The sequence below is a fragment of the bacterium genome (genome assembly GCA_030699905.1).
Taxonomy (GTDB): Bacteria; Patescibacteriota; Minisyncoccia; order Phycocordibacterales.
Genome location: JAUYKQ010000025.1, coordinates 1 through 55,206 on the forward strand (window position 1 = coordinate 1; position 55,206 = coordinate 55,206).

Annotated in this window: 41 protein-coding genes, 1 rRNA gene and 1 pseudogene; 7 read left to right on the forward strand and 36 right to left on the reverse strand. The window is 45.4% G+C overall.

Annotated elements, in window-relative coordinates:
- From Q8P86_03085 to Q8P86_03140, 12 genes are all read right to left on the reverse strand, one after another.
- A 23S ribosomal RNA gene (locus tag Q8P86_03085) occupies window positions 1–2,835 on the reverse strand; the annotation flags it as partial.
- Between the two features lie 1,028 nt (window positions 2,836–3,863).
- Entirely contained in the window at window positions 3,864–4,556 is a 693-nt protein-coding gene (locus Q8P86_03090) for a hypothetical protein (protein ID MDP3996650.1), read from the reverse strand.
- 231 nt (window positions 4,557–4,787) lie between these two features.
- Window positions 4,788–5,372 (reverse strand): hypothetical protein, encoded by a 585-nt coding sequence (locus Q8P86_03095; protein MDP3996651.1) that lies wholly within the window; start codon window positions 5,370–5,372, stop codon window positions 4,788–4,790.
- A gap of 256 nt (window positions 5,373–5,628) precedes the next feature.
- Window positions 5,629–6,111 carry a 50S ribosomal protein L7/L12 gene (rplL, locus tag Q8P86_03100; GenBank protein ID MDP3996652.1) on the reverse strand — a complete coding sequence of 161 codons (483 nt, stop codon included), beginning with the start codon at window positions 6,109–6,111 and terminating at the stop codon, window positions 5,629–5,631.
- A 149-nt stretch (window positions 6,112–6,260) separates the two neighbouring features.
- Window positions 6,261–6,752: a 50S ribosomal protein L10 gene (gene rplJ, locus Q8P86_03105; GenBank protein ID MDP3996653.1), complete on the reverse strand. Its 492-nt coding sequence runs from the start codon at window positions 6,750–6,752 to the stop codon at window positions 6,261–6,263.
- Window positions 6,753–7,279: 527 nt separating this feature from the next.
- The gene (locus Q8P86_03110) at window positions 7,280–11,140 is read right to left on the reverse strand and encodes a lamin tail domain-containing protein (protein MDP3996654.1); all 3,861 of its coding nucleotides are present in this window, start codon (window positions 11,138–11,140) and stop codon (window positions 7,280–7,282) included.
- A 20-nt stretch (window positions 11,141–11,160) separates the two neighbouring features.
- Window positions 11,161–11,775 carry a hypothetical protein gene (locus tag Q8P86_03115; GenBank protein ID MDP3996655.1) on the reverse strand — a complete coding sequence of 205 codons (615 nt, stop codon included), beginning with the start codon at window positions 11,773–11,775 and terminating at the stop codon, window positions 11,161–11,163.
- 362 nt (window positions 11,776–12,137) lie between these two features.
- The gene (locus Q8P86_03120) at window positions 12,138–12,284 is read right to left on the reverse strand and encodes a hypothetical protein (protein ID MDP3996656.1); all 147 of its coding nucleotides are present in this window, start codon (window positions 12,282–12,284) and stop codon (window positions 12,138–12,140) included.
- 332 nt (window positions 12,285–12,616) lie between these two features.
- On the reverse strand, window positions 12,617–14,821 hold the full coding sequence (locus Q8P86_03125; GenBank protein MDP3996657.1) for an O-antigen ligase family protein: 2,205 nt from the start codon (window positions 14,819–14,821) through the stop codon (window positions 12,617–12,619).
- A 78-nt stretch (window positions 14,822–14,899) separates the two neighbouring features.
- Window positions 14,900–15,463 carry a hypothetical protein gene (locus Q8P86_03130; GenBank protein MDP3996658.1) on the reverse strand — a complete coding sequence of 188 codons (564 nt, stop codon included), beginning with the start codon at window positions 15,461–15,463 and terminating at the stop codon, window positions 14,900–14,902.
- 318 nt (window positions 15,464–15,781) lie between these two features.
- Window positions 15,782–19,237 carry a peptidoglycan-binding domain-containing protein gene (locus Q8P86_03135; protein ID MDP3996659.1) on the reverse strand — a complete coding sequence of 1,152 codons (3,456 nt, stop codon included), beginning with the start codon at window positions 19,235–19,237 and terminating at the stop codon, window positions 15,782–15,784.
- Window positions 19,238–20,231: 994 nt separating this feature from the next.
- Complete coding sequence (locus Q8P86_03140) at window positions 20,232–21,044, reverse strand: hypothetical protein (GenBank protein MDP3996660.1); 813 nt, start codon at window positions 21,042–21,044, stop codon at window positions 20,232–20,234.
- Window positions 21,045–21,250: 206 nt separating this feature from the next.
- On the opposite strand from Q8P86_03140, the gene Q8P86_03145 reads away from it, so the two are divergent.
- From Q8P86_03145 to Q8P86_03165, 5 genes are read left to right on the forward strand one after another with little or no spacing between them, the layout of a single operon-like run.
- The gene (locus Q8P86_03145; GenBank protein MDP3996661.1) at window positions 21,251–23,497 is read left to right on the forward strand and encodes a DNA translocase FtsK 4TM domain-containing protein; all 2,247 of its coding nucleotides are present in this window, start codon (window positions 21,251–21,253) and stop codon (window positions 23,495–23,497) included.
- Window positions 23,490–23,846, forward strand: a complete 357-nt coding sequence (locus Q8P86_03150) for a hypothetical protein (GenBank protein ID MDP3996662.1) — start codon at window positions 23,490–23,492, stop codon at window positions 23,844–23,846. Before Q8P86_03145 ends, Q8P86_03150 begins: the two co-directional genes overlap by 8 nt.
- 18 nt (window positions 23,847–23,864) lie before the next feature.
- Window positions 23,865–24,914 carry a recombinase RecA gene (recA, locus tag Q8P86_03155; protein ID MDP3996663.1) on the forward strand — a complete coding sequence of 350 codons (1,050 nt, stop codon included), beginning with the start codon at window positions 23,865–23,867 and terminating at the stop codon, window positions 24,912–24,914.
- Window positions 24,915–24,960: 46 nt separating this feature from the next.
- Complete coding sequence (locus tag Q8P86_03160) at window positions 24,961–25,347, forward strand: GxxExxY protein (GenBank protein MDP3996664.1); 387 nt, start codon at window positions 24,961–24,963, stop codon at window positions 25,345–25,347.
- 58 nt (window positions 25,348–25,405) lie between these two features.
- Entirely contained in the window at window positions 25,406–25,966 is a 561-nt protein-coding gene (locus Q8P86_03165; protein ID MDP3996665.1) for an elongation factor P, read from the forward strand.
- Between the two features lie 126 nt (window positions 25,967–26,092).
- Here Q8P86_03165 and rpsR read toward each other — a convergent pair whose 3' ends face one another.
- The 20 genes and pseudogenes from rpsR to Q8P86_03265 form a co-directional block, all read right to left on the reverse strand.
- The gene (gene rpsR, locus Q8P86_03170) at window positions 26,093–26,293 is read right to left on the reverse strand and encodes a 30S ribosomal protein S18 (GenBank protein ID MDP3996666.1); all 201 of its coding nucleotides are present in this window, start codon (window positions 26,291–26,293) and stop codon (window positions 26,093–26,095) included.
- 157 nt (window positions 26,294–26,450) lie between these two features.
- Window positions 26,451–26,915 carry a single-stranded DNA-binding protein gene (gene ssb, locus Q8P86_03175; GenBank protein MDP3996667.1) on the reverse strand — a complete coding sequence of 155 codons (465 nt, stop codon included), beginning with the start codon at window positions 26,913–26,915 and terminating at the stop codon, window positions 26,451–26,453.
- Window positions 26,916–27,038: 123 nt separating this feature from the next.
- A complete protein-coding gene (locus tag Q8P86_03180; protein MDP3996668.1) occupies window positions 27,039–27,506 on the reverse strand; it encodes a 30S ribosomal protein S6 in 468 nt (155 codons plus the stop codon).
- Between the two features lie 176 nt (window positions 27,507–27,682).
- Window positions 27,683–28,642 (reverse strand): TatD family hydrolase, encoded by a 960-nt coding sequence (locus Q8P86_03185; protein MDP3996669.1) that lies wholly within the window; start codon window positions 28,640–28,642, stop codon window positions 27,683–27,685.
- Window positions 28,643–28,821: 179 nt separating this feature from the next.
- On the reverse strand, window positions 28,822–29,376 hold the full coding sequence (locus Q8P86_03190; GenBank protein ID MDP3996670.1) for a type II secretion system protein: 555 nt from the start codon (window positions 29,374–29,376) through the stop codon (window positions 28,822–28,824).
- A 105-nt stretch (window positions 29,377–29,481) separates the two neighbouring features.
- A complete protein-coding gene (metG, locus tag Q8P86_03195; protein MDP3996671.1) occupies window positions 29,482–30,930 on the reverse strand; it encodes a methionine--tRNA ligase in 1,449 nt (482 codons plus the stop codon).
- Between the two features lie 35 nt (window positions 30,931–30,965).
- Window positions 30,966–32,084, reverse strand: a complete 1,119-nt coding sequence (locus tag Q8P86_03200; GenBank protein MDP3996672.1) for an AI-2E family transporter — start codon at window positions 32,082–32,084, stop codon at window positions 30,966–30,968.
- Between the two features lie 21 nt (window positions 32,085–32,105).
- Complete coding sequence (locus tag Q8P86_03205; protein MDP3996673.1) at window positions 32,106–33,374, reverse strand: pitrilysin family protein; 1,269 nt, start codon at window positions 33,372–33,374, stop codon at window positions 32,106–32,108.
- 253 nt (window positions 33,375–33,627) lie between these two features.
- Window positions 33,628–34,092 carry a hypothetical protein gene (locus tag Q8P86_03210; GenBank protein MDP3996674.1) on the reverse strand — a complete coding sequence of 155 codons (465 nt, stop codon included), beginning with the start codon at window positions 34,090–34,092 and terminating at the stop codon, window positions 33,628–33,630.
- A gap of 178 nt (window positions 34,093–34,270) precedes the next feature.
- Window positions 34,271–35,602 (reverse strand): glycine--tRNA ligase, encoded by a 1,332-nt coding sequence (locus Q8P86_03215; GenBank protein MDP3996675.1) that lies wholly within the window; start codon window positions 35,600–35,602, stop codon window positions 34,271–34,273.
- 57 nt (window positions 35,603–35,659) lie between these two features.
- Entirely contained in the window at window positions 35,660–37,612 is a 1,953-nt protein-coding gene (locus tag Q8P86_03220) for a hypothetical protein (protein ID MDP3996676.1), read from the reverse strand.
- A 77-nt stretch (window positions 37,613–37,689) separates the two neighbouring features.
- Window positions 37,690–38,280: a recombination protein O N-terminal domain-containing protein gene (locus tag Q8P86_03225; protein ID MDP3996677.1), complete on the reverse strand. Its 591-nt coding sequence runs from the start codon at window positions 38,278–38,280 to the stop codon at window positions 37,690–37,692.
- 92 nt (window positions 38,281–38,372) lie between these two features.
- Window positions 38,373–38,537: a hypothetical protein gene (locus tag Q8P86_03230; protein MDP3996678.1), complete on the reverse strand. Its 165-nt coding sequence runs from the start codon at window positions 38,535–38,537 to the stop codon at window positions 38,373–38,375.
- A gap of 107 nt (window positions 38,538–38,644) precedes the next feature.
- Window positions 38,645–40,055 (reverse strand): annotated as a pseudogene (locus Q8P86_03235) (adenylosuccinate lyase).
- Window positions 40,056–40,218: 163 nt separating this feature from the next.
- On the reverse strand, window positions 40,219–43,863 hold the full coding sequence (locus Q8P86_03240) for a class I tRNA ligase family protein (GenBank protein ID MDP3996679.1): 3,645 nt from the start codon (window positions 43,861–43,863) through the stop codon (window positions 40,219–40,221).
- 106 nt (window positions 43,864–43,969) lie between these two features.
- Window positions 43,970–44,881 carry a Fic family protein gene (locus Q8P86_03245; protein ID MDP3996680.1) on the reverse strand — a complete coding sequence of 304 codons (912 nt, stop codon included), beginning with the start codon at window positions 44,879–44,881 and terminating at the stop codon, window positions 43,970–43,972.
- A gap of 231 nt (window positions 44,882–45,112) precedes the next feature.
- Window positions 45,113–46,834 (reverse strand): arginine--tRNA ligase, encoded by a 1,722-nt coding sequence (argS, locus tag Q8P86_03250; GenBank protein ID MDP3996681.1) that lies wholly within the window; start codon window positions 46,832–46,834, stop codon window positions 45,113–45,115.
- A complete protein-coding gene (tmk, locus tag Q8P86_03255; protein ID MDP3996682.1) occupies window positions 46,831–47,460 on the reverse strand; it encodes a dTMP kinase in 630 nt (209 codons plus the stop codon). Before tmk ends, argS begins: the two co-directional genes overlap by 4 nt.
- Window positions 47,461–47,799: 339 nt before the next feature.
- On the reverse strand, window positions 47,800–49,020 hold the full coding sequence (gene glyA, locus Q8P86_03260; protein MDP3996683.1) for a serine hydroxymethyltransferase: 1,221 nt from the start codon (window positions 49,018–49,020) through the stop codon (window positions 47,800–47,802).
- A 361-nt stretch (window positions 49,021–49,381) separates the two neighbouring features.
- Window positions 49,382–49,993: a hypothetical protein gene (locus Q8P86_03265; protein MDP3996684.1), complete on the reverse strand. Its 612-nt coding sequence runs from the start codon at window positions 49,991–49,993 to the stop codon at window positions 49,382–49,384.
- A gap of 290 nt (window positions 49,994–50,283) precedes the next feature.
- On the opposite strand from Q8P86_03265, the gene Q8P86_03270 reads away from it, so the two are divergent.
- The gene (locus Q8P86_03270) at window positions 50,284–50,853 is read left to right on the forward strand and encodes a hypothetical protein (GenBank protein ID MDP3996685.1); all 570 of its coding nucleotides are present in this window, start codon (window positions 50,284–50,286) and stop codon (window positions 50,851–50,853) included.
- A gap of 277 nt (window positions 50,854–51,130) precedes the next feature.
- Here Q8P86_03270 and thyA read toward each other — a convergent pair whose 3' ends face one another.
- The 4 genes from thyA to Q8P86_03290 form a co-directional block, all read right to left on the reverse strand.
- The gene (gene thyA / locus Q8P86_03275) at window positions 51,131–52,102 is read right to left on the reverse strand and encodes a thymidylate synthase (protein MDP3996686.1); all 972 of its coding nucleotides are present in this window, start codon (window positions 52,100–52,102) and stop codon (window positions 51,131–51,133) included.
- Window positions 52,103–52,215: 113 nt separating this feature from the next.
- Complete coding sequence (gene dcd, locus Q8P86_03280) at window positions 52,216–52,779, reverse strand: dCTP deaminase (protein ID MDP3996687.1); 564 nt, start codon at window positions 52,777–52,779, stop codon at window positions 52,216–52,218.
- 96 nt (window positions 52,780–52,875) lie between these two features.
- Window positions 52,876–53,610 (reverse strand): hypothetical protein, encoded by a 735-nt coding sequence (locus Q8P86_03285; protein MDP3996688.1) that lies wholly within the window; start codon window positions 53,608–53,610, stop codon window positions 52,876–52,878.
- A 286-nt stretch (window positions 53,611–53,896) separates the two neighbouring features.
- The gene (locus Q8P86_03290; GenBank protein MDP3996689.1) at window positions 53,897–54,700 is read right to left on the reverse strand and encodes a hypothetical protein; all 804 of its coding nucleotides are present in this window, start codon (window positions 54,698–54,700) and stop codon (window positions 53,897–53,899) included.
- Window positions 54,701–54,845: 145 nt separating this feature from the next.
- Here Q8P86_03290 and Q8P86_03295 point away from each other — a divergent pair, with 145 nt between their 5' ends.
- Window positions 54,846–55,079: an AbrB/MazE/SpoVT family DNA-binding domain-containing protein gene (locus Q8P86_03295; GenBank protein ID MDP3996690.1), complete on the forward strand. Its 234-nt coding sequence runs from the start codon at window positions 54,846–54,848 to the stop codon at window positions 55,077–55,079.
- The last annotated feature ends 127 nt before the right edge of the window (window positions 55,080–55,206 follow it).

A 55,206-nucleotide genomic window follows, 5' to 3' on the forward strand; every position in this document is an offset into this window, starting at 1 on the left:
TTCACATTCCATGTGATACGTACCGCCGTTATTTGACCTTCTGGCATTGGTCAAGTGTCACCCCCTATACATCCTCTTTCGAGTTCGCAGGGAGCTGTGTTTTTGATAAACAGTCGCCAGGCATACTTTAGCTGCGGCCCAGCGCGCAAAGCGCGCAAATCACAAGTTTGTAAAGTAAAAAGTTTATCAAGTTTATCAAGTAAGAACGGAAAATTTTGTTTTTACTTTATAAACTTTACAACTTTATGAACTTTCAACTTGATGAACTGCGTGCTTTGCACGCCAGGCAGGCCTTATCGCTAACTTACGGCCGCTTTTTTGCCGAGTTCCTTGGAGACCTCTCACTCGTTCGCCTTACTCTACTCGAGCAGATCACCTGTGTCGGTTTGCGGTACGGTTTTCATATAACTGAAGCTTAGAGGATTTTCTCGGAAGGCTCTTCGCGAAGATTTTCCCCCGAAGGAGAATTTCTCCCGAAAACGCGCATGGTATTAAAACCAGCTCTTCGGATTTTCCTGAAAAGCTACGCTCATTTCAAGAGACGACTAATCCAATAAAGCGCCTCCGCTTGTTTCCTTCGTCCCCCCATCGCATTATATGAAAGTCACGGAATATTAACCGTGTGTCCATCGGGTCCGGCATTCGCCATCCCCTTAGGCCCGACTAACCCTTGGCTGACAATCATCGCCAAGGAAACCTTGATCTTTCGGCGTGCGGGTTTCTCACCCGCATTGTGGTTACTTGTGCCAACATTCTTGCTTCCAAACGCTCCACCATGGGTCACCCCTTTGGCTTCATCGCAGATTGGAATATTCTCCTACCGCGCCTCGCGCAAAGCACGCGAACGCCGATTGTCGCCGATAAGACGCCGATGTTCGCGGATGAAATTCATCCGCGTTAATCCGCGTTTTATCCGCATATTATCCGCGTTCTTGTGCTTTGCACAAGGCACCCTCAGTTTCGGTACTACGCTTAGCCCCGATTATCTTCGGCGCAAATTCTCTTAGCGAGTGAGCTGTTACGCTTTCTTTGAATGATGGCTGCTTCTGAGCCTACATCCTCGCTGTCTTTGAAAATTCACCACCTTGAGATGCACTTAGCGTAGATTTAGGGACCTTAACTTGAGATCCGGGCTGTTTCCCTTTTGACGAACGGAGCTTAGCCCCCGCCGTCTAACTGCCACACTCTACCGCGCAAAGCGCGGAAGTTACAAGTTCATCAAGTTTGTAAAGTCTGTAAAGTTTGACGGGGAAATTCCCCTTCCGACTTTATGAACTTTATAACTTTATAACTTTATAAACTCCGTGCTTTGCACGGTTCTTCTGGTATTCGGAGTTTGATAGGTCAAGCGAGCTTTCGCCCTGTCTTAACCTTCCAGTGCTCTACCCCCAAAAGGAACGTGTGACGCTAACCCAAAAGCTATTTCGGAGAAAACCAGCTATTACCAGATTCGATTAGCTTTTCACTCCTTACCACAGGTCATCCGATAGTATTGCACGGCTAACCGGTTCGGGCCTCCATCCGCCTTTCGGCGAACTTCACCCTGCCCATGGCAAGCTCATCTGGCTTCGGGTCTTTAGTATACGACAAACGCGCTATTCACACTCGGTTTCCCTACGGCTCCGTGCTTTAGAGGCACTTAGCCACGCCGCATACTAAAACTCGTTGGCTCATTCTTCAATAGGCACGCCGTGACCGTCGCATCACGCGAAACGCGAAATCAGTTTATAAAGTAAAAAGTTATAAAGTTCATCAAGTAAGAAAAGCGAGCCTCTAAAATCCGGCATCGGTTTTACTTTATGAACTTGCAACTTTATGAACTTGATAAACTTAAATCACATTCCATGTGATGCGGCGGCTCCGACTCCTTGTAAGCATATGGTTTCAGGTCTATTTCACTCCCCTCACCGGGGTTCTTTTCACCTTTCCCTCGCGGTACTAGTTCACTATCGGTCTAAAGAAGTATTTAGCCTTACCGGTTAGTTCCGGCAGATTCCCCCAAGCCATTCGTGTCTTGAGGTACTCAAGAACAAAAACAAAGAAGTTATTTTGCTTTCATGTACGGGGCTATTACCCTCTGGGGCAGTTCTTTCCAGAACTTTCCATTAACAAAATAATTTGTAACTTCCCTCGTATAAATACAACGTTTTTGTCTTACAACCCCTCGCGCGAAGCGCGCTGAACTCGACACGAATCTACGAATAGAAGATGCGAATGACACGAATAAAATCAAGTTTTGTTAATTTTATTCGTGTCATTCGTTCTTTACATTCGTGTCATCAGTGTCATGTACAGTGTGCTTCGCACAAGGTTTGGGCTTCTGCGCTTTCGCTCGCCGCTACTGACGCAATGGGCGCGCTCCGCACGCAAGTTACAAGTTGAAAGTTTGAAAGTTGAAAGTCAAAAGTTGAAAGTCAAAGAAGGACGGAGTCCTTTCTTCACTTTACGAACTTTATGGACTTTTTACTTTATAAACTTTTTACTCTATAAACTGCATGCGAAGCACGCTTGTTTTCTTTTCCTCCAGGTACTGAAATGTTTTACTTCCCTGGGTGCGCTCGCGCGAAGCGCGAGCAAGTCAAAAGTTCATAAAGTTATAAAGTTTATAAAGTAAAAACAAAATCTGTCGTTCTTACTTGATAAACTTGATAAACTTTTCACTTTATAACTCGTTCGCGCTTCGCGCGTCTCGTGCAAGCACGAGGGGTTTCCCCATTCGGACATCTCCGGATCAAAGGTTGCTAGGCACCTCCCCGAAGCTTATCGCAGCCAAGCTACGTCCTTCATCGCCTTCTTTAGCCAAGGCATCCACCATATGCTCTTAATTTCCTATTAGGAAACTTGTATCCGTCCGCATCACGCGAAACGCGAAATCAGTTTATAAAGTATAAAGTTATAAGGTTCATAAAGTAAGAAAAGCGATCCTGCAAAATCCGGAATCGGTCTTACTTTATAAACTTGCAACTTTATGAACTTGATGAACTTAATTCACATCCCATGTGATGCGGACGGTTCTTAATCCTGTTACATGGAATCTGAAGCTTTCCGCCACAACGCAGAAAACTCGCACCATCACCAATTAACGCTTTCACATCAACAAATTTAGTTTTGAGCGTAAAACAAAGTTTTACAGCCAAAAATCATGAATTTGGGTGAAAGGTTGACTGAAGACGGTATCACTCCACATAACTTTCAATATCGCGCCAACCAAATTGGCGCGAGTTACCTTTTCCGTTTTCGGCACGCAAGACCCCTCGCATTTGCCGCAACGGGATTAATTTGTCAAAGAGGCAAGCTCTCTCTGTCAATTACGTTATTCTGTATCCGCTTCGCCGCTCTTTTATAAGAACCGCGGAGCCGACACGGAAAGGGTTCATTTTTAATAAAAAACCGCCCTCTTGTCGTGAGCGGAATTTAAAGCACAACCAAAGGCACGGGTGCTTTATTTTTTCCGCTTTTTAAATCGGGTAGTCACCATAAAATGTAGCTCCAAGTATATACCAACCGTATTTATTGTCAATCTCTTGAATAACCCCACCTATTCTTGTGCTCTCGCGGAAAGAAGCGAGAGAATTTTCAATAAATCAATTTTCAAACAAAGAAACAAGCAAGGCGGGATGAATATTGACCACGAATTTGATGCATTGAAAATTTCGGGATTTGATTGAAAATTGAAAATTGCAAAATTGAAAATTTTCTCTGTCATTCTGATGACGGAGGATTTAAAAATCCCTCCCCCTTCGGGTACCCAAAGATAAAACCCGCGCCTACGGCGCGGGTTTTATCTTTGTGATTTTGCAAACTCCAAACCTTGCTACCACACCAAACATTAGCCCAAGTTAAGAGACAAATCCTTTTACTTCTTACTTTTCTCTGGTTGCTATTTCCACCCTTATCTTTTCTATAAGTTTAGAGGCCGCGTCCTTGCCCCCCAGTCCGAAAGCCAACCCAAACCCCAAAGCCAAGGCCACCACAAATCCCGTAAACAGCGTCTGAACAAAGGGAGTGGCGACACCGAGATGGAAAAGAGCGATAAGTACGGCAAAAATCCAAATGGCCCACCTTGAAGCCACGCCGATAAAATTCGCGGACTTAACACCTGCCGCTTGTGCTCCTCCTCTTACTACGCGGTCAACAACGTCGGAAATAACGGCGGCGACCAGAAGAATAAGAACGGCCACTATAACCTGCGGTAGATAATTAAGCACTACATTACGCAAGAATTCGTTTACTTGCGTCAATCCCAAAACGTCAAAAGAAGCGACCAAGAACACGACAATGATAAACCATTTTACCAAACCGCCGATAAATTCTCCCGAATCAAGCTTAAAACCCGCCCTTTCTATCATCAAGTCAACTTTCGCGCTTTTAAGAGCGGCGTCAACTTTAAGAGCCCTGATTATCTGTGACACGACTCTGCCCAAAAGTCCTCCCACCGCCCATCCGATAAGGAAAATGATAATGGCGATGATCAAACTCGGCACAAAATCGGCTACACCCATCCAAATATCGCGGAATGAATCTCTCAAAACATCACTCCAAGTTTCTAATGTCATAAAAGTTTGTTTATGTTGTTAGCTGATTGTTAATCTAATACGTCCGGCTTGCGCCCCGACCTATGGACGTTTTTTTTCCTCCTTCAATTATACCAACAGTTGGACATGTTAAAATAATGAGTGTGGAAAACTCGTATCCGAACGGCGAACTACGAAAATCCATAACATAATGCGAACCTACGAACTATTCGAATACTACGAACAAGGAGAACGGTTTCCTTAGTATTCGCATTATATTCTCTTCTCATTCAGCCCTATTTTATCCAAAAGCGTCTTATGCGGATAGTCCAAAATATCCCTGATTAACTTGTCATACATTCCAAGGCGGTATTTAAAGTCGTCAGTCGCAAAAACGGCGAAAGAAAGCTCTTTGCCTATCTCCGCCTCAATATCCTTGATAATGTTTTCCAAAACCTTGTCTTTAATGCGGTCTCCAACAACCAAAATATCCACTCTGCTGTCAAAATCCCGTATAAAAACTCCCGCCACTACGACAAGTTTAATCTTGCCGGCAAAGTTAAGTTTCCTGACAATCTCTTCGTTTTTTATAAGCACCGTATATATGAGGAGCTGTTGAAACTGCGAAAGATACGGAAACCCTTTTTTCAAAATCCAGCCATCTTCTCTTTTTTTCCTAAGAACTTTCTTATTTTCCTTTGTCTGTTCAACCGTCCGTGTAAACACTTTACCCGTTATGAGCCCTGACTTTTTGAGAACAAGAAGTTCGCGTCTGACGGCGCTATCTCCCAACTTGGCCCTTCGCGCGATATCCTTGCTTGAAAAAGCTGTTTTAGGGTTGAACAAAAACAATCGCATGATTTTTACACGCGCTTCGCTCCCGAACAGTTTGCTTAAAATCTCCATAATGCTAAAAACCGCGATTTGTTGAAAAATCGAGAAAATATACCACCAATCCACATATTATATCATTTTTTTAAAATTCCGCCATGCCCGCCCCGTTAGAAACGAGGGTTTAACAGGACTCGCCGAAAAAACAGAAAGCGGGTTTGCTTCGCAAACCCGCTTTCTGTTGTTTTTATACAATCCCCTCCGGTTCCGGTAACGACCCCCTTTACTTCAAAGTCACTTTTCCTCCCGCCTCTTCTATTTTTTTCTTCAGTGCCTCCGCCTCTTCTTTTTTCATTCCTTTCTTTAGTTCCGAAGGCGCGGCATCCACCAAGTCCTTCGCCTCCTTAAGACCGAGACCGAGAACTTCTTTAACCGCTTTTATAACCGCGATTTTCTGGGCTCCCGTTTCCGTGAGTTCAACGTCAAAAACACTCTTCTCTTCCTTTGCCTCGCCTCCTCCTGCGGAGGCGGGCCCTACGGCCACAGCCGCGGCTGACACGCCGAATTTCTTTTCCAATAGCTTCACCAGCTCGTTTAGTTCCAAAACCGACATGCTTTCAATCTGCTCAACCAGTTTCTTGAATTTTTCCGGAATTTCCACGTTCTCTCCCGAATCTTTGGCTTCCGCGACCGCTTCCGCCACGACCGGAGCTTTCTCACCTTCTTTTTTTTCCTCTGTTTGAGGAACTGTTGTTGTATCTGACATAATGTAATTCAATTTTCAATTTTCAATTTTGCAATTTTCATTGAATTTTTCAATATTCAATTTCCAAATTGGAAATTTCGGGATTTGATTGAAAATTGATAATTGTAAATTGAAAATTTTAATCTAAAATCTATTAATATTCTGGCGATTTATGCGGTTTTTTGTTCTGCGACTTTACTAAGAGCTACTACCAGCCCCTGTATCGGCGAATTTATGACATTGACAAACATTCCGCGAAGAATTTGAATGGAAGGAATACTGGCTATTTCGGTCATTTCCGCTTTATTCCTAAACTTCCCTTCAAATATACCGCCGAGAATTGAAATTCTTTCTTCAAACTTTTTCTGGAAAGAATATATCTCGCGCGAGGACGCCACCTCATCAGAGGAAAAAGCGACCCCGAGCTCCCCTGCAAGTTCCGGAACATCGCCTGAAACTTTGGAGTCGGAAAAAGCGCGTTTGACGAGCGTCTTTTTCGCGACATAGTATCCCACACCGACATCACGAAGCTCCTTTCGCATCTTGGTAGCTTCAGAAACATTCAGTCCGTGGAAATTGGCGAAAGTTACGGATTTCGCGTTTTTCAAAATATCTCTTAATTTGACTATGACTTCTTCTTTCTTTTGTTTTGTAATAGGCATGAGAGTTATCTCTAATCAATACATAATCAATCACTAATCAATCCCTAATTAAGAACCGAATTTTCTCTAATCAGATTTAGAGCCAGATTCGGGAGCGCATATTCGCATCCAATTCGGGATTATTCGAGTAAACACTTTCGACCTTTTTAAAGCCAAACTCCGTCCAGAAGGACGGAGCCAAATAGAAATCCGTGCAAAAAAGCACAGAAACCTCGGCAGGATCCTTGCGGATTATTAAAGCTTTCGCTTCCTGTCCCGAAGCCGACCTTTCGGTCAGCTTCGGGACCCCGACTAACGTCGGGGCTGTCTTTGGCCTTATGAAGGAAACATTACCAAAAACGCGCCCTTTTGGCAAATTTTGCAATAAGGGCTTTGCGTATTCTGCATTGCCAGCCGATGGGTGGGCGTCGCAAGGGAAGTTCCAAAAAAGTGACCGCTCCAAGGGCGCTTGCCTAGGGCTCAGTCACTTTGTTGGAACTTCCCTTGCGACGCAGAGTCAAAACAGGAGCTCTGTAATTTGAGATATTTTATTCGCCATCTGAATCACCTTCGTCATCTTCCCCTTCCTCTCCATCTTCCTCTGCTTCCTCGTCCTCATCTTCTTCGCCTTTTTTCCCATCTTCTCCTTCACTCCCTTCTTCATCACCATCTTCTGTTCCTTCTTCTTTTTCTGTTTCTTCTTCCTCCGCCATACCGGCCCATGGAATAAACAAAACATTTCCGAAAACCACATCTCCCAAACCAGCCGGATTATCCGTTTCGTGTTTCGGCCCGGACAAATCTCCCCAATCGTTGTTTTTCGCTTCAACCGGTTCATCCGTGGCGGAATAAACGGCCGTTTCATTGGCGAAAAACTCGCTCCCGCTTATTAAAACTTGACCGCCGTAAACTTCGGCCCCGATACCGTTTCCCGATATATCGCTTTGCTCTACCGAAAGTTTTCCTCCATAGATACTGATTCCAACGTTGCTGTACGATATTTCTGAATTTGAAATCTCCGTTTCGCCGTCGTAAATTTCAACCCCTATATCATTTAGAGTAATCTCGCTATCTTTTATTTCCACGACTCCCCCGTAAACTTCAATGGCCGTACCGGAAAAGTTTTCGGCTTTTATGTCTTCCAGCAAAAGGGTTCCGCCGTCCTCGTTATATACTTCAATACCGCTACCTAAACCTCCGGCAAAATAAACGCGGTATATTTCAGCATCGCTTGAATACAGAGCAAGGGCGGCATTGTCCGCAATATTTTTTATTTCACCGTCTTCAAAATGAAGAGACGAACCTTCATATGCGACAATCACATCTTCTTGCATAATGTCTGAAAAAACCGCTTCCGAAAGGACGAGGGAACCGCCGTCATAGACGAGAACCGCTTCGTTTTCAATCCTTTCGGCGAAAAATTCGGACACGGAAACTTCGGTCGGACCAGCCACCACCAGCGCATTCTCGCTGTCAGATACGGAAATATCGGTCGCGGTGAAATAACCACCGTTTAGGAATTCAATGCCCTCTCCCCACTTCAGAGCAATGTGCGACAAAACCGAATCCTCCGCTTCTTTGTAAACAAGGAATTTCCACGGCTTTACGGCATCAGGAGAAGTGTCGCCGTCGCCATTTGTGTCCCCTCCCGATTCGTCGTCAAATATGGAAGTCAAAACCACAGGACTTTCTTTTGTCCCTCCAGAAATGAATTTGCCGGAAAGATAAAGAGAAGCGCCAGGAGCGAATTTTATAACTGTTCCCTCTTCTGCCTGAAAGACAGCGCCGGACAAAACGACCTGATCCTTCGCTATGAGATAAGGCCCTTCCGAAGCGGCGACTCTCACTTCACCCGCGATATGCTCCCCTTTGTTTATAAGATACGAAACGCTATTTTTAACTCCCGGTGTTCCGTTTACACTGTTCCCTTCGGCGTCTTTTCCCCTACGTATGATTTCAAGATTGTTGCCCCAATTTTCAGAGTCGGCTCCCGACAAAAAACTGTTTCGTCTTTCCATGGAAAGTTTTCCTGCATTTTCTCCAGCTGTCCATCCGGAATCCGCGTCGGGAGTGGAATCAAACGTTACGTCATTGAAATTCAGCTCAAGCTTTCCACCTCCGTTTGAAAGAGACCACTGTGACGCCCCGTTTCCGTAAAGCATATCGGGCGCCACGTCTGAAAAGGGCCCCGTCTCGTCCGTGGCATTTGCCATGCGTCCCAATACGAAATGTGACATAGGAGCAATCTCTCCCGAAAGCTCTATTTCCAAATCGTCAGAAACAGCTCGGATAGACCAGCCGGATAAATTTATGGAAAACGGCGTATTATTGTAAAGTTCCAGCCACTCGTGCCTTGAATTATCTTCCGTCCCCATCCATGCCACTTCGTTTATGACTACGGGAGAAGTGAAAACGGAAACTTCCATCGCACTTGTAGTAGACATGTTACCCGCGCCGTCCTCGGCCGAGACCGAAACAGAGTGAGAACCGCCGTCTGACAGAGAGGCAACAGTGCTTGTCGCCTCTGTGGAAGAAACCTCCCCGTCAATATTCAAAAAATAATGAGTCACGTCGTCTCCGGTAGACGTCCAATGAATATAAACTTCCGTATCAGTCAAAAGACAGCCGTCCTCCGCAAGAGAACTCTCGCAAGCCGGAATATAAATACTGACTTCCGGTGACTGAGAGTCCACGCTGAAAGAAACAGTCGTCGGATCGGAAACATTGTCGCTCTCGTCCGTTGCAAAAAAAGATATGTCATGTTCACCGTCTTCAAAAGACAGAGTCAAAGACCAGATGCCACTTTCGGAGACAATGGATGTTTCCGAGTTGAAGCTGTTGCTTACAGTGGTGGCGCCTTCCGCGACACCGCTAAATATCAATATCCCGTCTGTAAACACTTCGGAAAAATCCGCCGGCTCCGTGACAGAGGGTGACTCCGGCGGTTTGGTCTCTGAACTTTCCTTGTCGGTAACGTCTTCAACAGTCAAACTACTCTCGCCTTTTCGGCTTCCTCCGCCGGAGCCACCCGAGAGTCCCGAAAACACCACAGCCACTTCTTTCAAATCTTGTGACTGCGGGGAAAAAGAAGAGTCGGCCAAAGCGGGCGGATTGTTTTGGCTGTCCAAAACAATCCGCCCGTTTTCACCCCCCGCCTCCGCTACAGCCGATACTTCCTCTTCGTCCCCCCTACTGTTATCCACCTCTCGCGAATTAAAAAGCCCCTCCACGTTTTCACCGCTTACTGCGCCTGAGTCGCCTATGTTTTGAGATGTATTCTGCGCCACTACAGAAGAAGACACTTTGTCAGAAGAGTCCGTGGCTACGGCGGAAGACGCCACCAGTGTTTCAGGGTCAACGTCTTCTAAAACGGAAAACAGGAGCTTCCCCGCTCCGGACACCGCCCCTAAAACAGCTCGGCCTGTTTTGTGAGCAACTTTCGCGGAAACCTCCGCAGTTTTCATTACACCACTGCCTATCGCGGTAACCGCTTTTGTTCCTGTTTCGGTTACCACCTCTCCGGTTTTATAAACGGCCTTGGTTGTAACCGAGGCCACTTTGACAGCGCCCTCCGCCGTGGGGTCAGCTAACGTAAACATTAGACCTGTCGCCTTATGAAAAAAGGACAGCTCCACAGGGTCAATGCATTTCCCTTCCCCATCTCCCCGCGTCTCAAGTTTTTCCAAAGCCGTTTTTATATCCGAAACGATTCTCCCTCCCTCATACTTTAAATACGTCTCCGAAAAGCTGTGGCCGGAAGGATCGTTTTCATTTTTTTCAATGGAAACATTCGGTGCCATTATTCCACCTATAAATTTCGCCTCTTTAACCACTTTGGCTATGACTGTGTCGTTGTCGGACGTAATCCAACGGCCACCGCCGGCCACCCAACTGGTGGGAGTGGCCACGCTATAGACACCTATAGAGCCGACCGGCACTCCACCGTCTTTGCCCGCCACAGCCGTGTAAATACTGTTAGCATAAAAATTGCCCTGTGAATGGGCAACTAAAAGAACCTTTTGAGTTTTAACTTTCTCGCTCGCGTCCCTGAGCATTTCTCTAAAATCGTAGTCGTCAGACACGCCGTTTTCGTCATCGTAAAGGCCTTGAAGAATGGACTTTGTAATGTCGCCAAACCCAGCCAAGTGGGATGGGTTGTGGAGGTAGTCAATGGTTACTGGTTCAGACTTAAAAACTTGCGGTAATTGCCGTCTTAAGTTGTCGTTGTTTCTCTTTGCTCCATCTTCGTCAGTGAAAACCCCATTTATTGTCAAAATTGTATAACCTAAAGAAAAACAACTTTGATTTTGTGCTTGAACGGAATGACCGGGCAACAAAAACAGTATTATGACCGGCAAATACAAACTAACTACTAATTCTCTATATTTTCTTGATGGGACGTAAAGCATGAATTTGTGCAGTGTTTAGACTAATTTTGGAAGTTTGATACGTCAATATCACAGACAGGTTTAGGAGAGTTAGAATAAGACCCCAAATAGCTGTAGAACTTCTCCTTTACAGTCTTTCTGTAACTATTGTTAAGATGCTTTTCATCGACAAAACTCATGTATTCATTAATCTTCTCTAAGTCACTGTAACTCCTGGATGATTCCGGACCTTCCCTGGGGACCATAACATCAGCGATGCAATCACCCGCTCTCGAGTTTTCTTCAATTACGGCATTTACCGTCCCCTCATTCACCACATCCTGTGTCATCTCCAGCTGGAGCGCAAGAGCATACTGCAAAAGTGCCGCTCTTGTTTTAGCGGAGTCAGGATATTTATCAAAAATCGCCAGCTCCACATCATCTCTTATTCCATTCCCGTTCGCGTCTATTCCCTCCACCGTATCATCGGCCTCTTCCCCAGGGTCAGGCGGAAGGTTTTCTCCCATCACATCGGCCAGGGTCAATTTAGTCGCGTGTATCTTCTCCACCTCCCTCTCCGTCCTATCCTCCAAGCCCAAATATATGGCCCTGCCTATCACCAAAACAACAAACCCTAATACCAAAATACCTGCCACCCATTTGACTATTTTAATCATAAATTTCATTGTAGCAAAACTTTCTCCCCCCGCCATTCCAAGTGTGGATAACTGATTGTATCAACTACAGAGTGTCAATGTCCACAATGAATGTGCTAAACTTCAAAAACGCCTAATACTGGCAGTATTAGGCGTTTTTGCGTTGCTGATATCACTACCAGGTATTGATACAACAGAGCCCGTACCGTATCACAGTTGATTGACGTTATCGGACAATGTAGTAAAATCTAAATACACGTTTCTTTTTACGGTTCAGCTAGAGATACGCCACGGCGCGTGTGCGTCGAAAGGCGGTAAAGGCCATGGTATTGCTCATAGAAACGTGTTCCCGCAGACCGAAAGGTTTGCGGGATTTTTTTAATTTACCCTGCAATTTCCTTAACGCTCTCTCCCCTCTTTCTTTCAATCTCATAAAATCCCACAGCCACAAAAACAACAACAGCCAGTCCCAACATGGCCATAAAACCCACTAAAAATTTAAAAAATGTTTTGTTAAAAACTCCGTTCATGGTGGATAAACTTACAAATAGAGCGTACGAATAATTTTGAATTACGAAATAAGGCAGGCACCCCCCACGAGGAAAGTCACAAAAAAGTGACTAAGACCGGGCAAGCGCCCTTGGAGCGGTCACTTTTTGGGGAGCTTTCCGAGTGGGGGGCAGATGTTTCGTAATTCAAAGATTTGACTAAATTGTAACCCGCCTATTGATTTAATGCCAACTTTTCGGGCGTAACCCCTCACACCTATCAGAAAGTGGTTTTATTCCTCCTTTTTAAAGGAGGTGTCACATTCTTATGTGACGGAGGATTTCCAAAATCCCTCCCCCCCCGCGTCCCCTCGTTACTCGCCTTTCATTTCTTGAACGGCCTCCACAAAAGCAGGGTCACTATCGAAAACCTCCGGCGCCTCTTTTCTGACTATCTCGGCCAGTCGCAAAGATTCTTCAAGATCGCCCGTCAAAAAGTTTAATTTCGCAAGTTCATAAACAGCCGTATAGTCATGAGAATCGCCTTCCACCACATCTTCCATAAAAAACTTGGCCGTCTCCCAGTCCCGCACTCCGATATAATACGGAAGCGCTTGGCCGGCCACCTTTGCGTCACTTGTATAGTATTCAAGACCCTTGCCCGACTCTTCGGCCGCCCGTTCGCTTTCCCCCATTGCCCTGTATAAATTGGCGATGACGAAATACGGCTCCGGGTCTTTAGGAACCCTGGTTATGTATTCTCTCAAAATATCTATCGCTTGCCCATACGCCTCCATTTTTTCCGCCGACGATACGTCCGCCCCTTGTCGTATGAAAATATTGGCCTTCAAAAACCACGGCTGACTTCTTTTTGGAGAAATGTTTATGGTTTTTTCTATTATTTCCTCCAAAAACTTTGTGTCTCTTTCCGCTTCCATCGGCGTGAGGTCTAAAACATGCGCGAGGTACATGGCCGTGCGACCGTCATAAGGATATTTTTCCAAGTTTTGAGATAAGATTTTCACCGCGTATTCAAAAGCCAAAACCCGCTCATCGCCGGAGAGCATTGTTACTTGTCTGTCCGTGTACATGGAATATGCCTGATAGCCGTATTCCAAATCAGCGTATGTGTTGAGCGATAGACCCTTTTCAAAATATTCCACGGCTTTCCCTACATCAGAAACGTGTTTATTGTATCCCGAAGCCAAAGCAATATTGGCCCGAAGAGGTGTTACAAAAATCGGCAAAACCAAAGACAAAACCAAAAGTCCCGCGATAGAAGCCAAAACGGCACGTGGACGAAAAACAGACCCTTTTTTGATTTCCTTCTCCTCTGAAAATATAAAGACCGAACCGGTAAAAACAAACAAGAGCCATAGCGTCATGGCCGTGTCAAAGACAAAGAAATTGTGTATGGAATAGAACATGGCCATTGCCAAGAAAAATATTCCGTTAACATCTCCTTTTTTCCACATTTTCCAGCCGAGAAACCCGAGAAGCAGAATAACTCCGCAATAGAAAAACAAACCGAAAATTCCGTACTGCAGTAGATAGTCAAAAAAAGAATTATGAGACCGGTCAAACCACTGTTCTTTTATTTGAGTGGGGTCGTAGACCTCGTTAAACAAAGGCGCTATATGCTCCGCTCCGTAGCCCAGTATCGGCTTTTCCGCCACTTTTGGCAAAAAACTTTTCCAAATAAACAGACGGCTTGAAATCGTACTTTCACTTACGGACACAAGAGCCAAACGGCTTATCGGCTCAAAAGGAATTTTAGCTATCTCCGAGCGGAAAGTGAAAAACGTCCCCCCTAATATGGCAACGGCTACGACAAAAATACGCGCCCAGAAACGGAGTTTGGGATGAGTCGCCCTGAAACTCGCGTAAATCAAAGCTACCGCGCCTATGATGATAAAAGCCAGCATCGCGCCACGGGTGGCGGTCAGAAATATCACAATGGCCTGCAGGAGTGCGCCGCCGTAGGCGGCGCTCTGCCACTTCCCTTTTAGTTCCGTCGCCGTCGCCAAAGTGGCAAAAAACGTCATTCCCAGATACCCCGCCAGAAACGCGGCGTTGCCAAATGTTCCACCGATACGCCCGCGCGGCTCGTCAACAATCGGGAAATTTATTCCCAAAGAGACCTCCAGCCATTGAACCAAAGCAAAGACCGCGGTAAGAGTCCCCACCCACGCCACCGTCTTATACAAAACGGAAAGAAACTTTTTATCCGCGTAAAGCACCACAAGGTAAAAAAAACCGACCGCGGAAAGCAGTGTCAAAAGTCCGTCCCCTCTTTCAAATGTGGACCAGAAACTGTGGTAGAAATCCACGCCCAAAGCCGAAGTCAGAAAAGCCACCGCGACAAGTCCCGCCGGAATCCAAACAACTTTGTTTTTCAACCTCCCCCAATAAAATTCTCTGCCGGAAAAAACAAGATAGACGAAACAAGCAAAAGCTAAAACAAAGAGCCCCCTAAAAAGAAGCGTTTTGAGCGTTACGTGCGGAAAAAGCAATCCGTCAACAAAGACAAGCGGTAAAACGACGGGAGCAATAAGCAACCAGTGAAAAAAATTATACATAATCCAAATCTACAAAACAGAACTTATGATTTTTAAAATGCCGCAGGTTCAGGTCTTTAAACACTTCCTTTTATCCGATTAATACTCCCCCGCTTGCCCCGCCTCCTCTTTTACCGCTTTTATTTCTTCCTCGTTTTCAGGGAAATATCTTTCCAGAAAATTTATCTTTGCGTTGTAATAAACCGGTATGGGCTGGGCTTCAATAGCGCGGTCATACGCTTCACGGGCGCTGTCTAACGCCCCGAGCTGAACCATCAAAGCTCCCATATTATTCCAAGCCAATCCTGAATTTTGAGAATCAATGACAAGCGCTCTGCCCAAGTTTTCATAGGCCTTTTCTCCGTCGCCCAGCGAATCGTACTGGCTTGCCAAGCTTATATAAAGTTCGTAGTCCGTGTACTCCCCATTTCCAAAAAGTCCTCTCAATCGCGTGATATTGGCATTGGCTCGCTCTTCAAGTTCTCCCCCGTCCTTGTATGCCCCTTCAAAGTTCCATGACGAAATAGTGTCAGACGATTTGACGGGATACGGGTGGACAAAAGGCGTTTCCGTTTCAACGTCAGGTTTATTAAATATCCGAAAACCGATTAGAGCTATAACTACGGCTATAAAAACCCAAATGATAGCATTTTTAGTTTGCATAATTTGATTATATCACAACCGACTTTGGATAAAAACAACCCAGTTCTAACTCTAAGTGCAACGCCAATGTGACTGCTCTCACCTCTTATTCATAAATCCTAAATCATAAATCGTATCTCTCGTACCTATCCTTCTTAACTAAACTTAATTAAACTTACAACAAAAAACCACACCGTTATGGTGTGGTTTTTTGTTTGTTAGACGGAAAGCCCATGGGGCTCTCGTCTATACGTGTCGGGCCGAAATCCCGACTGGAGGAGAACCGTGAATATTCTTCACGATACCCTTACCAAACCGACTTAGAATCCTGCGGAACGATTACCGATGGTCACCGATGGTTACCGGCAATGTGTTCACAAGATAGTCGTCAGCCCAGTCATCTGTCGTTACGGCGTGTACGGTAGTTACCGTAGACGAGCGATCAGACCAGACAAACGAGTGACCTGTGTCGGCTATAGAGCCGGCAATATCAGCGAAGGAATCGGTTACAACGGCTGTAGAGGGTTTCTCTACGCTGATTCGCAAGTGGTCGCCAGTACCAACTCCGGTTACAGAACCGCGAAGTTCGTAAGTAGCGGACTCGCCTTTACCGATTTCCTCTTCAGTAGTGCCAGTTCTTGTGCCTACTATGAAGACAATATCACCTGTCGTGGCATCAGCCGCGAATGACTCCATCGTACCGGTACCGTCTGTGGCAGTCGTGGTCGCGAAGACACCTGTAACCTGTGTATTTCCTCTCCACAGCGCCAAGGTCGTGGTAGCTCCTATTTGAACTCCACTGCCTTTGCTGACCTTAAACATAATTTGTTTCCAAGTTATGTCAGCTGCATTATCCGCTTTTATGGTAACGCGTCCGAGTACCGTTTCGCCAGAGCTCAAAGTTGTCGGTTCATCGCCAGCCGCCGAAATTGTCGGAACGGAATCGCGTACATATACCGTACCTCTACCAGACGTACCGGCAGAGTTAAGGTCGGCATCGGCGGCTTCATCGTCAACCGTACCAGCCGCGTCAATCGCCTTGAATCCTTCGTCAAAGTCAATAAGAGCCGAGATTGCTCTACCGGATATATTAGCGCCGGCGTCAGCAAGGGTCGGAATTTTGACATAAACGTCAAGATTCTTTTCTGTGTTTTTCGGAATTTCAAAGTCCAGACCAGCGAATGTTGATGTGGAATGGGTCTCTGCTGCGCCAGTTGAGACGTCATCAATTCCTCGTGAGGCCTGTCCTCCGTCCCACTTTAGAGTTATGGTTTCTACTGAAGTGGCGGCATTGGCAGGAATCTTGATTTTCAACTCTTGAACAGTGAACTGGGAATCCTGCGCTGTAAATCGGAATGAACCGACTTTAACATCACTTGTTCCCGCAAGAGCGATGTAGTCAGCCGGCGTAGCTCCAGTGTTTGCTGCTACAGTCAAAGTACCTGAACCGAGAGTAATTGTCTGAAGAACGAGGTCTGACCCGACAGTGGCTGATTGAGCCGTCATGGCTCCGTTACCACCGGAAGTCGTATCAACCTGCGCTGTCCAAGATCCCGCGTTGGAACCCGCCTTAAAGTCAGCGTAGACGTCAATTGTCTTGCTTCCGGAAGCGGGAATTGTGAAGTTGACCGAGAAGCCGTTAGAAGTGGAAGGGCTGGCTTTGGTCGTTCCGAGTTGAGCGCCTGAAGAGCTGTCTTTTAGCATCAAGTTCGTTACAGAAGCTGATTCATCAGAAGAAAGTTCAATAGTAATGGTATTAACATTGACTCCTTCCGTAGAACCGGCTGCAAGCGTGAATGAACCCACTTTCACATTGTTGCTACCCGCAACGTATGTCTGGTTACCAAATCCTGAAGATTTGGAAGCGGTCAAACTGGTGGCGGACATAGTTCTTGAGAATCCTTCTACTTCCGCTACCGCGCTTACCGTGTCGCCGGAATTCATGGCTTCGGTATCAGCGGCCGCAATAGAGAATCCTACGTCAATTGTAGCAGCAGCAGCGAAGTTGGTAGCGTCGGCCTCTTTGGCATCGCCGTAGATTTCAACTACCATAGTTTCTCCGGCTCTGGCAATAAACGATGAACCGAATGTAAACTCAGTTCCCGTTTCACTACTAGCCGAACCTACATCCTTTGTAGAGCCAACCTGAACGCCGTTTACGAACACTTTGACGTTGTCCATGCCGTCTCCAGCAGTGGTATCAACATCAACAGTGACGGCCTCTATTTTGACATCTTCGCCCGTGGCTCGGACATCAAACTTGGACCACAAAACGTTGGTCGCTCCGACTGTTACGTTGCCTGACGGAGAATCCGTGGAACGGCTGACAGAAAGAGATCCGGCGGCAATAGTGTTAGCACTGCCGGCGGCGATAGCAAACGAACTGCTTGAGAGAACCGGCTGGCCGAGCTGAATGTCTCTGGCGCGTACGTCCGCGGCGCGACGAATCTGGATGTTGTAAGTTTCACTTGAACCTTTTACGACATCGGCCGTAACTTTAATTATACGAGTTCCCGTTTCAAGACGAACAGGGCTTGCGGTGAGGTCAAAGGTGGCGCGCTTGTCAGTAAACTGGCCTACAGCGCTTCCAACCTGTACTCCGTCAATAAAGAGGCGGATGTTTCTAAGGTCTCCGTCCGATGAAGTACCGCGGTTTTCAAACGCGATTGACTCCAAATTCATTGCGTGAGTTCCAACAACCGCTTGAGTTTCAAAGACACGGACATCGTTTGCGGGATTTTCCGTTCCGCCATCAGGGCCCGTGTAAGTGAATGTCAAAGTACCGAGCGTGGCGGAAGAAATGGTCTGAATACCGCCGGTTATCGGGAATGTAGCGCTGGAGTCAAGAGTTCCGCTCGCGCTTACTGAATCCAACTGTACTCCAACCTGCTCTCCGCCTGTTGAGGCGGTGATGTCGGAACGTACGCTGATGGTTACCGTTCCGCCAGCCGGTACTGTAAAGACACCGTTGGGGTTGTTGTAGCTGAATGCCGTATTGCTTATGCCTGCGGCATCAGTAATACGAGTAGCTCCTTGGAATAGATAGACATTGGAAAGTGTAGAGTCAGCGGATGTCCCTATTCTCTTGAAGGCAAGGTTCGTAACATTGATAGCAACAGAGGTCGGGTTGGCAAAAGTGAATTTGGCCAACTCGCCAACCGCTTGTCCTTGCACAAGTGCTACTCCGAACGGAGAGTCAGGAGCAAGCATTACCTTAAGTCCTGTTCCCGTCGGAGGAGGAGGTGTCGTTCCACCACCATTTGAAGGAGGAGGAGTTGTACCACCACCAAGAGAATTCAAGAAGTCCCTCGTTGCGGGACCTACGTATCCTGTTCCCGAAGAAAGTCCGACAGGGGCGAGGACTGAAGCGGCATACTTGTTCTGGAACTTGATTACCGCCGTTTTTGTAAGAGCGCCGAAGTAAGTCGTTTCGCTTCCGGGAGAACCGACTCCTGAAGAAGCGATTCTCGTATCCGCGCTTTGATTCAGAATCATCTGAAGCTGTCTTACATCTTCACCTGAAGACCCTTGCATAAGGTTTCTATTAAATGTGTATCCTGTCGTTGGTGTGCCTGAAGGCGGCGCTGTCGGAGTTCCCCCCGTCAAAGACGCGTGCACATTATTTATCGTTGTCTGATCGACTCCGAACGACTGAAGAAGGGCGATGATTGTATTCACCTGATCAGTAGTCAGAGCCGCGCTTGCCGTCTGTACTCCCACCAATGAAAAGGCAAGAGCCAAACCGACAAACCCAGCGACAAATTTCTTTGTCTGTGATTTGTATAAATAACTCATAATTTTCTTAATAATTTGCAATCTATACTCCGGGTTACTTTATAAAACATTCGGAGATTTGAAATTGCATTTTGTGACAAACCTGATCTTGTAATACCAAGTTCGTCTCTTTTGGCTTTTACGCCGGTCTTTACAGACCTGCTGTGTTGTAGCAATATCCCGAATCAGACCCGAATTTAATTCGCGAATATTCGCGAAAAGAATTTAGAAAAAGATTTAGAGACATTACTGCGACACAGCAGATCTGTTTCGACAAAAACCCGCTTAAGCCGCTTTTAAACTAAACTGCTAATACTAAACTAAACCCACTTCAACACGCACCGAGACCAAGGATGTTTTTATTACAAACTTGGTTCCGACGCAGTCAACATTAAGACGTGAAGCATATTCTTTCATTACAACCAAATAGGGACATTCTTCCTTGCTGTAAGTTTACGCCATATTCATATTGTCAACGAACCATCACAACGCTGTCAGACCATGTAAACAAAAAACTCTCTCGTGTCAGTATTCCAAACATGACAGAGCTGTAAATACAGCTCCCGCATGTTTCAATGAATTATATACCCAGAAATATGGCCTGCCAACAAAATATAATGTGGATAACTTTCCAAAGCACCTCCCGTTTCCTCTTATTTGGTCCCAAAGGAGGGAAAAAGAGGCCAAAACGTTAGGGTTTCTGAAAAATAACCCATTAAAGCAGTATCGCATATAGGAGGCAAAGAGTCAATTTCAGGCCACTAAATGGGAGGGGGGAGCAAAGAATGAGATAGGAGATAGGATTTAGGAGATAGGAATTAGGAATCACGAAATACGGCAGGCACCCCCAAGAGGAAGTTGCAAAAAAGTGACCGCTCCAAGGGCGCTTGCCCGGTCTTAGTCACTTTTTTGCGACTTTCCTCTTGGGGGTAAAAAGCGGGTATTTCGTAATTCACAGTAGTAATGAAGAATTTAAGGAGGAGAGAATTTGCAATTTTCTTGCCATTTTACGCGGTTACGATAGAGAATATCTGCTCCAACGACGCTCCCCTTCCTTCTTAAGGACACCCTCGCTCACCAAAGAAAGAAGCTCTCTTTGTATTGTCTTTTCACTGCAACCGGCAATTACTGACGAAAAGTCCTTTACGGTCAAGTTGCTCTTTGTTCCCAGTATTTCCAAGATAATATCTCTCCTTCCCCGCTTGCGTTCAACTATTTTCGGCTTTATCGCCATTTGTCCTTTATAAATTTCTTCCGGGCCCGACTGCGTGTTCACCTGTTTTTTTCTTGACACAAAATCGTTTTGCTGGATATCAAAGTTTTTATCTTTCTCATCTATTTTTCCACCTTCTTCCACATGTCCTTTATGCCCGTCAATTTCAAAAAAGTCCTTTGCCAAAAATATTCCGCCACGTTCTCCGTCCTCTTCTCCGACACTCAAACCCTTCACGATTCTTTCTATCTCTTGGCTTATTACTTTATAGTTCATCTCCGAAACGGAACCAGCCAAATATGAAACTTCAAGCAGGGCAGTTATCTCAACAAAGTCCAACAACAAATTTTTGACAGGATCCCCGAACGAGATTTTTGGATTGCCTGTTAAGGACAGTGCTTTGGAAATCAGACGCGCCCCGAGATTTCTAATAGTGGTCTTTAGAGGTTCAGTATCGGACATCAGGTTGGTCACAAGAAACAAAGCGGCCGCAATTTTTTCTGTCTTTTTAAATATGAAAAATAAGTCGCTGTCTTTATGAAACAGCTTAAAAACAAGAGGGTTTAGGCCCTTATTTACCACACTCACTTGAATAAATTTGTCCTTTTTGTCCATTACTGTTGTCTTTTATATGGCTTGTCCTATATCGCATTTGTCCTTTGTACCTTCTCAAGGTGTCCTTTATACTCGCCTCTCATCTTTAAAGGACTTTTTCTCTTAAACCCATTATAAGGGACACTCCCTAAAAGTCAAAACTTGGTACGCCTATGAGCGTCGTTTTTTGATGTCGGCTTTCTACAGCCGTCTGGTATAATGTTTGTATGGCTAAGAAAAATAAACGAAAAAAAACCAAGGACTCTGAATTTGAAGAGGGAGCAAGAGAAGGCACATTACAAGCGATTGTTACCGTTGTCTTTTTTGTGGCCGGAATCTTTCTTATACTGTCGGCTTTTGACAAAGCGGGCATCGTGGGAAGTCACACTTACAGCTTTTTATCAAAACTTTTAGGCATCGGCTATTTTCTACTGCCTCTCGTACTTTTTATGATGGGAGTCAGTTTCTGGACATATATAAAAGAAGGTTTCCCTTTGGTTAAAATAGGCGGAGGGACTCTGTTTCTTCTGGCCGGACTCGGTATTACAAATATCGCTTTTGAAAAAGGAGGCGGAGCCGTGGGAAACATAATTTCCCTACCCCTTCTTAACTTCTTTGACATATACGCCACTGTGGTTATATTGACAGCCGTTTTTTTAATTTCTCTGCTCGTGATATTTGAAACGCGTTTTACCGTCGACCCCATAAGGTCTCTTCTGTCCAAGTTCGGCAGAAAAGAAGACGATTCCTCGGTGGTAACCGAAGAGGAAGAAGAGCGTATTGATAAAGCCACCAAAGAGGCCGGCTACGATGACGAAGACGGGGAGGAAAAAGAACCGGAGATAAAAAATTCTTTTGCCAAAGAAAAAAAAGCGTCCGAAGACAGCGAATTTGGTCTTATCGCTCCGTTTAAGGCGATGCACAAAGAGTATAAACCGCCTTCTCTTTCCCTATTGGAAGAAGACAGAGGCAAACCCGGAGTCGGCGACATCAAAGTCAACGCGACCATAATAAAACGCACTCTTTTGAATTTCGGCATACACGTGGAGATGGATGAAATAACGGTCGGGCCGTCAGTAACACGGTATGCTTTAAAACCGGCGGAGGGAGTAAAATTGTCCCGCATAGTAGCTTTGCAAAACGACTTGTCTTTGGCCTTGGCCGCCCACCCTCTTCGCATAGAAGCGCCTATACCGGGCAAAGCTCTTGTCGGCATTGAGATGCCGAACACAACCAAAGCCACTTTAGGTCTGGGAACTCTTTTGAAATCACCCGACTATGGCGAATCGGAAAAACCTCTTCTTGTCGGCCTCGGCAAGGGCATATCCGGAAAGGCGCATTTCGCGAACATCGCCAAGATGCCCCACCTTCTCATAGCAGGCACGACGGGCTCAGGAAAATCTGTAACCATACACGCGCTTATCACTTCCCTTCTGTATCGCAACTCCATGGAGAACTTGAAACTCATAATGATAGACCCGAAACGCGTAGAGCTCACTCTTTATAAAAAAATACCTCATCTTTTGACTCCGGTCATTACCGAACCGAAAAAAGCCATTTTGGCTTTGAAATGGGCGGCAAAAGAAATGGATCGCCGATACGATATATTGGAGTCGGAGTCGGTGCGAGACATTGAGTCCTATCACAAAAACATACTGGAACCGGCTCTGAAGAAGTCAAGCAAAAAAGACAGCGAGGCAGATGGCGCGAAATTGCCCGAACTTATGCCCTATATTGTCGTGGTCATAGACGAACTGGCGGATATTATGAGCAGTTACCCAAGAGAAATGGAGTCAGCCATCGTGCGATTGGCCCAAATGAGTCGCGCCGTGGGAATCCACCTTATTATTTCAACCCAACGTCCGTCCGTGAATGTCATTACCGGTCTCATAAAAGCCAACGTGCCGGCGCGCATCGCCCTTCAAGTTTCTTCTCAAATTGACTCAAGAACCATTTTGGACACGGGCGGAGCCGAAAAACTTCTGGGAGCGGGAGACATGCTGTTCCTTTCGGGAGAAATGGGAAAACCTCTTCGTATACAATCGGCCTTTGTTTCAGAAAATGAAGTTAAAAACGTAGTGAAATACTTGGCGGAAACATACGCGGACGAAGCCACTCAAGAACTGACTCTTTCCGGCGAGGGAGAAAACACAGGGGCTTCTTCTGATATCTTTAATTCCATGAACGAAGATGAGGACATTGACGACAACCTATACGAAGAAGCCCGCCAAGCCATTGTGGCGGCAGGCAAAGCGTCCACTTCATATATTCAACGCAAACTTCGCGTAGGATATGCCAGAGCCGCCCGCCTCATGGACATGCTGGAGGAAAGAGGCGTTATAGGGCCGGCCGATGGTTCGAGACCCCGTGAGGTCTTTGACGCTCCGTCGTCTTCAGCCATACCGGAAGAAGTTGACCATTCTCAAGAAAACATTCAACCGGACGAGGACGAAAATCAAAAAACATATGATTAGGAAATTAGGAATCGGTCTCTTGGTATTTGTGGTACTGGCCGTAATCGGCACGGGCTATATGTATTTACGGTCGCTTGATTTCCTACGGGGACCCATTCTTATTTTGGGCAGTATTCAAAATGGCTCTACTGTTGGCAATTCGTTAGTGGCCGTATCCGGTTCGGTGGAAAATATCGCCTTTCTGACCTTAAACGGCAGGCAGATTTTTACCAACGAGGAGGGCTCTTTTCTGGAAAAATTGCTACTCGCCCCCGGCTATAATATAATCACACTTGAAGCCAAAGACAGGTTTGGCAGAGTGAAAACGGAAAGATTGGAGCTTGTATATGAACCCGAAATTATAAATTAACTTCTGAATAACAAAACGATGTCCAAAAAAATCTCACCGAAAAAAGAAACGACGGAAGAAGCGACGACTTCGCCGTCTTCCTCTCTGCCCCCTTCCCACAAAGAAGTGGACGAGGCTCTTCGCGCCATAAAAACCAAATTCGGAGACGACGCCATAATGAAGCTGGGCGAAAAACCGAAGGTGAATGTAAACGCCATTCCCACCGGCTCTATCGGTCTTGACGCCGCTCTCGGAGTGGGAGGCCTTCCTCGCGGTAGAATTGTTGAAATATTCGGCCCGGAGTCAAGCGGTAAAACCACTTTAGCCCTCCACGTAGTCGCCGAAGCCCAGAAAAAAGGCGGAATATGCGCGTACATTGACGCCGAACACGCCATGGACCCGGAGTACTCCAAGAAGCTCGGAGTGAAAATAGACGAGCTTTTAATATCCCAACCGGATACGGGCGAACAGGCGCTTGAAATAGTGGAATCGCTTGTCAGGTCGGGGAAAATAGACGTCGTGGTCATTGACTCCGTTGCCGCTCTTACCCCGAAAGACGAAATAGAGGGAGACATGGGGCAAAGTCATATGGGAAAGCAGGCGCGACTCATGTCGCAGGCCCTTAGGAAACTTACCGCTATCGTCGCCCGTTCAAAAACCATAGTAATATTTATAAACCAGATACGTATGCAGATAGGAGTTATGTTTGGTAATCCCGAAACGACCCCTGGCGGTAAGGCGCTTAAGTTTTACACATCCGTGCGCTTGGACGTTCGCCGTATCGCTCAAATAAAAAAGGGTGAAGAAATAATGGGAGGTCGTGTCCGCGTAAAGGTGGTAAAAAACAAAGTGGCCGCCCCGTTTAGACAGACGGAATTTGACCTTATGTATAACGAAGGAATATCTCGCGAAGGCGAACTTATAGCATTGGGCGAAAAGTTTGGTCTTGTTCAAAAAAGCGGAAGCTCTTACTCCTATGGCGAAGTAAAACTCGGCCGCGGCTACGACTCTACTCGCCAGTTTCTTCGTGACAATGGAAAAATCGCGGAACAGATTCTGAAAGAAATTCTCGCGAAATTAAAAGAGTAACACGATGCGAATTTACTAATTAGACAATTCGAATGACGCGAATAAAATGGGAGAGGTAGAAAAAATTATACACAAAGAACTCTCGTATAGAATTACCGGAATATTATTTAGAACACACAGAGAGCTGGGGAGAATGTGCCGCGAAAGACAATACGGAGATTTGTTAGAAACGCTATTAAAAGAGAGCAAACTTGAGTACGAGAGAGAAAAGGCGTTGCCGATGGAAAAGCTTGACCGACAAAATACTAATGTGGTAGATTTCTGTATCGACAATAAAATATTGTTGGATTTAAAGGCCAAGCCATTTGTAACGAAAGAGGACTTCTACCAGATGAGACGTTATCTTGAAGCTGCTGGCTATAATCTCGGTTTAATAGTTAATTTTAGGAACACCTATCTAAAACCTATCCGCGTCATAAATACGGTTCATTAGCATCATTTTATTCGTAAATTCGAATCCCCTATCCGCAGATTCGCATCGAGTCACTCCCATGCTTGAATACAACGAAATCCTAAAAGGTAGATTTATCATTTTAGACAAAGCGCCGTATGAGGTTCTTGACGCGCGGATTTTTCGCATGCAACAGAGAAAACCGGTAAATCAGACCAAGCTCAAAAACATCATAACAGGCAAAGTTACCGAACGTACTTTCGGTCAATCCGAAAAGGCAGAGGAAGCTGATTTGGAAAAGCGGGAAATAAAATATTTGTACAACAACAAAGGACAGTGGTGGTTTTGCGAAGCCAATGATCCGAGCAAGAGATTTCAACTAAGCGAAGAGCTTTTGGGCCAGGGCAAAAAATTTCTGAAAGCAAACTCTCTGGTTACCGCCTTGTATTTCAACGAAGAAATAATAGGCGTCAGCCTTCCTATCAAAGTGGAACTGAAGGTTGTGGAAGCGGCTCCTGCTGTTAAAGGCAATACCGTGCAAGGAGGCACAAAGCAAGTTACGCTTGAAACCGGCGCGACTGTAAACACGCCGATGTTCGTTAAAGAAGGAGATGTGCTTCGGATAAATACCGAGACGGGAGAATACGTAGAACGTGTGTAAAATCACTAATCAATCCCGAATTTTAAACCCAAATACTCCCGAATACTAAAACCCCTAACGCCTGTGGCGTTAGGGGTTTTTTCGGATAAATTCGTGTTCCCAATTCAAGGTTGATTTGGAATAAAATTATCTGGCTATGTACGGCAAAAACCCCATAAACCTCGCTCTTTTTACCGTCAAAGCGACAGCTCGCTGATGCTTCGCGCAAAGTTCCGTCCTTTTTCTGCTTAGAATCCTGCCATGAGGATTAAGAAACTTTTTTAAAAGCTCCGTGTCTTTGTAGTCCACGTATTTCAAGTTATGTTGAGAGAAAAAACATTGATTCATAAGTGTGTAGCGTGTAGCGTGTAGCGTGTAGCGTCAAAATCGTGTAGCGCGAAGCGTATAACGTGTAGCGTCAGAGTATTTCTTTTCCGGCGTTACACGTTACAAGTTACAAGTTTTAGATTATGGCGTTACAAGCTATACGTTACACGATTAGCGATTAAAATGGTATGTCTTCTGCGTTTATGTCTTCTTCCGGATATTGTATTGAATCTTCGGCCCCTTTCTCTGTTGCTCCCTTTTCCGGATTGTTTTGAGCGTTGTTATTAGATGGTCCTCCTTGAGTTCTGTTCTGACCGATAGGCCCGAACTGCACTCTCTCGGCCACGACTTCCGTGCGATACTTCTTCTGTCCCGTTTGCTTATCGTCCCAGCTTCGTGTCTGCATCCTACCTTCCACGAAAGCGCCGCTTCCTTTTTTCAAATACTGAGCTGATGTCTCGGCCTGTCTTCCAAAAACCACAACATTATGAAAGTCGGCCTGATCTTGCCAGTTGCCGTTTTGGTCTTTGTACCGGCGGTTGGTTGCCATGCCAAACGTGGCCACTTTCGTGCCACTTGGCAGTGACTTCAACTCCGGGTCGCGGGTTAGGTTGCCGTATATAAGAGCTTTGTTTAAATACATATACTCGATGCTAATTTACGAATAAAAGATGCGAATATGGCGAATTTGGAATCCACGAATGATTTTCTGTCTTCATTTTATTCGCGTCATTCGTTCTTCTATTCGTATATTCGTGTCGTGTACTTATTCTACCACCAACTCTTCTATGGTTTTATCCAGCTCTTCTTCCGAAATTGGCGATTTTTCCGCTGGTTTCTTTCTTTCTTCCCTCACCCTTCCCTCTTTTTGCTGAAGGGCTTTAATGGGAGCCATCGTGTTTTCTCTTACCGTCTTTACAACTATAAAGCGCAAGATATCATTCTGACTTTCAAAGTCATTGCTTATGGAAATCACCGCTTCGCTTGAGGCCTCAAATTTTATCCACCCGAAATAAGCTGAATTGAAATCCTGATACTTTCCGGCTATCTGCTTGCGCAGTTTGTACGCCAGATGCATGTTCCTCGGATAATCCTCAGATATTACAACCGCTTTGTGCTTTTCAAGAATCGCCTTCAGCTCTCCGAGAGAGACCGCGAGCTTTTCCTCCGGCACAAGCGGTAGGATATGGTAGCCGATTTCATATATTCTCGGCTCCGCTTGTTCGTTTTCCATGTTTGTTGAATCTTTACTTGTAATGCCGATACACTACCATTTTTGAGCATGGTTTGCAAACAGAGTATGTATAATCCTAATACTACGAACGATATGCGAATACTACAAAAACCGTTCTCCTTGTTCGTAGTATTCGCATAATTCGCAGGTTCGCATTATAGATTTCGGACCTTGAATTATACCTTGAACATCTGCCGTGCATTTTTCAAGAGCTGTGCTTGCACGTATTTGAGCGGCATCCCCTTTATCTCCGCTATTCGCTTCACCACCTCCGCTACGTAAATCGGCTCGTTTCTTTTCCCTCTATGAGGAGCAGGCGTTACATACGGGCAATCGGTTTCCGAAAGAATTCTGTCAATCGGCGCGTATTTTACAAGTTCGTCGTAGTCGCGGGTGAAAGTGATAACGCCCGTAAAAGATACGTTGAATCCGACATCCAAAATCTCTTTTAGCTCGTCAATTGAGCCGGCAAAGAAGTGGAAATTGCCGCGTGGAGATGATTTATGATTTACCCTGTGAAATTCGCTAGAAGCGAAAGCCGAAGACGGTTTTTTCACAGGGTTTACGATATATGATTTAAGAATAGAAACCGCGTCTCTGTAGGCTGAAATCCCCCTCTCCCCCTCTTTGAGGGGGAGATGTCCGGAGGACAGAGGGGGTGCCGGATTTCTCACATGAAGCATAAGCGGCTTTCCTACTTCAATCGCCAATTCTATCTGCTTCCGGAACGCCTCTTCCTGTTTTTTATGTTCCGTGTTCCATGTTCCATGTTCCATGCGGTAGTAGTCCAATCCACACTCCCCTATCCCCACCACTTTCGGGTGCTTTGCCAGATTTTTGTAATACTCGTAATCAAATTCTTCTCCGCGCGAGGTGAACTCTCGGTTCCCTTCCCCCAGCTCTTTCTCATCATGAAAACTCTTGTCGGTGTGTATCGGGTGCGTTCCGACGATTGCGTAGACGCCTTCTTTATATTTCTCGGCAATCTCCACCGCTTTTTTGCTCGTATCTTTCTGCGTGCCGACATTTATCATCCACGTATTATTCTCCAAGGCGCGAGAAATAACCTCGTCCCTGTCCGAGTCGTAAGCGGCAAAGTTTACGTGCGCGTGGCAATCAATAAAAGATGGATTCATGATTTATGATTTAAGAATTAGGAATAAGACAAGAAGAGTATAGAATAATCTTTGCGCCAAAAAAGACAACTTGCGTCATTTCTGCAAAAGCACATAGCTCTGGAGCATTGTCTTATTTGACTCGCATTGTAGATTCCACAAACACGGTTCTAAGAAACAATGTTGGCTGTCCGCATTAATTATTCAGAACCATACACCTGAGACATAATGGTGCAAGAAGAACCAGCTACATATACACAAGAATCATACCAATTACAAGTAGGGTATTGCGAGGATTGGCATGTGGTGCCGTTTGGATAACTACCCGTACGCGCGAGTGGCTGGCTTTCAAACCATAAAACTCGCAAAGCATATCTAGTGCCACCGGAATCGTAATATTGATATTGTTTTTGTGGGTATGACGGGTCAGTCGGTACTTGTACCATAAAATTATTATTTTTCAATTCATTTGAAAAACAGTCCGTTCCTGTAATGGTTACAGTGCCACATTTTGGATAAAATCCAAATTTATCGTAGTAAAACTGAATTGCAGTATTAATTTGTCGTAAATCGGAAAGTCTCCGCGCATCCCTCGCCTTCTCTCTCGCACTGTTTAATGACGACAAAACCACCGACGACAGCAGGCCTATGATGGCTATCACCACTAAAAGTTCTATTAAAGTGAACCCGCCTGAAATTTTCTGACGAAAATTTTGGCGGGTGAACCCTCGCTTTACATTTTTTTCATTACTCATATAAAAATTCAGCACCTATGTCTGCCTCTATGATTCTACCACAATCTGACTATCCCATGAGAAAGATAATCGTTTATGAAGTTTATTGTCCCTGTCCCCATTTGGCTATTTGCGCGGAAACAGCGGTTCTGCCGGCGACTTGTTTGACCTGACCAAATCCTTTATCTTTTCCGATGTCTCGGGAAGTATCGGCGAGAGCATTTCAGCAATCTCATAGACCCCAACAACCAATTCGGCGATAATCCGCTTTGCTTTTTCCGGCTCTGATTTGACCAATTTAAATGGTTCCGTTTCTTGTATCTTCTGATCGGTTTTTGAAATGTGTTCCCATACAATGTCCGCAACTTTTTTTATGTTGTACTCATCCATCGCTTTTATGTATTCTTTCGGAAATTTGTATTTGTTTGCAGTATCAGCATATTCATTCGCAGTATTCGGATTATATTGCTCAGCCATCTTCATCACGCGACTTACAAGATTGCCGATGCCATTGGCCAAATCGGCGTTGTAGGCCTCTTTGAATTTTTCAAGAGTGATATCTCCGTCTTCAAAAGGCGAAATGTGCCGAGCCAAATAATAACGCACTGCTTCGGCTCCGTATTCGTCTATGAGTGTCTTCGGGTCAATGACGTTTCCAAGGGTCTTGCTCATCTTCTTGCCACCGGAAGTAATAAATCCATGCACCAAAATTGCGCGAGGAAGTGGCAGTCCCACAGAAAGAAGCATCCCCGGCCAAATGGCGGCGTGGAAACGCAGAATGTCTTTGCCTATAACATGGACATCGGCCGGCCAAAACTTGTCATATAAAGCGCGGTCTTCTCTGCCAAAACCGAGAGCGCTTACATAATTTACAAGAGCATCGCACCAAACATACATTTTCTGGCTCGGGTCGTCCGGCACGGGAATGCCAACCGAGACCTTATCAGAGGGCCTCGAGAAACTCACATCTTCCAATCCCCTTTCCAGTAAGGCCACGATTTCATTTCTGCGCGTTTCTGGAATAATTTTAAGTTCGCCGCTTTCTATTTTTTCCTTGATTTTCAGAGTATATTTTGAAAGCTTGAAAAAATAATTTTCTTCTTTGACAACTTGCGGCTCTTCGTTATGGTCAGGACATTTTCCGTCAATTAAGTCCTTTTCCATAACAAATGCTTCATGCCCCACGCAGTACAAACCTTCATAAGAGCGTTTTTCAATATCTCCGGCCGAGGCAAGTTTTTTCCAAAACTCCACCGCTCCCGGCCAATGCGCCTTTTCGTCCGACGTCCGAATAAACTGGTCATAAGAAATATCCAAATCGGCAAAAAGGCGTTTGAAATTTTCTGAAATCTCGTCTAAATATTCCTTGGTCTCTTTTGTCGCTTTCTTGGCCGCCTTTGCCACTTTTTCCGCGTTCTCGTCCGAGCCGGTCAAAAAGTAGGTTTCTTTCCCCGCCAGACGACTGTACCGCGCCAAAACATCCGCCAGAGTGGTGGTGTAGGCGTGTCCCAAATGCAAATTCGCGTTAGGATAAAAAATCGGGACAGTAATGTAAAAAGTGTTCTTTTGTAACATGGAAAAACTCTAACAGAGTGGCAAAGTAAAATCAATTATTTCACCATTTCAGGAATTTCCTTTGCCTTTTTTTTCTCCGCGTCTTCAAACAGCTCCATAAGTGTCGCCGCCAATGGAACAGATAATATAAGTCCCAAAAACCCCGCCAACTTGGCTCCGACAATCAAAGCGATTATAACGATAATGGGTGGCACACCGATGATTTTCCGAACCACGAGCGGATAAATCAAATGATTCTCAAATTGTTGGATTATAAGATATAAACCGACCGCCAAGAGAGCCAAAGACACTCCGCCATCTATGTACGCCACCGCCACTGCCGGTATGGCCGCCAGTATCGGGCCGAAAAGTGGAATTATTTCAAAAATGCCGGCAAGTACTCCGAAAAACATGGCGTTTCTGACACCAAGAATAGTGAGACCGAGATAAACCAAAACACCGACAAGAACAGCAAGCAAAAGCTGTCCCTGCAACCAATATCCGATTTTGAGTTGTACCCTCTGCCAAAGACCTATGACATACTTTTCATGGTTGCGAGGAGTTACGACTTGCAAAAATTTAGCTATTCCGTTTTCCTGGACCGCAAGATAAAAAGACAAAACGATAATCAGAATAAAACTCAATATCCCTCCGAAAATTACGCTTACCGTCTGGACAAAACCCTCGGAAACATTACTGATGGCTCGGCTTAACGTGGAGACCACCTCTCTTATTGAAAGAGCTCCGGAAAAACTTCTGACGGCTATTTCCGACTCAACGATACCTCTGGAAAGTCCTTCCGCAAATTGTCTCTCTCCTTCCAAACTGTCGCTTGACAGTCCGAGAGGGTCCCAAAGAGACACCGAATCAATATATCTCGGAACTTCCGAAATCAAACCTGATGTTTCTTTGAGAAAAGTCGGCACAAAAGAATAGAAAAGACCGACAAATATTCCGGCGCAAGAGGCGTATATGAGAAGCACCGACAAAAGTCGCGACAGTCCGCGCCGGCGCAAAAACAGAGCCATCGGTTCAATGGCAGAGGCGATAAGGGTAGCGGTCAAAACCACAAGAACCAAATCACGCACTACGTACAGTATAAAAAACAGGAAAATCACCGCGATGGCCTTGATAATAGTGCCTGAAGTTATTGTAATAGAGATGTTTCTATCCATTCCAATATGATACCACCTTGTTTAGAAATGAAGAATGTCTTCAAACTCTTTGGTTTCCTCATAAGGCCCTATCACTGCCATATTGAGTTTTTCATTCTTGAAAATGTCTTTTGCCAAGTCGTAAACATGGCCGGCGTTAACCGCGTTTATTTCCGCGACAGCTTCCTCCGGTTTTTTTAATTCTTTTTTTAGGACCTCCTGGTATCCGTAATAATCGGCAAGAGAATCAGACGATTCAAGCGACAATAAAAAATTGCCCGTAAGATAGTCCTTGGCTTTTTTAACTTCTTCGTCTTCAACGGTGTTTTCTTTGATTTTTTTAAACTCGCCTAAAATCGCCTCAATGACTTCTTTGATTTTTCCGTGCTGGACTCCCGCCGATACGGCCAAGTATCCGTGGTCTGTATAGGCGTCCGTTTCGGCGCGAACATAATATGCCGCCCCCATTTCCTCCCTGACTTTTTGGAAAAGCCGAGAACTCATGCCTCCGCCCAAAATAGCGGTTAAAACTTTCAATGTGGCATTGCGTTTATCATAAACATCAAAAGTTCTGGCGCCGATGACAACATGGGACTGATCTGTTTTTTTGTACGACGCGCAAACGGCCGGAGATGCCTGCAGTTCTTCCACTTTTGTTTTTTTATGTTTCTCTCCAGCGCTTATGGCGGTAAATTTTTCCATAACGGCGTTTTTGGCCGCTTCTTCGTCAATGTTTCCGCAGATGAGAACTGTCGTGGCGCCTGAAACATAGTTTCTCTCCCGATATTCAGCTAATGCGTCTCTGGTTGTGGCTTTTACCGTCTCTTTCGTCCCCACTATATTCCACCCCGCCGGCTGGTCTCCATATAAAACTTCAAAAAATAATTCTCCCACTTTTCTTTGAGGCAAATCCTCATACATGTTTATCTCCTCTATTATCACTCCCTTTTCTTTTTCAATTTCTTTTTCGGGCAATGTGGGATTCAAATACAAGTCAGAAACAATGTCCAGAATTTTGTCTTTGTGCTTGTAATCCGCCTTGGCGAAATAGCCGGTAAATTCATGCGAGGTAAAAGCATTGCATTGTGAGCCGATAGAGTCAAGCTCTTTCGCTATATGTAGCGCCGTTGGCCGCGCCCCGGTGCCCTTAAAACACATATGCTCCAAAAAATGCGAAATACCGCTTATGTCTTTGCTCTCGTATTTAGAACCTGCTTCCACCAGTACCATGACTGTTACCGTCGGATTGTCCTTCATGGGGACCGTGATAAGTCGCAGGCCGTTTGATAAAATTGTTTTATTAAATTTCATATGAAAGAATGATTGAAAACTCCAATATGAACTTAAGATACTGTGAATTACGAAACACTTGCTTACCCCCCCACTCGGAAAGCTCCCAAAAAAGTGACCGCTCCAAGGGCGCTTGCCCGGGGCTCAGTCACTTTTTTGTGACTTTCCTCGTGGGGGGGCGTCTGCCGTATTTCGTAATTAAAGATAAGATAAGCACAGATTAACATGGATTTAAAAACGGACAAACACAAAGGCCCCGAAGGGCCTTGAAAAGCTAAATGTCGAAACCAAGGAATGTAGGATTTTTTATATCCACTTTCCTACGTACCGTCCGTTGACTCTTTAAACAGAGGCATCTTTCCGTCGTGTCAAGGATTAAGAAATCTTCACACGGTAAAATTTGCCCGTATCGCTGGTCAGGAATCTTCGCCACCTCAAGACAAGTAGCGACGTTAGGCACTTTTTCCGGCGGGTCTCTGGAAATCAGAAGCTCCGGAGCCAAAATCCGCACGGCGTTTATGTCTTTGGGCTCCAAGGGAACCTGAAACACAACTGTTTTTAGATTTTTTTCACCACCCAAAATCAGACGTCCGTCCGAAAACAGACGGAAGATTCCGTGTGAAAAAAAATGTTGAGCCCTTTGTGTGGCCCATGTTGTGAGATCATTTACCCGCGCGTCACCTGAATGCGGGCTGTATTGAATACGTACATTGAATCGGATATTAAATTTTGCTTTCATCTACCCTAAAGATACACTTTCTATTCCCCATGTCAAAAGAATGTATTAGTCCGCCACCAACAAGGGAAGTTGGGGAATAGGTAAATCACAAAAAGGCGCCTGACCTGAAATATAAAATGTAGACGATCGTCTGCATTTTATTGACGGAACAAACCGTACACAATATTACACATTTTAGTTATTTCGTCACGAGTTTTGATATATGTGCTGAAAGTTCGTTTACCCCCACCCTCTCCTGCTCTCCAGTATCGCGGTCTCTTACGGTGACATCGTGTTTTTCAAGCGAATCAAAATCAACAGTTACGCAAAACGGCGTACCGATTTCGTCTTGCCTGCGGTAGCGCTTGCCGATGTTTCCGTTGTCGTCAAAGGCAATCATGGAGCATGGAACTTGTAGCATAGAGCATAAATCCTTACGGACTTCCCTCGCCTTTTCCACCAGTTCCGGTTTATTTTTAAGAAGAGGAAAGACGGCTACTTTAACGGGAGCAAGCGCCGGTTTTAATTTCAAGTAGGCGCGAATCTCGCCGTTCATTTCATCTTCGGTGTAGGCGCTGGAAAGGACAGCGAGCACAGTCCTGTCAACCCCAAGAGATGGTTCAATAACGTGGGGCAAAAACGGCTCACCGCCGCCCTCTTCGCGATACGTCAAATCAACACCGCTTGAAGAGGCGTGGTTTTGCAAATCATAGTCAGTGCGATAAGCCAGTCCGTACAATTCTTTTCTGCCAAAAGGAAAATCGTATTCAAAATCAATGGTCCGTTTTGAATAGTGCGCTCTTTCGGAATCTGCCACTTCAAGCTCGTACACTTTTTCCTTAGGTAAACCGATTTTTTCTATCCAGCTGTTCATTAGTTTTCGCCACTCTTCAAACTCGCCCTTCCAGTCGTCCGGACGAACAAAATACTCAACCTCCATTTGCTCAAACTCTCTGGCGCGAAAAAGAAAATCTCTCGGAGAAATTTCGTTTCTAAATGCCTTGCCCATCTGTGCTATTCCAAAAGGCAATTTTGGATGGAAAGAGTCAGAAACGTTTTTGAAATTTGTAAAAATGCCCTGGGCGGTTTCGGGACGCAGATATGATACCGATTCGCTATCTTCAGAAGCTCCGACATGGGTTTTAAACATCATGTTAAACTGTCTTTCTGCTCCGAGTGTCCCCCCACAATCAAAACACTTGTCTTTGTTTTCAAGCTGGTCAATTCTAAATTTCTTTTTGCATTTTGAACATTCCACCATCGGGTCAGAAAATCCGCCAACATGTCCGCTGGCCTCCAAAACTTTTTGACTGGTTAGGGTAGCCGCGTCAATTCCATACATATTTTCTCTATCCGTAACAAACATCTCCCACCACAAGTTTTTTATGTTATTTTTCAGCGCAAGACCGTAAGGTCCGTAATCCCAAAACCCCGAAAAACCGCCGTATATTTCGGACGCGGGATACACAAACCCCCTTCTCTTGCAAAGTGAGACGATTTTTTCCATTTGGTTATTTTTCTCTTCTTTCATATTTTTATTCTGCGGTTTTTCTTATGTTCCACGTTTCGTGTTTCGTGTTACACGATATTACTCTATTACCACTCCTTGCCCTCGCCCGAAGGCGGGATCAGCGGAAAGTTCTGTTGTTATAGGTCCGCCTGCTGTCGCGCTTAAACGCGCGCCTGTAAATTTATCGTCACCTGTCACTTCCGCCACACTCATAAGAGTGGGAGTGGAACCTACCTGACTTGAACTCGGCTCCAAGGAAATCTGAAAAGTCATTTCTTTTACCGGCTTGGAATATCCGGCTTGAGCCGAAACATCTCCAGCCCTCCAAATCACCTGCCCGCTTACCGGATTATATGACAGTTCTCCTTCAGAAGCGTTCGGACTGCCTATCCATTTTACATAAGACGGCAGATTGGCCGAAACAGTAACATTTCCAGCGTCGTTTGAAGTGTTCGTCAAAGTCCACACTACAGTATATGTGGTTTCTTGGTCAACTTTTGGAGGTATAGGACCACTGTTTACCAACACCCCCGTATGATAGAGCGCTCGAGAATACAATCCCAAAACGGAAGACACTTTCACTTCCCTGTTTATGGAGGTCGTCGTTATTTGCGGGACTTGATTTTCACCCACTCTGTTTCCTTCCGCGCTTACTTCCACCAAAAGCTCCGGATTTTTTATAGAAGCCACCGCGTCCGCCACTCCCACGGTGCTGAAAGTGAAGCTGACCCTACCGCTATCCCCGGGATTTAGGATGTCAAAATCACGGCTGTTGGTCTGGTCCCATATTATTGAATTGTCGGACGAACGGTAAAAACCTCCTTCCGCGTCTACGGAACCTTTTTTTATCGCCGGGCCGGAAAGTTTTGCGATTATTTTCGCTCCGGTTATTTTATCGGGCGTGTTGTTTCTCCACATAACATCGGCTCTTATTATTTTCCCACTGTCCGCCACGTATCCCCTACCCGTATCGCCATTTAAAGAAAGTTCAAGTCCGATAAAAGGTTTTTCTATGGCTATTTCTTTTGAAGCGGTCAGGAAAGGAATTCCTATAAATCTTGCGTCATTTTTATCAGCCGTTCCTATGGTGAAACGGAAGATGCGGACTTCTTCGTCTTGGCCTTCTATTTTGCCCGTCAACCGAATGATCTGTTTGGCGTTGGGTTTTAAATCTCCGATGTTCCAAGTGTTTTCACCGACAGATGGTTTTGGCACAGCCGATTCAAAAACAAAGCCAAAAGGATACTCGGCTTTCAAAAGTAGATTCTTGATATCGGAAGTTGAATTAGAAAAAATATTTACGGTAAACTCCGTTTTCTGACCACTGCTCACTGTCCCCACGGAATCCACTGTTACTGAAACGGGAGAAGAATTTATTATCACTTCATACAGTTTACTTTTTTTTACCAAAGCATTGGAACCTCGGACGCGATACTCGGTAGATATTGCTATCTCTTTCCTCTGTCCTTCTTCTCCAAAAAGGACTGCCGATATTTTTTTACTGGACGACTGTCCCGGCTCTATATTTCCCAAAAGCTCCCTGTATCTCGTGAGTTCTTTTGTTACGTCTTTCGGGTCACGCGAACCTTCCGGATATTCTATAAGAAGATAAGTGGACTCCAGCGCCACGTTGTTCTGATTTTCAACGGACACTTCAAAAGACATCTCTTCCCCGCCACTTACGGAAACCGGCCCGATGATGTTTATACCAACGTTCTCCGACTTAATGAGATTGCCACCGGATAGAAACATGAAAACAGCCACAGACAAAGAAGCGACAAAAAATATTGCCGCTGTCATAAAGAGCTTGGCCGCGCCAGACAGTTTTTTTGGAACTCTTGCCATCTGTTCGTCTAACCCGCTTAAATCGCCATCTCCGCTTTTCCATTCGTCCGCAATTTCAACGTTGTGCTTTTTGAATTTCCCGCTATGGGAATGCACGTCGCCCGTGGCATGGTTTCTGGAATAGATATGCTCTTTTAAGCCCTCTATTTTATCCTTTTCGGAATCGTTACCATTTAAAGGAAGCATCGGTAAATTATAGCACAGCGAAAAAGTTATTAGAATATCTTGAATTACGAAATACGGCAGGCGTCCCCCGAGGAAAGTCACAGATGACTTTCTCTAAGCGCTCTGTTTATTTCTCCCAACGCCGTCTTTCTCACTCCTGCCATTTGAGAGACGACCTCTTCTGAAAAGAACGGACTTTCCACAAAACCCCCGATTTCTTTAGAGTCCCCTATGTAACCGAGACAATGCAGAATTCTAAGCACCGCTATGGTTTCCACGTTCAACAGCCGACTTCGGGAAAGCGCGGATTCTTTTATAAAATTAAATGTCTCCTCAAGAACGGAAAAAAGACGCTCGTTTTTTTCTTCCCCGTAAAGTAACCTCCGCAAAAGACCGAAAATTCGCGCGCATACAAAAAGGGCATCTTTGTTTGTAAAAAAACAGTCGTAAAAATTCACCATTTGCTCCGCCCCCGTTATTCTCCATGTGTCTTTGCCCCGAACCAAAGAAATGTGAGAAAAAGAAAATTCCCGCAAATGCCCCCGCAGTTTGGAATCCGTCCTTCTGACGCTTTGAGCGGATGCCCACAACATCCCAAGCTCTCTCGTAAAAATCAAAAACGTGGCATTCGCTTCTTTAACCGTCGCCACTTTTATCACAAAAGCGTCTGTGTGATGTATGTGATACATAAAAAACTTAAAGTTTGAAATGTGAAGTGAAAAGTTAAAAAGAAACCCGTGACGCTTGCGCGAGACGGGTGGTTGTTGGGAGGGGCGACGTGCTACCGAGGAGATAGCAAACTGTACGCGACCGTAAAAACGGCCACCGCGTTTGCTAACAAAATCAAGAGTCGCCAGTGTTTCGCCACTGTCCTGCCGTTTCTGTCAAAGCGCCAGTTTAGCCATACGGCGCCAGTCCAAACCAGCAAAGGTACTATTGTTTTCATAATTAACCAGCCGTCATATTACCACACTTTTGTATATTTTGCATACCAAAAATAAAGCGCGCCAAAATGATTGGACGCGCTGTGATACGACTGTGAAAATCCCTCGATCACAAAATCGGTTCAGGAAGGTATTCGATTACTTCCTTCGGAAACTTTCTCGTGACTTCGGAGATTTTTGCATAAACCCGCGTGACTTGGTCTTCGGCCAGTCCGTGATCGGGACGAAGAAGTTCTTCAATTTTCTCACGGTTTAGAGGGAAGTCGTCATCCTCGGAAAGTTTATGAACAAACCGATTGTCACCTCCACCCCTGACCTCTCTGACCGCCGAGAGGGCGTGTTTTTTGATCAGGCCATGAGCCCTCTCTCTGCCCATTCCCTTCTTCACCGCCTCCATAAGAAAGCGCGTGCTGGAAAGAAACGGAAGGTAATGCTCCAGCTCCTTTTCTATCACTCCCTGAAAGATTTCCATCTCTTTCAAAACGGTAAGGGCAGATTCGCACATGCCGTCGTAAGCGAAAAAAACTCCCGGAAAAACGACACGGCGCACCACCGAACAGCTCACGTCTCCCTCAAGCCATTGGTCCCCGACAAGCCGACTGACCATGTCTTGGAAACCACAAAGGACATTGAGAAGTCCGCAGATGCGTTCGGATGTGCGACTGTTGACCTTGAGCGGTTGAGGCCGTTTGGCCTTCCTTGAATCCTTCATGGAGAAGCTCGTGTCCGGCCATGAGACGGATCATTTTGGCAAAATTGCCGAGAGCGGACCCCATCTGTACCAAAACACTCACTACTTCAAAGTCAAGCGAGCGCGGATAGACCTGTCCCGTGCTGTCCAAAACCCGAGAGAATCCGAGATGCTCCATGATTTTTCTCTCAAACGCCTCCACTTTTTCAGCACTGCCCAAAAGATGGAGCATATCCTGTTGTGTTCCCATGGCGCCTTTTATCCCCCGTAGAGGATAGTTGGCGACGAGATGTTCCAGCCGATCAAATCCGATGAGAAGCTCCTCCGCCAAAGTGGCAAAGCGTTTGCCGAGCGTGGTTGTCTGCCCGGGGACATTGTGGGAGCGCCCACAGATATCCAAGGTTTTAAAATAGAGCGAGTTTAATCCGAAACCATAAAGTACCGCTACGGTACGCTCTCTCGCATGAAGCAGTGACCGGCGAATCTGAAACTGTTCAATATTGTCAGTCAGTTCGCGAGACGTGAAGCCCTGATGAATGAGTTCGTAACCGGCCAAGGTGTTGAATTCATCAATACGGGCTTTGACATCTTGTCTTGTGGTAATCTCTCGATATCTAATAGAGCCGAGATGAACTAATTCCACCACCCTCTCATACGCCACGATGGCTTCTTCCGGAATCGCAAGGCCGAGGTCTTTCTGGGCTTTGAGAGTAGCGACCCAAAGTCGCCGTTCCAACTTGATTTTCTCCTCTTCTCCCCAGCGGTTTACCAGAGGCGTGCTCGCGTAGCGAGCCGCCAGCACATCTTTTAAAGGAACTTTTGCTTCCATAATTTCTTCCTTTCCGTAGTTTTCTGTTTGTCTTTCTTTTTTTTCTTACCAACCTGCTTTGATACTACTTTTTTACCAAAAAAAAGCAAATGTCGTTTTTTTAAAACGACGCATGAAGAACATAATTAGGGTTAAGCAATTGCCGGTTTTGCCGGTTGTTTATCTATATGTCAAGCGAGAAAAAGAGATTTTCTATAGCAATGTTTTCCGTCGCCACGTCTTCAAAACTCATATCCTTAAGTCCCGCCGTTTTCTGAATTTCACTTTTATTTTTTTCAAGAAACGCTTTGCCTGTATCATCGGCCTTGACTTTTAGCACGACAGAATCGCTCGGGTTTAGCCCTTTCTTTTTGCGTAAATCCTGCACGGCGCGGATGAATTCCCGCACCGTTCCCTCCTCCTTAAGCTTTGGCGTTATTTCCGTATCAATCTCCACTTCTCCGGAAATCGTGTCGTCCAAAACAACCTCTTTTACATTCACCTCGTCTTTCACAAGGTTTATCATTTGCTCGTCTCCGACTTTAAACTTTAAACTTTTAACTTTTAACTTGTTTAGCGGCTGTCTCACTTTTATACTCGCTTTCGCTCTCTGCTCCAGTGCCAGCGAAACAATCCTTCTCACCTCTTCCATATCTTCAAGCATTTTTGTTCCATGTTCCATGTTCCATGTTCCATGTTTCGGCCATTCTTCCAGATGCACGCTTTTATCATGTAGCGTGTAGCATGTATCGTGTAGCGACTGATACAAATGTTCGGCAAAAAACGGTGTAAACGGCGCCAAAAGTTTTGATAGTTCTATCAAGACATGTCGCAGAGTTGTCAGAGCTTCTTTGTCCCCCTCCTTTATGCGGTCACGCGAACGCCGAAGATACCACTGCGACAGATCGCCGATAAATTCACGTATCGCTCTTGCCGGCTCAAGAAGCTTGTAATTATCAAGCCCTTCAGTTACTTCCCCAACCAGTTGACCCAACCTCGCGAGAACCCATTTGTCCAAAACATGCCCCTTCTCGGATGTTGCATGTTCCATGTTGTGTGTTCCATCTTTTGAATACAAAAGATAAAACTGCAGAACATTATCGGCGAGGTTAAACACCTTCTTCACTATCTCGTCCACCGTCTTTTCATCATAATTTTTCGCTTCCCCCGGCTGATTGACCGAGTACATCCAAAAACGCAAAGCGTCCGCTCCGTATTTTTCCATCTGCTCCTTTGGGTCAATAACGTTGCCGAGCGACTTGCTCATCTTTTTACCCTTGGCTTCCAAAAGATGGCCGAGAGAAATGACGTTTTTGTAAGCCGCTCCTTTGCCCATCAAAACGCCGATTGCGTGCAAAGTGTAAAACCATCCGCGCGTTTGGTCTATCGCCTCGCAAATATAATCGGCCGGATACCCCTTTTCATCTATGTAGTCCTTGTTTTTAAAAGGGTAATGGTCCTCCGCAAAAGGCATGGCACCCGAATCAAACCAAACGTCCATGACCTCTTTGACTCTTTTCATCTCGCCTCCGCATTTACAAATTAAAGAAATTTCGTCTACGCGAGGTTTGTGCGGGTCCAGTTCTTTACCGGTCGAGTTGTCAACATAGACGAAAGACGCCTCGGCGTATCCCCCCAAAAGCCCGCGTTTAAAAGTCCTTCTTTCTTGCCACAAATTCGTAACCTCCTGAAGCGACAAATTTTTCAAATAGCGCAAAAGAAAAATAAGAGGCCCTTCGTGGGACACTATGGCCACTGTTTCGCCTTTGTGCTTTTCCAAAATCTCGCGAACAAAATCAGACATTCTGTCTTCCACCTGCTTCCAGCTCTCCCCCGTCTGCCCTCTTGGAGTGAGGTAATACTTTTCATCAGGAAGACCGTTGTAGTCAAGACGATTTCTATTTATGAGAGAGTCCTGAGGTTCTTTGCCGTCCCATTGCCCGCTTTTTACCTCCCAAAGACGGTCGTCCAAAATGTTTTTGATTTTAATATTTTCCGCCACAATGTCTGCCGTTTCTCGAGCGCGTAAGACAGGAGATGAATACAAAGCATCAACGCCAAGCGCCGCCAGTTTCTTGCCCGCTTCTTTGGCTTGCTTTTTGCCCTCTTTTGTCAGAGGATATTTATCTCTTTCGCTGTCAAAAATACCGTCAATGTTTTTCTGGCTCTCTCCGTGGCGCAAAAGTATCAAACGAGTCAAAGGCCTGCCCGCTCCCAACTTAAATATTTCTTCAAATGACCCAACGACCCGCGTTTTTCCGCATCCCTTCTGCTTGCTATCGGTTTTTTGTAACTCTTCACCTTCAAAAATCTTAAATTCCGAACCTGAAATCTTGCCCGTTTGGATTTGCGGACAAATCCAAACGGGCAAAGGCGTTCCCCAATACCTCTCTCTTGAAATAGCCCAATCCTTTATATCCTTCAGCCACTCTCCAAACCTGCCCTCTTTTATATATTCCGGCTCCCAGTTTATTTTTTTATTTTCCTTTACGAGTTTGTCTTTTATTTTTTTGTCGGACATTTTTATATACCAAGAGTCCCGGGCGAAATATATAAGCGCGCTATGGCATCGCCAACAGTGAGGATAGCTATGCTCATATTTTTCTTTCGCGAAGAGAAGTCCGCGATGAGCCAAGTCCTTTATTATCTCCACGTCCGTACTTTCGGTCTTCACTTGTTTGCCCGAGAGAAACCCTGTTTCCTTCTTGAAAGTACCGTCTTCATTTACCAAATGATACTTGGGTAGCCCTTCTTTTGTTCCCAACTGAAAGTCGTCTTGTCCGTACATAACCGCCGTGTGCACGATTCCCGTGCCGTCTTCTGTCGTAACAAAATCCGCCGAATAAACCTTGAAAGCAGGATTTAGGGCTTCAGGATTTAGGGCTTTAGCAAGAAATGGATACAGAGGTTCGTATTCAAGTCCGACTAATTCCCCTCCCGTAAATTCCTCAATGATTTCGAACTCTTTATCTTTTAGAACATTCCCTATCCTCTCTTTTGCCAGTATGTATTCTTCCTTTATTCCTGATTCTTGATTCGTAATTCCGATCCGAACATATGTTATGTTCGGATTTACCGCAAGAGCCACATTCCCCGGCAATGTCCACGGCGTGGTCGTCCAAGCCAACATATAAGTTGGTTTGCCATTTTGAATTTTTAATTTTGAATTTATTTCGGATTTCGGATTTCGGATTTGGAATTTCGCCGTTATCGACAAGTCCTTGACTGTCTCATATCCTTGAGCCAACTCGTGTGACGAAAGCGCCGTCCCGCATCTCGGGCACCACGGCACTACTTTGTAGTCCTTATACAAAAGCCCCTGCTCGTCTATTTTCTTTACTATGTTCCAAACCGATTCTATATAATACGGCTTGTAGGTAACATACGGGTGTTCCAAGTCAATCCAATAGCCCACCCTCTCCGTAAATTCTTCCCATTCGCGCACGTATTTCCAAACGCTCTCTTTGCATTTTTGATTGAACTTTTCAACGCCATACTCTTCAACTTCTTTTTTTGACTTAAGCCCGAGTTCTTTTTCCACCTGTATTTCAACAGGCAGTCCATGAGTATCCCAACCGCCTTTTCTCCGCACGTAAAAGCCACGCATTGTTTTGTATCGCGGTATGGCATCTTTAAACGCTCGGGACTCCAAGTGGTGAATTCCCGGCTTGCCATTGGCGGTAGGAGGCCCTTCGTAAAAAATGAATTCCTTGCCGGAGTCCTTGTTTTTTTCAAGAGTTTTTTCAAAAATACGGTTTTCCCTCCACAACTCCAGTATTTCTTGCTCCTTTTTTGCCCTTTCCGAGCGGACATCTTTTTTGTCAGTCATATATAGACAGTTTAAGGTATTTTCGGCCTTTTTCCAAACGTGTACACCGGCCATGAACAACAAACCGTATGCCAATGGAACCACAGTGTTCGTTTCAGCGCAAACTTTACTTCACCGCGTAATTTAGCGCGGCGAATTCGTATTGTTCAATAAAAAGTTCTTTGAACGACACTAATGAATTGAGTTCGTAGAAAACAAGCATCGCTTCCCTGTATTCGTTCTCGTCCGCGCTTCTATATGAGAGTGGCGCACGACCGTGAGCGAGAAGAATGGCGTTTGCCATAAGCCGCGATGTTCTCTTGTTACCATCTTCAAATGGCTGAATATAACTTAAACCCAAAAGGGCAACCATGGCCTTTGCGCACGGTTCAGTCATTCTTAGAACGGCAAGCGAAAGCGCCTCCACCGCTTCCGCGATCTGATAACCGTTATCAAGCGGCCGATATTTTGACCCGAGCACTCCGACAGGTTTCAAGCGAAATCCGAAACCGACACCCAAATCTTTTACCAGTATCTCGTGAATCTTTTCCAAATTAGCGCGAGTAAGCGTCTGAAATTCTTTTGCGTTTTCGTGGACGAAATAAAAAGCGTCTTTATGATTTAGTATCATTCTTGCCTCTGCCCTGTCGTGTCCCGGTGCTTCCTTGTTTTCCAGAATCAGTTTTTCCGTATCAAGAAGCGTATAGGTATTGCCTTCTATTTTTGACGACTTCCACGACAGTTCAATAACAAGCCTTTCCAGTTCTTTTTTTCTTATCGCCTCGGGAAGGTCTGCCGTCCGCCCTTCGTACTCGGCCGTTGATTTATTAAAAGAGGCGAGTTCGTTATCCGAGAAAATGTCATTTGGCATCTCCGAAAAAAGGTTGAAATTGTAGCCGGAAAGTCCGAAACGCTTGTCGGGGTCAGAGGCGCAATACGACCCTGCGTCCACTTCCGCAAAAAGCCTCCCCACAACGGATATTTCATACGCTGTCGACCTGCCTTTGCCGACAGGTCTTAAAAGCCCGGTTCCTGCCATTTCCGACAGTGTTCTTTTGACAGTAACGAGTGAAGTGCTATCCCCCTGTTTGAGTAATTCATCACGCACAAAAGAGGACCGGACCGACCGGTTTTTCAAGAAAATGGACAGGATTTTTTGTTGTTTTTGGCTTATTTTTAGCACAATCGTATCATTTAGACCTTCTAATCGTATCATTTTGATACGATTAAGCAAACTCCTTATTCACAGCAGTACGACTGCTGTGAATCATTACATCTTCTCCGGCGTCTTAATACCGAGAAGCCATAGCCCGTTTTTCATCACTTGAGCAAAAGCGGCTGTCAGGGCAACCTTGTAAGGAGAAGACGGGTCGCCTTTGTCCACTATTTTTTCTTTGGCGTACCAAGAATTGAACTGGCTCGCCAATTCAGTGAGGTAAGTGACAAGATGGTGTGGGGCGTATTCTTCCCCCGCCCTTTCCACCACTTCCGGAAATCTAATCAGCATCCTGTCCACCGCTCCCGCTTTTCCTTCCATTTTTAAATCGGAAATCTCAAATCCTAAATCTTCTTCGTCTGCTTTCTTCATCACCGCCTTCGCTCGCACATAGGAATATTGCAAATACGGGCCCGAATCCCCTTCAAAAGAAACCGATTTTTCAAAATCAAAAACAATATCTCCTCCTATGGCTTGTCGCAGTATGGAATACTTTATTGCTCCGACCGCGATAATTTCAGATGTTTCTTCTCTTTTTTCTTCAGAAAAATCTCGTTCTTTCATTTTTTCCTTAACCAAATTCTTAACCTGCTTCAAAAGCGCCTCGCCTGTTATGACATTTCCTTTTCGCGAAGACATCTTACCCTCTGCAAAACGCATCATCCCATGACTTATATGCGTGGTCTTCCGTCCAATTTTCTCATCTACTTCGCGCAAGGCGGAGAGCACAACCTTAAAATAATCGTCCTGTTCGCTTGCGGTTACAATTATAGACCTTTCAAGGTTTTCGTGACGTTTAAATTTTTCCGTGTTTAAACCCATCTCTTTGGCTTCGTATGTAGGCAACCCCTTTGAAGTCACAAAGACCCTTTTATGCAGTCCTCTTTTCTCACCATCAAATATGACGGCTCCTTCGCTTTCTTCAAATACTCCTTTTTTCAAAAACTCCAGCGTTATTTCCTTTCCTCTGCCCGCCACTTCACTTTCAAAAATGTATTCATCAAATTTTGTGCCCAAAACGGCGTAAAGTTCTTCAAAATGTTCCAAGCTCCATGTTCGGCCTTTTTCATATATTTTATTCGCTTCCGCGTCTGACTTTTCATAAAGAATTTTGTTTAGCGCGTCTATTTCGGCTTTATCTTCCTTGGAATTCTCATAAGCATTGGAACCGAATACATACGCTTCGCCCAAAAAAGCGGTTTTTTCCGACAACGAGTCGCTGTCTTTCGGAACGCTGTCAAGTTTATTTTTGTATCCCCAAACAGCTTTTGCGATATGAAGTCCCGTGTCGCTCGGGTAGCACATTCTCACGACCTTCGCTCCGGAAAACTCCGTCAAACGGGAGATGGATTCTCCTATGGCATTACTCATCAAATGCCCGATATGAAACGGCTTGAAAATATTAGGGTCGGTGTATTCCACCATTACTTTTTCATCCACAAGATGCTCACTTTTTCCAAACCCTTCTTTTTCCTCCAAAATATCTGTTACGCCAAGGGCAAAAACTTTTGGTTTTAGATGGAAGTTTATAAATCCCGCTCCCGCCACCTCTGCTTTTTCCACTTCTTCGGGCTGATTTGCAGTGACACGCTCTACCAAATCATTCGCGAGCTCCCGCGGACTTTTGCCGACCTTCTTTGCGTAAACAAGCGCCGCGTTTGTGGCGTAGTCCCCATGCGCCAAATCAGCCGGATGGGTGATGATTATTTCGCCTGCCGATATTCCGAGTTCGGCCAGAGCTGATTTTATTTGTAAAATTATTTTTTCCTTTATCATAGGTTCGTAATCTCCCTAATTATTCCGGCCAACTCTTTCTTTACGACTTCCGGCTCTGCGTTCGCGTCAACTATTTTGTGTTCAACCCTCTTGGAAAATTCAAAATATCCTTCTTTTGTGCGTCTGTGAAAATCTATTTCTCTTTCATCAAAGTGGCTCTTGACTTCTGTTTTCCTGCTTATCCGTCTTATTCCTTCTTCAACTTCAACATCCAACATTATATAGATATCGGGTTTAAAGTCGCGAAGATAGACCTCTCTTGTTTCCCAAAATAAATCTTTCAAATGCCACGCCTCTTGTCCGCAAATTTGAAAAGCGTATGTTGAAGAATCAAATCTGTCAGATATTACGTTTACTCCCGCTTCAAGGGCAGGTAAAATTTTTCGCTTCATATGCTCATGCCTGCCCGCCCAAGCAAGAGCAAATTGAGTTTCGGCTGTGGCAAATATCGCGTCTTTGTCAATCATCAAGTTTCTTATTTTTTCTGAAAACGGCGTTCCGCCCGGTTCGCGAGTGAAAATAAAATTATCGGACGGAAGCTCTTTGGCAAGCAAATTCACCATAAGCGATTTCCCCGCCCCATCGCATCCGTCTATCACGATGAATTTTCCCCGCTTTTCGTTCATGTGATAATCCTACTGTTTAAATGAAAAAAAGAAAAGCGTCCAGACAAAAGTTGTGGACGCTTGAAGAAAGTGTACCTATTGGGGTTTTTTGTTTGGAGCCGGTTTTTCTTTTTCTCGCCTCTTTAATTCTGTTGTGCGCAACCTGTTGCGCTCTGCTGTTTTGGCCTCCTGGTCGGCCAAAATTCGCCGGCGCCGACTTTCTTCCAAGCCAGACCGGACAGATTCTATGCCGGTTCTTTTATAAATTCTCGCTTTCATTGTGCTCCTTAGATTTTATGTTCACCTCAACTTCTCACTTTCCTAAGTGTATCAGACACACCAAAAATTTCTACTGGAAATTTATGAGCGCAAAATTTTATCTATTTTTTTGGCAATCAATCGCATATCTTTTTCTTTCTTTCCGCGCGTGGTTTCCGCCGCAGTTCCCAGCCGAATGCCGGAAGGGTCAACTGGTTTTCGGGTATCAAACGGAATAGTATTTTCATTAACGATAATTCCGGCTCGTTCCAGTTTGTCCGCCGCTTCGCGCCCACCGATACCTTTCCCGCCCTGCCATACGTCAACGCGCAGAAGATGCGTCTCTGTCCCTCCCTCCACAATTCTCCAACCGAGCTTGGCTAATTCGTCCGACAGAGCTTCTGCGTTCTTCACTACCTGCGTAGCGTATTTCTTGAATGCCGGCGTATCGGCTTCTTTGAGGGCGACGGCCACCGCCGCGATAGCGTTGAAATGAGGGCCCCCAAAAAGACCGGGAATGATAATCTTGTCTATTTTCTTATCCAACTCACGCTCATCCTTTCGCGTAAATATCATGGCCGAACGAGGACCTCTAAGCGTCTTATGCGTCGTCGTGGTTACGATATCGGCATAAGCAAAAGGCGACGGATAAACCTTGCCGGCAACAAGCCCGGCGAAATGAGACATATCCACCATTAAGTACGCTTTCTTTCCACTTTGCTCAGGGTAAACCACCGCATCGGCAATTTCTCTAAATTTCTTAAAATCAACAATATGAGCGTACGCGGTAAATCCCGCAACGATGATATTCGGTTGATTTGAAACGGCGATTTTTTTGACTTCTTCATAATCAAGTCGTTCGTCTGTTTTACTGACGCCATACGGCACTTGCGTCCAGAACTTTCCCGTCATGGATACCGGCTGACCATGCGTGAGATGCCCGCCATGGGAAAGCGTCATGCCCATAATTTTACCTTTCGTGGTCGGCTGTTGGTTGTCGGCTGTCGGTGGCAAAAGCGCCGAATACACGGCGAAATTTGCAGGAGAGCCGGAAAGCGGCTGAACGTTTACACCCCACTCGTCTTCGCTTAGACCGAAAAGTTTGAGAGCTCGTTTTCTGGCAAGGTTTTCAATCTCATCCACCACCGCGCATCCGCGATAATAGCGCCTGCCAGGATACCCTTCCCCGTACTTGTCGGTAAGCTCGCTTCCTAAGGCGGCAAGCACGTCTTTTGAAACGTAATTCTCCGAAGCGATTAAATTTATCACTCCCTTCTGCCGCTTTTTTTCAGCATCAATTAGTTTTTTTATTTGTTTGTCCATAGAAATATAATGTGAATCCACGAATAATATGCGAATACTACGAACGCGCGAACCGATAAGGGGGTTACAACATAACAGGGTGAAAATTAATGTTTCCAAATTGTACCACCAAAGGGCAAAAAGAAAAGATGGTCTATTATCGCAAAAAGGTGCACTGAGTATATTCATTTTTTGTGAAGTTTCTGCGTACACCCTCCGTCCACGACACTGGATTCGGCGGCACGTGTCCGTAAACTCGTACTGATTCACCTACTACCACATGTAATATATCACGAAAAATCCCCAAGTTTTCTGCAATAAAACTTGGGGATGTGGACTAAATCCAAAGGGTCTAAAAGACCCAAGTGGATAAGTCCGAGGACTAACTTGCGAGCACCGCCACCCGATCGTGACGATCGAACCCGTAATCGAGCCAGCAGTAGTACAGGTTCCACTCCGCACCGTCGCGGTAGAGAAACCTCACGCAACGGCCACCGTCCGAGTGGCGGAAAACCGTTTTTGGAAAAACGATCACATTCACGTCGCACGGAAGATACTTCCAGTTTTCTGGCTTTGAGTAGAAATCGAACGCGCAAGCGTTCATCGAGTCGAGTTTGTTAGCCCGAGCGATGAATTCTTTGCAATCGATATTTTCTTCGCCATCTTCGAGCACCTGTGCGGTTGTGAGTCGTGCCGGGTCAACGATGCCACAAGGAGTGTGTTCAATGATCGGGTTTTGCTTATCCGCCCAGTCGGGGATTTCCGGCTGGACGTTGCAGTTGATGAAACTCTTGACGAGCTCCAACGCCTGCTGAAGCAAAGCGAGGACGCCGTTAACATTAAGGATTCCTTTGAGGAACCTCTGGCGTAGTTCGCTTTCGCGACGGGTGTAGGTTTCCACCTGTTGGGCGGTGGGTTTCTGGTTTTTCCGATCGTCTGTAACAATTTTCGTCGTCATAACAATCTTCTTTTTTTGTTTGCCCGATGTTTTCACAGCGGGCGGTTTTTGTTTTTTACTAGAACCACCACATTAGTAGTCATAGCCCTCATCCGCGGAAATCAGCGTTTTACTTGCCCCGTTGCCGTCTTCGGCCTTTCGGGGTCTGCATTTCTTTCTGCACTCATCCGCGTATAGGGGCTATGACCACTCGCCTACCTTCGTTAAAACTTCGGCAAGACAAAGCAAGTCTTATCAAAAAACTATACCTTCTATTTTATAGTATACACCTAAACGTCATATTTGTCAACATACACACATTTTGGACGGCCGTCTATAATGAGTGTATGGGCAGAATAGAAGAAAATTCAAAGCGGAAAAATCGCAAAGGGGAAATTCAAAAAATGATACTTGGAAGCATCGCGGCAGTGGGAATTGTCGGCACGGCGCTTGTAGCACCAAATGTCTTGGGAGCGATGGCCAAACTCGGAATCATAAGCACTAAAAGGCAGAGAGAAGTGGTAAATCGCGCTCGCACTCGCCTGCTTGAAAGGGGCTTGCTTTGCCAAAATAAGAATGGCTTTCTTGAAATCACGAAGGCCGGAGAGGAAAAACTGCGCCAGCTGAAACTCGCCGACTTTAAACTTAACAAGCCGAAAAAATGGGACAAGAAATGGAGGATACTTATATTTGACATAAAAGAATGCCGGCGGAAAACCCGCAACCAATTACGACAAACTCTTCGCCTTATAGGATTTGAAAAGTTGCAACAGAGCGTTTGGGTATATCCTTATGACTGTGAGGATCTTATCGCTCTTTTAAAAGCCGACTTTATGATTGGAAAAGATATGCTCTATATTATAGCGGATGAAATAGAGGGTAGCGGCCGACTCAAAAAAATCTTTAACTTAGAGTAAAAGTTGAATTGAATAAAAACGGTAACTCCCATGTTTCTCACCCCCTACACACATTTTGGACGGCCGTCCAAAATGTGTGTAGGGGGGTTTTCGGTAAGAATTTCCACGAGTAAGCTCCGTGAGTAAACTCCGCATATAAGCACTTACAGCTTATTGCTAAAAAGTATCACTTTTAGCAATAAGCATCGCTTCTCCATGAATTTATGGAGTTTCTACGCCAAACCCACACAGCGCAAACTGTGCGCCAGAAGTTTACAATCCAACCGTGAGAATTTTTTTAGGACTTGCTTGCCGTGCGGTCTTTTTCATCAAACCCTCCGGCAACTGTCATCTCTCCTTTTAGGCGCGGGTGAGAGTCATAGTTTTCAAGAGTTACTAATTCGGGCTTGAATGTTTCCAAGCTTTTCACTTCATCGTTTATGACAAGACGAGGGAAAGGTTTTGGCTCCCGAGTTATCTGCTCTTTCACCTGTTCAATATGGTTTTCGTAAATATGAGCATCGCCGAAAGTGTGGACAAATTCTCCGGGTTCATATCCGCATATTTTCGCCACGATCATAGTTAAAGCGGAATAACTTGCGATATTGAATGGGACCCCGAGAAACATATCCGCGCTTCGCTGATAAAGTTGGCAGGACAATTTATTGCCGGCAACGTTAAAATGAAAAAGAATGTGGCAAAGCGGAAAAGAAAGCGCTTCGCCCGGTCGGGCCATGGCGTAAAGATAAGTCGGATTCCAAGCGGAAAGAATGGCGTGCTTGCGTTCCGGATAATTCTTCAGAGTGTTTATAACCCATGCAAGCTGGTCTATTTTCCTTCCATCATCGCTCGCCGTCCATGCCCTCCACTGCTCTCCGTATATGTGAGGTAGCTCGCCGTGTTCTTTGGCAAACTCATCGTCGGTTTTTATCTTATCAACAAATTCTTCAAGAGAAAGAATCGGCAGTTCGCCTTTGTCCGATTTTTTCTTGTAAATTTTGTAAGGATAATCGTTCCATATCGGCACTTTATTATCCACCAAATATTTTATATTTGTCTGCCCCGACATAAACCAGTAAAGCTCGTGAAGGATGCTGTTCCATGGTACTTTTTTGGTTGTCAAAAGAGGAAAACCCTTTGACAAGTCAAACCTGATTTGCCTTCCAAAGACGCTCACAAGCCCTATGCCGGTATTGTGGTCGTGCTTTAAGACACCGTTTTCTAAGATGTCCTTGAGAAGATTTAAATATTGTTGTTCGGGGTGAAGCATGGCGTATAGCGTGAAGCGTGTAGCGTGTAGCGTCAGAGTATTTCTTTTCCGGCGTTACACGTTACAAGTTACACGTTGTATATTATGGCGTTACAAGTTACATGTTTTGCGAATCATTTCTTCTTCCGAGAAGAAATGATTCTCGGCGGGATATATCCAACCCTGTTGTTGCCGTTATACCGCCCCGTCTCGCGATAATTTTGCTCGGTTTGGCTTGAGAGTGGCGAGAATGTGAGCTGGGCGATGGACATGCCGGGGCGAAGTATTATCGGCACATTGTTTAGGTTGCAAAGTTCAAGCGCGACATTTAGGAAGTGTCCGGGGTTTATAAGGGCGGCCGAATTGTGGACCAAAAGACCGATGCGAGCCAGAGACGACTTGCCGTTTACTTCAATAAGATAGTGGTCAGAACCGAAATATTCTTTGGAATAGCCGAGAAGAGAAACGCCCGGATGAAGCACGAAAGCGTCGCCGTCTTTGATATTGACTTCGCGGGTCTTAGGGAAGACCTTGTTAACAGGGTCAATAAAAGTGGTGGTATGCGAGTCGGTAACGATAAATTTGCCCGCCAGAGTAATGTCATAGCTTGCCGGCTGAAGCTTCCCAACGTCAAAAGGCCTAAGCGTAATGTGCTTTTCCTTGACGGCTTTTTTGATGTCGGTATCTGATAAAAACATGGCTTTTATTCTCTAATCAATCCCGAATCTCTGTCCCTAATCTTCTCGAATCCTCATTCGGGTTATTCGGGTTTTAAATTAGAGATTGATTAGTGACTATTCAATAGTAAAAACTTTGTCCGTTCCATAATACTCCGCCCAGTGCTCATTGTAAAACTCAAACATCCGCTCCAACCTGTCCTGTGCGAGTTCTTCGACTCCGATTTCTCCCATAAAATCCCTTATTTCTTTTTCAATCATCTTTACATCATCGCCCTCTTTGCCTGATTTCTCAAATTCAGCCAAATAGCCGTAACCGGCATTTTTATCTATGGTTATCTGCATATTGTGGGTCTTGCTTTCATACTCCTCCCTCTCGCGCGACCACTTGGCTTGATAAGTAAGACCGGCATCCAAAAGGATTTTATCAAGTTCGTCTAATGTTTTAAAAACTTCTTCTTGAAACTCAACCCTGGAAACGCCGTTTGCGCTTGTATCGTCGCCTACGGACGCTTTCATTACAAAGTACACTTTACCGTCCGCATCCCTCGTACGTATGGAAACCTTTTTTCCTTCCTCGCAAATCTTTTTAAGAGCTTCTTTTTTATCTTCGGCGACAAGAGGTCCGATAATTTCGCACACCTTACTCAAGATTTTCCCCCCATTCGCATGAGCGGCATTCGTGGCTGCCGCAATCCCTTGCGCAGCTTGGGATGGCACATTGAAGTAATGATTGAGCTGTTTATGCTCCCCTTTTTTTGTGAGGGACTTATCCTTTTCGGCAAGCTTTTTTTTGGCCTCTTCGGCTCTTTCTTTGGAACCGAGAAGGGATTTTATTTCTATTTCATACATAACACGACACGAATAAAATACATGAGTATTATAAGCTGATTTGAGGGTTGTGGAAAGACTGGCACGACACGAATAAAATTGAAGAAGGGACGGGCTGGATTGCCACACTGCGTTCGCAATGACGGAGAGAGCGACAAAAGCAAAAGAGTGGATTGGCTGGTTTCCAACGCGCCACCCGTATGGCGTGTTGAAATGGCTGTATAGAGCGGTATAAATGGATAATAAAACCCGCCTTTCGCGAAGCACGCGAAAGGCGGGTTGGAAACTAACTGTACAGACGGAGCAACTATCCCCTCTTTTCTTCAAGGACAATTGCCTCGCGGAAGCCGCAGTGGGCACACTCGTTGTCGTCATCGTAACGGCCGAAGAACACCCAGCTATCGCCCGCATGCCAGGAGCCGCACGCGACGCGACCGCCAACCGGAAAAGTGTTTTCCGGAAACACCGTCGCGGTCACTCCGGGGTCCAGAAACTGCTTTTCTACTTCATATAGCAGTCCCTGACCTATGCCGTATCCGCGCAGGTGAAGCGGACGCGTTTGACGACCGCTGAACCAGTGCCGCGCGTACTTCGGCGGAAGTCCCATCGTTGCCGGTGTTGGCGTCGGCGAGCGCTCCATGAGAGAGAGCGTCGTTCCTTCGGCGATTGCGCCGGTGGACTCTCCGACATCGGTCCCTCCCCAGACGATGAGATTTTGCGCTTTGAGAACTTCCACCATCTGCCAGTTGGTAAGCCCTGCCGGATCGAAAATCGGCAGAATATGTTTCCATGGAAGCCGGGCCGGCAACGCAAACATCTCCCGAAGATTTACCGTCATGCCGAGATACTTCTCGGTAAACTGCTCCGCATGGCCAAGCCACGCAAAGCAGTCCGTTTCTTCAATCGGATAGCCCGTAATCTCAACGGGAACCGCCGGAATCGGAATGGTACCCGGAAGTACGAAGCCATACTTAAATGCTGGTGCTACTTCTTGTTTTTGCGCAAGGTAGTATTTTTCCACCTCCTCTGTTAATCCCGCTACGCAGACTTGGCTTGCAACAAGCAGAGTAAAGTCGTGCGTTGATTTTCTGATTAAGGGTTCCGTAGACATACGGGTTCCTTTCTTTTTTGATTTTCCTGTGAAGAACAGTTCAAACGGTGCGTATTTGCGCCGTTTTCTGTCCGAAAATATCTTACCACACCTATCGCCAATTCGTCAATCTTGCAAAATGCTGAAAGTATGAAATACTGAAAGTATGAGAAATATCATAAACATCAACGAACGCGGGACGCTTACGCTCCCTAAAGCTCTGCGAAAAAAGCTCGGCATAAGCGGCGAAGGGCAGGTCATTGCCGAAGAAACGAGCGATGGTGTCGTGCTTAAAGCGGGAGCGGCTTTCCCTATTGAAATCTATACCGACGAGCGTATCGCGGAATTTCAGAAGAATAACGAGGAAGCGCTTAAAAAGTTCTCGCTCAAGAAGCGATGAGAGTGTTTTTGGACGCGAATATCCTATTTTCCGCCGCGATGCCAAAAAGTCGCATCGGGGGTTTAGTGCGCCTCGCCAAGCGCCATGCGACTCTGCTTACCAATTCATACGCGGCAGAAGAGGCACG

What these genes read in the sequence shown, in the direction of transcription:
- Q8P86_03090 (MDP3996650.1), bottom strand. Translation starts at nt 4,556, where the DNA reads ATGACATTAGAAACTTGGAGTGATGTTTTGAGAGATTCATTCCGCGAT.
- Q8P86_03095 (MDP3996651.1), bottom strand. Translation starts at nt 5,372, where the DNA reads ATGCGATTGTTTTTGTTCAACCCTAAAACAGCTTTTTCAAGCAAGGAT.
- rplL (MDP3996652.1), bottom strand. Translation starts at nt 6,111, where the DNA reads ATGTCAGATACAACAACAGTTCCTCAAACAGAGGAAAAAAAAGAAGGT.
- rplJ (MDP3996653.1), bottom strand. Translation starts at nt 6,752, where the DNA reads ATGCCTATTACAAAACAAAAGAAAGAAGAAGTCATAGTCAAATTAAGA.
- Q8P86_03110 (MDP3996654.1), bottom strand. Translation starts at nt 11,140, where the DNA reads ATGCTTTACGTCCCATCAAGAAAATATAGAGAATTAGTAGTTAGTTTG.
- Q8P86_03115 (MDP3996655.1), bottom strand. Translation starts at nt 11,775, where the DNA reads ATGATTAAAATAGTCAAATGGGTGGCAGGTATTTTGGTATTAGGGTTT.
- Q8P86_03120 (MDP3996656.1), bottom strand. Translation starts at nt 12,284, where the DNA reads ATGAACGGAGTTTTTAACAAAACATTTTTTAAATTTTTAGTGGGTTTT.
- Q8P86_03125 (MDP3996657.1), bottom strand. Translation starts at nt 14,821, where the DNA reads ATGTATAATTTTTTTCACTGGTTGCTTATTGCTCCCGTCGTTTTACCG.
- Q8P86_03130 (MDP3996658.1), bottom strand. Translation starts at nt 15,463, where the DNA reads ATGCAAACTAAAAATGCTATCATTTGGGTTTTTATAGCCGTAGTTATA.
- Q8P86_03135 (MDP3996659.1), bottom strand. Translation starts at nt 19,237, where the DNA reads ATGAGTTATTTATACAAATCACAGACAAAGAAATTTGTCGCTGGGTTT.
- Q8P86_03140 (MDP3996660.1), bottom strand. Translation starts at nt 21,044, where the DNA reads ATGGACAAAAAGGACAAATTTATTCAAGTGAGTGTGGTAAATAAGGGC.
- Q8P86_03145 (MDP3996661.1), top strand. Translation starts at nt 21,251, where the DNA reads ATGGCTAAGAAAAATAAACGAAAAAAAACCAAGGACTCTGAATTTGAA.
- Q8P86_03150 (MDP3996662.1), top strand. Translation starts at nt 23,490, where the DNA reads ATGATTAGGAAATTAGGAATCGGTCTCTTGGTATTTGTGGTACTGGCC.
- recA (MDP3996663.1), top strand. Translation starts at nt 23,865, where the DNA reads ATGTCCAAAAAAATCTCACCGAAAAAAGAAACGACGGAAGAAGCGACG.
- Q8P86_03160 (MDP3996664.1), top strand. Translation starts at nt 24,961, where the DNA reads ATGGGAGAGGTAGAAAAAATTATACACAAAGAACTCTCGTATAGAATT.
- Q8P86_03165 (MDP3996665.1), top strand. Translation starts at nt 25,406, where the DNA reads ATGCTTGAATACAACGAAATCCTAAAAGGTAGATTTATCATTTTAGAC.
- rpsR (MDP3996666.1), bottom strand. Translation starts at nt 26,293, where the DNA reads ATGAATCAATGTTTTTTCTCTCAACATAACTTGAAATACGTGGACTAC.
- ssb (MDP3996667.1), bottom strand. Translation starts at nt 26,915, where the DNA reads ATGTATTTAAACAAAGCTCTTATATACGGCAACCTAACCCGCGACCCG.
- Q8P86_03180 (MDP3996668.1), bottom strand. Translation starts at nt 27,506, where the DNA reads ATGGAAAACGAACAAGCGGAGCCGAGAATATATGAAATCGGCTACCAT.
- Q8P86_03185 (MDP3996669.1), bottom strand. Translation starts at nt 28,642, where the DNA reads ATGAATCCATCTTTTATTGATTGCCACGCGCACGTAAACTTTGCCGCT.
- Q8P86_03190 (MDP3996670.1), bottom strand. Translation starts at nt 29,376, where the DNA reads ATGAGTAATGAAAAAAATGTAAAGCGAGGGTTCACCCGCCAAAATTTT.
- metG (MDP3996671.1), bottom strand. Translation starts at nt 30,930, where the DNA reads ATGTTACAAAAGAACACTTTTTACATTACTGTCCCGATTTTTTATCCT.
- Q8P86_03200 (MDP3996672.1), bottom strand. Translation starts at nt 32,084, where the DNA reads ATGGATAGAAACATCTCTATTACAATAACTTCAGGCACTATTATCAAG.
- Q8P86_03205 (MDP3996673.1), bottom strand. Translation starts at nt 33,374, where the DNA reads ATGAAATTTAATAAAACAATTTTATCAAACGGCCTGCGACTTATCACG.
- Q8P86_03210 (MDP3996674.1), bottom strand. Translation starts at nt 34,092, where the DNA reads ATGAAAGCAAAATTTAATATCCGATTCAATGTACGTATTCAATACAGC.
- Q8P86_03215 (MDP3996675.1), bottom strand. Translation starts at nt 35,602, where the DNA reads ATGAAAGAAGAGAAAAATAACCAAATGGAAAAAATCGTCTCACTTTGC.
- Q8P86_03220 (MDP3996676.1), bottom strand. Translation starts at nt 37,612, where the DNA reads ATGCTTCCTTTAAATGGTAACGATTCCGAAAAGGATAAAATAGAGGGC.
- Q8P86_03225 (MDP3996677.1), bottom strand. Translation starts at nt 38,280, where the DNA reads ATGTATCACATACATCACACAGACGCTTTTGTGATAAAAGTGGCGACG.
- Q8P86_03230 (MDP3996678.1), bottom strand. Translation starts at nt 38,537, where the DNA reads ATGAAAACAATAGTACCTTTGCTGGTTTGGACTGGCGCCGTATGGCTA.
- Q8P86_03240 (MDP3996679.1), bottom strand. Translation starts at nt 43,863, where the DNA reads ATGACTGACAAAAAAGATGTCCGCTCGGAAAGGGCAAAAAAGGAGCAA.
- Q8P86_03245 (MDP3996680.1), bottom strand. Translation starts at nt 44,881, where the DNA reads ATGGCAGGAACCGGGCTTTTAAGACCTGTCGGCAAAGGCAGGTCGACA.
- argS (MDP3996681.1), bottom strand. Translation starts at nt 46,834, where the DNA reads ATGATAAAGGAAAAAATAATTTTACAAATAAAATCAGCTCTGGCCGAA.
- tmk (MDP3996682.1), bottom strand. Translation starts at nt 47,460, where the DNA reads ATGAACGAAAAGCGGGGAAAATTCATCGTGATAGACGGATGCGATGGG.
- glyA (MDP3996683.1), bottom strand. Translation starts at nt 49,020, where the DNA reads ATGGACAAACAAATAAAAAAACTAATTGATGCTGAAAAAAAGCGGCAG.
- Q8P86_03270 (MDP3996685.1), top strand. Translation starts at nt 50,284, where the DNA reads ATGGGCAGAATAGAAGAAAATTCAAAGCGGAAAAATCGCAAAGGGGAA.
- thyA (MDP3996686.1), bottom strand. Translation starts at nt 52,102, where the DNA reads ATGCTTCACCCCGAACAACAATATTTAAATCTTCTCAAGGACATCTTA.
- dcd (MDP3996687.1), bottom strand. Translation starts at nt 52,779, where the DNA reads ATGTTTTTATCAGATACCGACATCAAAAAAGCCGTCAAGGAAAAGCAC.
- Q8P86_03285 (MDP3996688.1), bottom strand. Translation starts at nt 53,610, where the DNA reads ATGTATGAAATAGAAATAAAATCCCTTCTCGGTTCCAAAGAAAGAGCC.
- Q8P86_03290 (MDP3996689.1), bottom strand. Translation starts at nt 54,700, where the DNA reads ATGTCTACGGAACCCTTAATCAGAAAATCAACGCACGACTTTACTCTG.
- Q8P86_03295 (MDP3996690.1), top strand. Translation starts at nt 54,846, where the DNA reads ATGAGAAATATCATAAACATCAACGAACGCGGGACGCTTACGCTCCCT.